At 60.6% G+C, this 57,671-nt stretch carries 48 protein-coding genes (1 of these 48 running past the window's edge); 16 read left to right on the top strand and 32 right to left on the bottom strand.

Features of this window, described 5'->3' with window-relative positions:
• The 7 genes from JFT81_RS27780 to JFT81_RS27750 form a co-directional block, all read right to left on the bottom strand.
• Positions 1 to 419 carry the 5' portion of an exonuclease domain-containing protein gene (locus JFT81_RS27780; RefSeq protein WP_201230780.1) on the bottom strand. It extends 124 nt beyond the left edge of the window, so 419 of the gene's 543 nt are visible here — the first part of the coding sequence; its start codon is at positions 417 to 419; its stop codon lies beyond the left edge, outside the window.
• A 70-nt stretch (positions 420 to 489) separates the two neighbouring features.
• Positions 490 to 2,451: an acetyl/propionyl/methylcrotonyl-CoA carboxylase subunit alpha gene (locus JFT81_RS27775; protein WP_201230779.1), complete on the bottom strand. Its 1,962-nt coding sequence runs from the start codon at positions 2,449 to 2,451 to the stop codon at positions 490 to 492.
• A gap of 110 nt (positions 2,452 to 2,561) precedes the next feature.
• The gene (locus tag JFT81_RS27770) at positions 2,562 to 3,359 is read right to left on the bottom strand and encodes an enoyl-CoA hydratase-related protein (RefSeq protein WP_201230778.1); all 798 of its coding nucleotides are present in this window, start codon (positions 3,357 to 3,359) and stop codon (positions 2,562 to 2,564) included.
• The gene (gene atuD / locus JFT81_RS27765; RefSeq protein ID WP_201230777.1) at positions 3,356 to 4,513 is read right to left on the bottom strand and encodes a citronellyl-CoA dehydrogenase; all 1,158 of its coding nucleotides are present in this window, start codon (positions 4,511 to 4,513) and stop codon (positions 3,356 to 3,358) included. The genes JFT81_RS27770 and atuD overlap by 4 nt, the downstream gene beginning before the upstream one ends.
• Positions 4,514 to 4,543: 30 nt before the next feature.
• Complete coding sequence (gene atuC, locus JFT81_RS27760; protein WP_201230768.1) at positions 4,544 to 6,160, bottom strand: geranyl-CoA carboxylase subunit beta; 1,617 nt, start codon at positions 6,158 to 6,160, stop codon at positions 4,544 to 4,546.
• A 3-nt stretch (positions 6,161 to 6,163) separates the two neighbouring features.
• Complete coding sequence (locus JFT81_RS27755) at positions 6,164 to 7,048, bottom strand: SDR family oxidoreductase (protein ID WP_201230759.1); 885 nt, start codon at positions 7,046 to 7,048, stop codon at positions 6,164 to 6,166.
• A 12-nt stretch (positions 7,049 to 7,060) separates the two neighbouring features.
• On the bottom strand, positions 7,061 to 8,851 hold the full coding sequence (locus JFT81_RS27750) for an acyclic terpene utilization AtuA family protein (protein WP_201230757.1): 1,791 nt from the start codon (positions 8,849 to 8,851) through the stop codon (positions 7,061 to 7,063).
• A gap of 184 nt (positions 8,852 to 9,035) precedes the next feature.
• Here JFT81_RS27750 and JFT81_RS27745 point away from each other — a divergent pair, with 184 nt between their 5' ends.
• From JFT81_RS27745 to JFT81_RS27735, 3 genes are all read left to right on the top strand, one after another.
• Entirely contained in the window at positions 9,036 to 9,659 is a 624-nt protein-coding gene (locus JFT81_RS27745) for a TetR family transcriptional regulator (RefSeq protein WP_201230755.1), read from the top strand.
• A gap of 92 nt (positions 9,660 to 9,751) precedes the next feature.
• Entirely contained in the window at positions 9,752 to 10,549 is a 798-nt protein-coding gene (locus JFT81_RS27740; protein ID WP_201230753.1) for a transporter substrate-binding domain-containing protein, read from the top strand.
• Between the two features lie 88 nt (positions 10,550 to 10,637).
• Entirely contained in the window at positions 10,638 to 11,651 is a 1,014-nt protein-coding gene (locus tag JFT81_RS27735; protein ID WP_201230752.1) for a GNAT family N-acetyltransferase, read from the top strand.
• 145 nt (positions 11,652 to 11,796) lie between these two features.
• Here JFT81_RS27735 and JFT81_RS27730 read toward each other — a convergent pair whose 3' ends face one another.
• Complete coding sequence (locus JFT81_RS27730; protein WP_201230751.1) at positions 11,797 to 12,351, bottom strand: RNA polymerase factor sigma-70; 555 nt, start codon at positions 12,349 to 12,351, stop codon at positions 11,797 to 11,799.
• A gap of 373 nt (positions 12,352 to 12,724) precedes the next feature.
• On the opposite strand from JFT81_RS27730, the gene JFT81_RS27725 reads away from it, so the two are divergent.
• Together JFT81_RS27725 and JFT81_RS27720 are read left to right on the top strand one after the other, a co-directional pair.
• On the top strand, positions 12,725 to 25,723 hold the full coding sequence (locus JFT81_RS27725) for a non-ribosomal peptide synthetase (RefSeq protein WP_201230750.1): 12,999 nt from the start codon (positions 12,725 to 12,727) through the stop codon (positions 25,721 to 25,723).
• Between the two features lie 231 nt (positions 25,724 to 25,954).
• Complete coding sequence (locus tag JFT81_RS27720) at positions 25,955 to 26,770, top strand: alpha/beta fold hydrolase (RefSeq protein ID WP_201230749.1); 816 nt, start codon at positions 25,955 to 25,957, stop codon at positions 26,768 to 26,770.
• A gap of 163 nt (positions 26,771 to 26,933) precedes the next feature.
• Here JFT81_RS27720 and dsbG read toward each other — a convergent pair whose 3' ends face one another.
• The 4 genes from dsbG to JFT81_RS27700 all read right to left on the bottom strand — a co-directional run bounded on the left by dsbG (position 26,934) and on the right by JFT81_RS27700 (position 31,126).
• Positions 26,934 to 27,704: a thiol:disulfide interchange protein DsbG gene (gene dsbG / locus JFT81_RS27715; RefSeq protein WP_201230748.1), complete on the bottom strand. Its 771-nt coding sequence runs from the start codon at positions 27,702 to 27,704 to the stop codon at positions 26,934 to 26,936.
• A complete protein-coding gene (locus JFT81_RS27710) occupies positions 27,680 to 28,561 on the bottom strand; it encodes a TlpA disulfide reductase family protein (protein WP_201230747.1) in 882 nt (293 codons plus the stop codon). Before JFT81_RS27710 ends, dsbG begins: the two co-directional genes overlap by 25 nt.
• Positions 28,561 to 30,294, bottom strand: coding sequence for a protein-disulfide reductase DsbD (gene dsbD, locus JFT81_RS27705; RefSeq protein WP_201230746.1), 1,734 nt, complete (start codon positions 30,292 to 30,294; stop codon positions 28,561 to 28,563). Before dsbD ends, JFT81_RS27710 begins: the two co-directional genes overlap by 1 nt.
• Positions 30,295 to 30,418: 124 nt before the next feature.
• Positions 30,419 to 31,126, bottom strand: a complete 708-nt coding sequence (locus JFT81_RS27700; RefSeq protein WP_201230736.1) for a hypothetical protein — start codon at positions 31,124 to 31,126, stop codon at positions 30,419 to 30,421.
• Positions 31,127 to 31,397: 271 nt separating this feature from the next.
• Between JFT81_RS27700 and JFT81_RS27695 the strand changes: the two genes are divergently transcribed.
• From JFT81_RS27695 to JFT81_RS27675, 5 genes are all read left to right on the top strand, one after another.
• Positions 31,398 to 32,078 (top strand): response regulator, encoded by a 681-nt coding sequence (locus tag JFT81_RS27695; protein ID WP_201230734.1) that lies wholly within the window; start codon positions 31,398 to 31,400, stop codon positions 32,076 to 32,078.
• Positions 32,078 to 33,400, top strand: coding sequence for an ATP-binding protein (locus tag JFT81_RS27690; protein ID WP_201230731.1), 1,323 nt, complete (start codon positions 32,078 to 32,080; stop codon positions 33,398 to 33,400). Before JFT81_RS27695 ends, JFT81_RS27690 begins: the two co-directional genes overlap by 1 nt.
• A gap of 207 nt (positions 33,401 to 33,607) precedes the next feature.
• Entirely contained in the window at positions 33,608 to 34,093 is a 486-nt protein-coding gene (locus JFT81_RS27685; RefSeq protein ID WP_201230729.1) for a GNAT family N-acetyltransferase, read from the top strand.
• Between the two features lie 143 nt (positions 34,094 to 34,236).
• On the top strand, positions 34,237 to 35,649 hold the full coding sequence (locus JFT81_RS27680; protein WP_201230727.1) for an aspartate aminotransferase family protein: 1,413 nt from the start codon (positions 34,237 to 34,239) through the stop codon (positions 35,647 to 35,649).
• Between the two features lie 83 nt (positions 35,650 to 35,732).
• Positions 35,733 to 35,957: an MbtH family protein gene (locus tag JFT81_RS27675; protein ID WP_041478467.1), complete on the top strand. Its 225-nt coding sequence runs from the start codon at positions 35,733 to 35,735 to the stop codon at positions 35,955 to 35,957.
• Positions 35,958 to 36,160: 203 nt separating this feature from the next.
• Here JFT81_RS27675 and JFT81_RS27670 read toward each other — a convergent pair whose 3' ends face one another.
• The 11 genes from JFT81_RS27670 to soxR all read right to left on the bottom strand — a co-directional run bounded on the left by JFT81_RS27670 (position 36,161) and on the right by soxR (position 44,893).
• Positions 36,161 to 37,066: a zinc ABC transporter substrate-binding protein gene (locus JFT81_RS27670; protein ID WP_201230725.1), complete on the bottom strand. Its 906-nt coding sequence runs from the start codon at positions 37,064 to 37,066 to the stop codon at positions 36,161 to 36,163.
• A complete protein-coding gene (locus tag JFT81_RS27665; RefSeq protein WP_201230716.1) occupies positions 37,067 to 37,966 on the bottom strand; it encodes a metal ABC transporter permease in 900 nt (299 codons plus the stop codon).
• Positions 37,966 to 38,811 carry a metal ABC transporter ATP-binding protein gene (locus JFT81_RS27660; RefSeq protein ID WP_242485671.1) on the bottom strand — a complete coding sequence of 282 codons (846 nt, stop codon included), beginning with the start codon at positions 38,809 to 38,811 and terminating at the stop codon, positions 37,966 to 37,968. The genes JFT81_RS27665 and JFT81_RS27660 overlap by 1 nt, the downstream gene beginning before the upstream one ends.
• On the bottom strand, positions 38,808 to 39,737 hold the full coding sequence (locus JFT81_RS27655; protein WP_201230714.1) for a metal ABC transporter substrate-binding protein: 930 nt from the start codon (positions 39,735 to 39,737) through the stop codon (positions 38,808 to 38,810). Before JFT81_RS27655 ends, JFT81_RS27660 begins: the two co-directional genes overlap by 4 nt.
• A 35-nt stretch (positions 39,738 to 39,772) precedes the next feature.
• A complete protein-coding gene (locus JFT81_RS27650; protein ID WP_201230712.1) occupies positions 39,773 to 40,348 on the bottom strand; it encodes a DUF6162 family protein in 576 nt (191 codons plus the stop codon).
• Positions 40,345 to 40,686 (bottom strand): hypothetical protein, encoded by a 342-nt coding sequence (locus JFT81_RS27645; protein ID WP_201230709.1) that lies wholly within the window; start codon positions 40,684 to 40,686, stop codon positions 40,345 to 40,347. Before JFT81_RS27645 ends, JFT81_RS27650 begins: the two co-directional genes overlap by 4 nt.
• Positions 40,683 to 41,225, bottom strand: coding sequence for a thiamine pyrophosphate-binding protein (locus JFT81_RS27640; protein ID WP_201230707.1), 543 nt, complete (start codon positions 41,223 to 41,225; stop codon positions 40,683 to 40,685). The genes JFT81_RS27645 and JFT81_RS27640 overlap by 4 nt, the downstream gene beginning before the upstream one ends.
• Positions 41,222 to 42,424 carry a PepSY domain-containing protein gene (locus JFT81_RS27635; RefSeq protein WP_201230705.1) on the bottom strand — a complete coding sequence of 401 codons (1,203 nt, stop codon included), beginning with the start codon at positions 42,422 to 42,424 and terminating at the stop codon, positions 41,222 to 41,224. The genes JFT81_RS27640 and JFT81_RS27635 overlap by 4 nt, the downstream gene beginning before the upstream one ends.
• Before the next feature lie 368 nt (positions 42,425 to 42,792).
• A complete protein-coding gene (locus JFT81_RS27630) occupies positions 42,793 to 43,668 on the bottom strand; it encodes an alpha/beta fold hydrolase (protein WP_201230703.1) in 876 nt (291 codons plus the stop codon).
• A gap of 169 nt (positions 43,669 to 43,837) precedes the next feature.
• A complete protein-coding gene (locus JFT81_RS27625) occupies positions 43,838 to 44,296 on the bottom strand; it encodes a VOC family protein (RefSeq protein ID WP_201230694.1) in 459 nt (152 codons plus the stop codon).
• A gap of 144 nt (positions 44,297 to 44,440) precedes the next feature.
• On the bottom strand, positions 44,441 to 44,893 hold the full coding sequence (gene soxR / locus JFT81_RS27620) for a redox-sensitive transcriptional activator SoxR (RefSeq protein ID WP_201230689.1): 453 nt from the start codon (positions 44,891 to 44,893) through the stop codon (positions 44,441 to 44,443).
• A gap of 93 nt (positions 44,894 to 44,986) precedes the next feature.
• Between soxR and JFT81_RS27615 the strand changes: the two genes are divergently transcribed.
• A complete protein-coding gene (locus JFT81_RS27615) occupies positions 44,987 to 45,352 on the top strand; it encodes an antibiotic biosynthesis monooxygenase (protein WP_201230687.1) in 366 nt (121 codons plus the stop codon).
• Here the strand turns inward: JFT81_RS27615 and JFT81_RS27610 are convergent.
• From JFT81_RS27610 to JFT81_RS29555, 5 genes are all read right to left on the bottom strand, one after another.
• Positions 45,349 to 46,452 carry a sigma-54 dependent transcriptional regulator gene (locus JFT81_RS27610; RefSeq protein WP_201230685.1) on the bottom strand — a complete coding sequence of 368 codons (1,104 nt, stop codon included), beginning with the start codon at positions 46,450 to 46,452 and terminating at the stop codon, positions 45,349 to 45,351. The two genes, JFT81_RS27615 and JFT81_RS27610, sit on opposite strands and share 4 nt — an antisense overlap.
• Positions 46,453 to 46,489: 37 nt before the next feature.
• Positions 46,490 to 47,677, bottom strand: coding sequence for an acyl-CoA dehydrogenase family protein (locus tag JFT81_RS27605; protein WP_201230683.1), 1,188 nt, complete (start codon positions 47,675 to 47,677; stop codon positions 46,490 to 46,492).
• Positions 47,678 to 47,799: 122 nt separating this feature from the next.
• A complete protein-coding gene (gene ssuD, locus JFT81_RS27600; protein WP_201230681.1) occupies positions 47,800 to 48,939 on the bottom strand; it encodes an FMNH2-dependent alkanesulfonate monooxygenase in 1,140 nt (379 codons plus the stop codon).
• Between the two features lie 10 nt (positions 48,940 to 48,949).
• Complete coding sequence (msuE, locus tag JFT81_RS27595; RefSeq protein WP_201230679.1) at positions 48,950 to 49,513, bottom strand: FMN reductase; 564 nt, start codon at positions 49,511 to 49,513, stop codon at positions 48,950 to 48,952.
• Between the two features lie 99 nt (positions 49,514 to 49,612).
• Positions 49,613 to 49,735 (bottom strand): hypothetical protein, encoded by a 123-nt coding sequence (locus tag JFT81_RS29555; RefSeq protein ID WP_277952844.1) that lies wholly within the window; start codon positions 49,733 to 49,735, stop codon positions 49,613 to 49,615.
• A gap of 167 nt (positions 49,736 to 49,902) precedes the next feature.
• Between JFT81_RS29555 and JFT81_RS27590 the strand changes: the two genes are divergently transcribed.
• The 4 genes from JFT81_RS27590 to JFT81_RS27575 all read left to right on the top strand — a co-directional run bounded on the left by JFT81_RS27590 (position 49,903) and on the right by JFT81_RS27575 (position 54,113).
• Positions 49,903 to 50,160, top strand: a complete 258-nt coding sequence (locus JFT81_RS27590; RefSeq protein WP_201230678.1) for a hypothetical protein — start codon at positions 49,903 to 49,905, stop codon at positions 50,158 to 50,160.
• Positions 50,161 to 50,261: 101 nt separating this feature from the next.
• A complete protein-coding gene (locus JFT81_RS27585; protein WP_201230676.1) occupies positions 50,262 to 50,876 on the top strand; it encodes a LysE family translocator in 615 nt (204 codons plus the stop codon).
• A 205-nt stretch (positions 50,877 to 51,081) separates the two neighbouring features.
• A complete protein-coding gene (locus JFT81_RS27580) occupies positions 51,082 to 52,248 on the top strand; it encodes an aminotransferase class V-fold PLP-dependent enzyme (RefSeq protein WP_201230673.1) in 1,167 nt (388 codons plus the stop codon).
• Positions 52,249 to 52,304: 56 nt separating this feature from the next.
• Complete coding sequence (locus JFT81_RS27575) at positions 52,305 to 54,113, top strand: aminopeptidase P family protein (protein ID WP_201230671.1); 1,809 nt, start codon at positions 52,305 to 52,307, stop codon at positions 54,111 to 54,113.
• Between the two features lie 43 nt (positions 54,114 to 54,156).
• On the opposite strand, the gene JFT81_RS27570 is transcribed toward JFT81_RS27575, so the two are convergent.
• A complete protein-coding gene (locus JFT81_RS27570) occupies positions 54,157 to 54,759 on the bottom strand; it encodes a 2-hydroxychromene-2-carboxylate isomerase (protein WP_201230669.1) in 603 nt (200 codons plus the stop codon).
• A gap of 40 nt (positions 54,760 to 54,799) precedes the next feature.
• The gene (locus JFT81_RS27565) at positions 54,800 to 55,528 is read right to left on the bottom strand and encodes an SDR family oxidoreductase (RefSeq protein ID WP_201230667.1); all 729 of its coding nucleotides are present in this window, start codon (positions 55,526 to 55,528) and stop codon (positions 54,800 to 54,802) included.
• 92 nt (positions 55,529 to 55,620) lie between these two features.
• Between JFT81_RS27565 and JFT81_RS27560 the strand changes: the two genes are divergently transcribed.
• Positions 55,621 to 56,184, top strand: coding sequence for a TetR/AcrR family transcriptional regulator (locus tag JFT81_RS27560; protein WP_201230665.1), 564 nt, complete (start codon positions 55,621 to 55,623; stop codon positions 56,182 to 56,184).
• Position 56,185: 1 nt separating this feature from the next.
• Here JFT81_RS27560 and JFT81_RS27555 read toward each other — a convergent pair whose 3' ends face one another.
• Both JFT81_RS27555 and rhtA read right to left on the bottom strand, forming a co-directional pair.
• Positions 56,186 to 56,467 carry a hypothetical protein gene (locus JFT81_RS27555; protein ID WP_201230663.1) on the bottom strand — a complete coding sequence of 94 codons (282 nt, stop codon included), beginning with the start codon at positions 56,465 to 56,467 and terminating at the stop codon, positions 56,186 to 56,188.
• Positions 56,468 to 56,635: 168 nt separating this feature from the next.
• Entirely contained in the window at positions 56,636 to 57,523 is an 888-nt protein-coding gene (gene rhtA, locus JFT81_RS27550) for a threonine/homoserine exporter RhtA (protein ID WP_201230661.1), read from the bottom strand.
• Positions 57,524 to 57,671 lie beyond the last annotated feature (148 nt).

Below are 57,671 nucleotides of genomic sequence, written 5' to 3'. Positions count from 1 at the left end.
TCCAGGCGCCGGGCCTTGGCGAAACGTTGCTTGAGGTTCATGTGCGGCACGCGGCTCAACCCGCTGTCGATGTGCAGACGCTGCCATTCCTGCAACAACTGCTTGCGGTCGTAATCGCCCCAACTGGCCCAGCCTTCCAGGCGCGCCTGATGCTGAGCGAGCCAGCGTTCAAATGCCGGCCAGACTTCGTTCAACGGCTGCGCTGCGTCGATGTTGGCTTGGGTGATGTGCGTGAGTTCGCGACAGAAGGGCGTGAGCAAGGGCCGCCGCGTCGGTTTCACGAAGCGTTGGAAGTGATCCTGCTCGCGCCCGGCACGATCGACCAGGGTGGCGCCGATCTCGATAATTTCCATCTCGGTGACCGGCCAGCCACCCTCATCGGTGGTGGCTTCCAGATCTATGACCAGCCAGTGGGGCATCGCAGGGTTCCTGATTTCCGCGTTCTGATTCTTCAGAGCGTAGTCAAACCCTGCGTTCGCGCCTGGCTGACTACTCGACCTGCAACAGAACCTGACGATTTTTTACCTGATCGCCGACCTTGACCTGCACCCGTTTGAGCACGCCATCGATGCCGGCCTTGAGCGGGTGCTCCATTTTCATTGCCTCCAGCACCACCAGCAATTGCCCTTTGCTGACCGGGCTGCCTTCGCTGACCAGTACGTCGACGATGGCGCCGTCCATGGGCGCCTTGAGCGTGCCGGAACTGACGCTGGTCTGACTGTCGATCACCGCGTGAGTTCGATTCTCCAGGCGCAGGCTGCCGGGATGGGTGAACAGCCAGAGTTGTTCGGCGTCGAGGCGATAGGCGTGGCGCTGGCGCAGGCCGTCGATTTCCAGGGTCAGCGAATGCGCGTTCTGGTCGATGAGTTGCAAATCGATGCTGCGCTCGGACACGTGCACCTTGAACGCGCCTGGCCCTGCAGCCACCAGTTGCAGCGACCAGTTTTGCTCCTCGTGCCCAAGGCGGTAGTGCAGCGGCACGCTGGCGTTGTTGCGCCAACCGCTGAGCGGCGCGCGGTGGCTGAGGGCGCTGGTTTGATAGAACAATACCGCGGCGATTGCCAGTGCCTCGGCGTCGGGGGCGTAGCGCTGCAGGCAGGGGTGATCGCTGAAGTGCTGCGCGATAAACGCGGTACTGAATTCGCCGCTGACGAACTGCGGGTGTTGCAGCAGGCTGGCCAACAAGCGCTGATTGCTTTGCACGCCCAATAACACCGTGTCCTGTACTGCGCGCAACAGTTTGCGCCGCGCCTCTTCGCGGGTGGCGCCATAAGCGATCAATTTACCCAGCATCGGGTCGTAGAACGGGCTGATCGACTGGCCTTCGCGCAGGCCGTGATCAATGCGTGCGCCTTGCTGCAGCGCAGGCTCCCACGCCGTGATGCGACCGGTTTGCGGCAGAAAATCCTGCGCCGGGTCCTCAGCGTAAAGGCGAACTTCCATGGCATGGCCATTGAGCCGCACTTGATCCTGCGTCAGCGGCAACGCTTGCCCTTCGGCGACCAGTAATTGCCAGGCGACCAGGTCTTGCCCGGTGATCAGTTCGGTCACCGGGTGCTCGACTTGCAGGCGAGTGTTCATTTCAAGAAAGTAGAACTGCCCGCGTGCATCGAGCAGAAACTCCACAGTCCCGGCGCCGACATAACTGACGGCGCGCCCGGCCTTGAGCGCCGCTTCGCCCATGGCCTCGCGCAACGGCGGCGTCATCACCGGGCACGGCGCTTCTTCGATGACTTTCTGATGGCGACGCTGCACGGAGCAGTCGCGCTCGCCGAGGTAGATCAGGTTGCCGTGCTGATCGCCGAACAGCTGCACTTCGACGTGTCGCGGTTCGATCAATGCCTGTTCGAGGATCAGTTCGTCGCTGCCGAAACCGTTCAATGCTTCCGAGCGCGCGGTGCGCAGCTGCGCCGGCAAATCAGCGGCATCGTGCAGCAGACGCATGCCACGGCCGCCACCGCCGGCACTGGCCTTGATCATCAGCGGATAGCCGATGCGCTCGGCTTCGCGTAGCAGGGTGGCGTCGTCCTGTTCGGCGCCCTGGTAACCGGCGATGCATGGAACGCCGGCTTCGAGCATGGCGATTTTCGAGCGACGTTTACTGCCCATCAATTCGATGGCTTCGACGCTGGGGCCGATGAAGGTCAGGCCAGCCTGTTCACAGGCACGGGCGAACTCGGCGTTCTCGGAAAGAAAACCGTAGCCGGGATGGATCGCGTCCGCGCCACTGCGGCGGGCAGCGTCGAGGATCGCCGTGATGTTCAGATAGGATTGCTGCACCGGGGACGGGCCGATGTGTACGGCTTGATCGGCCATTTGTACGTGCAGCGCATCGGCATCGGCGTCGCTGTAAACGGCGACGGTGCGGTAGCCCAAAGCCTGGGCGGTGCGCTGAATGCGGCAGGCGATTTCACCGCGGTTGGCGATCAGGATTTTGTGGATGGCGGGCATGGTCTTGTTCCTGAAATTGTGGCGGTGAATGTGTTGGCCTCTTCGCGAGCAGGCTCGCTCCCACATTTGGAATGCATGTCCTTGTGGGAGCGATCCTGCTCGCGAAGCTTTTAGGTGGCCCACACGGGTTTTCGCTTTTGCACAAAGGCCAGTGTTCCCTCGATGCCTTCAGCACCGGTCACCGCTTCGCTGAACCATTGCGCCGCCTCATCCAGCAACTCACTCGACGGCTGCCCGGCACTGGCGAGCAACAATTGCTTGGTCAGCGCATTCGCCTCCGGCGCACAACACAGCACATGCTGCAGCACCTCATCCAGACGCTCGGCCAGCGCCTGAGGATCCTCCTCGACAAAATGCACCAGGCCCAAACGCCGTGCTTGATGGCCATCGAAGCGTGCAGCCGTCAGGGCCAGTCGGCGCGTTTCAGTCAGACCAATACGTTGCACGACAAATGGCGCGATCTGCGCCGGGATCAGCCCCAGACTGGTTTCCGGCAAACCAAACTGCGCCTTGTGCTCGGCGATGGCGATATCGCTGACACAGGCCAGGCCGAAACCACCGCCCATGACTGCGCCTTGCAACAGGCAGATCAACACTTGCGGTGCGTGCTGGGCTTCTTCCAGCAAAGCACCGAACGCCCGGTTCAAGTCGCGGTAAGCATCTGCGCCCTGACCGCGGGCGTTGGCCATGTCCTTGATGTCGCCACCCGCGCAAAAATGCCCGCCAGCACCACTGAGCACCAGCGCGCGAACAGCTCGATCATCAGCCACGGCCGCCAGCGTCGCGCGCAGCTCGGCGACCATCTGCAGGCTCATCGCATTGCGGCTTTCGGGGCGGTTGAGGGTGATGTGCAGCACGCCGCCATGCAATTCCAGGAGCAGGGTCTGGCATTCGGGCAGTCGGCTCATTTCTTTTTCCCCGGCAAGATGCCCATCAGTTTGCAGATGATCCCCAGCATGATTTCGTCGGCGCCGCCGCCAATCGACACCAGCCGCACATCGCGATAGGCGCGAGCCACCGGGTTGTCCCACATGAAACCCATGCCGCCCCAATATTGCAGGCAGCTGTCGCTGACTTCGCGGCCCAGCCGCCCGGCCTTGAGCTTGGCCATCGAGGCCAGACGCGTGACGTCCTGACCTTTGATGTACTGCTCGGTGGCTTGATAGACCAGCGCGCGCAGGCACTCGATTTCGGTCTGCAGTTCGGCGAGACGGAAGTGGATGACCTGATTGTCGATCAGCGCATTGCCAAAGGTCTTGCGCTCTTTGCAGTACTCGATGGTGCTGTCGACGCAGTATTCCAGGCCTTTGAGCATGTTCGCCGCACCGAACAGGCGTTCTTCCTGAAACTGCAGCATCTGCATCATGAACCCGGCGCCTTCATGGCCGATGCGGTTGCGCTGCGGCACGCGCACATTGTCGAAAAACACCTGGGCGGTTTCCGAGCTGCGCATACCGAGCTTGTCCAGGTGCGAACTGAGACTGATGCCCGGCGTGTTCATCGGCACCATGATCAGCGACTTGTTGATGTGCGGTTTGTCGTCCGAGGTGTTGGCCAGCAGGCAGATGAAGTCGGCGCTCGGCGAGTTGGTGATCCACATTTTGCTGCCGTCGATCACGTAGTCGTCGCCGTCCTTGCGCGCAGTGGTTTTCAGTCCGGCGACATCCGAACCAGCGCCGACTTCGGAGACGCCAATGCAGCCGACCTGCTCGCCGGTAATCGCCGGGCGCAAGAACTCTTCACGCAATTCATCGGAGCCGAAGCGGGCGAGGGCCGGGGTGCACATGTCGGTCTGCACCCCGATCGACATCGGAATGCCGCCGCAATGAATGGTGCCGAACTCTTCAGCGGCGACAATCGAATAGCTGTAATCGAGGCCCATGCCGCCGAATTTTTCCGGTTTGGAAATGCCCAGCAAACCGAGGTCGCCGGCCTGGCGGAAAATCTCGTGGATGGGAAAGCGTCCGGCCTTTTCCCATTCATCGACGTGCGGGTTGATCTCGTGCTCGACGAACTGGCGGACGGTACGGCGCAGGGCTTCGTGTTCCGGGGTGAAGATCATTGTTATTGTTCTCCGAGAGGTCCGAGGCGGTCAGAACCGGCTGACGCCGAAGCTGTTGGGTTGCAGGTTGCGCATGTCCGCTTCTTGGCAAATATCCAGCAAGTAGCCGAGCAGCGTGCGCGTGTCGCGTGGATCGATCAGCCCGTCGTCCCACAAGTTTGCGCTGCCGTAGAGCGCGGTGGACTGGCTGTCGAGTTTCTGCGCGGTGACCTGCTCAAGCATGTCGAGCATTTTCGGGTCTGGCACCAGACCGTCCTTGAGTTGCTTGGCCTCTGTGACAATACGCAAGACTTTGCCGGCCTGCGCGCCACCCATCACCGCCGTGCGGCTGTTCGGCCAGGCGAAGATGAAGCGCGGATCAAGACCGCGCCCGCACATCGCGTAGTTGCCGGCGCCGTATGAACCGCCGACGACGACCGTCAGTTTGGGCACCCGTGCATTGGCCACCGCTTGAATCAGTTTCGAGCCGTGTTTGATCACGCCTTGCTGTTCCGATTCGGTGCCGACCATGAAGCCTGTGGTGTTGTGGAAAAACAGCAGCGGCGTCTGGCTCTGGTCGCACAGTTGGATGAACTGCGCGGCTTTGCTGGCGCCGTTCGGTGTGATCGGGCCGTTGTTGCCGATGAAGCCGCAGGCGCGGCCCTGAATCTTCAACTGGCCGCAGATCGTTTGCTGATCGAACTCACCCTTGAATTCGAGAAAGCACGATTCATCGGCGATGCGCGCGATGATTTCGCGCACGTCATAGGGTTTTTTCGGATCGTCGGGGATCAACCCGAGCAGTTCTTCGATGGGGTAGTGCGGCTCTTTGTATTGCGGCTCGGGCAGCCACGGCAGTTGCTCGTTCCACGGCAGCATCCGCAGAATTTCCCGCACCTGACGCACGCCATCGGCATCGTTTTCAGCGAGGTATTCCGCCGTCCCGGCAACCTGCGCGTGCATCTCGGCGCCACCGAGTTCTTCATCAGTGGCGACTTCACCGGTGGCGGCTTTGAGCAGCGGCGGGCCGGCGAGAAACAGCTTGGCCTTGCCGCGCACCACCACTACGTAATCCGACAATCCCGGCTGATAGGCGCCGCCTGCGGTGGCCGAGCCATGTACCACGGTGATCTGCGGCAGGCCCATCGCCGACATGCGCGCCTGATTGGCAAAACTGCGCGCGCCTTCGACAAAAATGTCTGCCGCGTAATTGAGGTTGGCGCCGCCGCTTTCGGCGAGGGTGATCACCGGCAGTTTGTTTTCCTGAGCGATCTGTTGCAGACGCAGGGATTTTTTCAAGCCACTCGGCGAGATGGTGCCGCCCTTGATCGCGCTGTTGTTGGCCACCACCATCGCGCGGATGCCGCAGACGTAACCGATGCCGGCGATCAACCCGCCACCGGCCGAGCTGCCGTCCTTGTCGTCATGCAGTTTATAACCGGCGAGGCTGGCCAGTTCGAGGAACGGCGCGCCGGGGTCGAGCAACAGGTTCAGGCGTTCGCGCGGCAGCAATTGTCCGCGTTTGTCGAATTTCGCTTTGGCGTCGGCGGCTTTGTTCAGCAGGTTCTGCTCGAGTTGCTGAACTTGCTCGATTGCCGCGAGCATCGCCGCACGGTTGCGTGCGAAGGCCTCGCTGTGCGGATCGAGCTGGGACTGGATCTGCGGCATGGCTTACTCCTTGTCCTTGAGGGCATCGGGACGAAGCACTTCTGGTAGATAGGCCCGGTGAAAACCATTGAACGACTCGCTGTGAGTCGCCTTGTGCAGCGGCCATGCTCGGCTGCCGAGGCTGGCCGCCCCGTCGATTTTCAACGTGCTGCCGCTGATAAATGCTGCTGCCGGGCTGAGCAGAAACACAATCGCCGCGCTGACTTCCGATTCAGTGCCGATGCGCTTGAGCGGTACATGCTCGCGCAGGGTCGGAATCACCGCTTTGAACGCACCTTCGTATGTGTCCATGCCGCTGGAGGCGATCCAGCCTGGGGCGACGGCGTTGACCCGCACCCCGGCATATCCCCATTCAAACGCGGCGGTTTTGGTGAAGTTGTCCATGCCCGAACGCGCCGCACCCGAGTGGCCCATGCCGGGCATGCCGCCCCACATGTCGGCGAGCATGTTGACGATGTTGCCGCCGTGTTTGCTCATCGACTGATTGAACACTTCCCGGGCCATCAGAAAACCGCCGACCAGGTTGGTACGCAGCACGGTTTCGAAACCTTTCTGATTGATAGAGGCCAACGGCGACGGGTACTGGCCGCCAGCATTGTTGACCAACCCGTGAATCGGCCCGTGTTCGGTGATCAGCTCCCTGACCAGTTGTTTCACCGCCTCTTCGTCGCGGATGTCGCAGGCTTGCCAGTGTGCGCGGCCGCCGTCCTCGGCGATTTCCGTGGCGACTTTTTCGAGTTTTTCCGGTTTGCGCCCGACCAGCAGCACAGTGGCGCCGAGCGCTGCCAGTTCATGGGCGGTGCAACGGCCGATGCCGCTGCCGCCACCAGTGACGATAATGGTCTGGCCGCTGAACAGATCGGCGTGGAAAATCGACGCGTAAGCCATGCAAACCATCCTCTAGTCGAGTTGTTCGGCGATGCTCTGCGGCACCGGGATCTGGATTTCCAGCAGTTGCTGGGCGAAGGCCTTGCCTTGCGGGTCGATGCGCAGACTGGCCACGCCACCGCCGCCGAGGGCGTTTTCCAATAGAAAATTCAAACTGTGGGTGCCGGGCAGGTACCAGCGTTCGACCCGCCCGTGAATCGGGTCGAGGACGTGGCTCATCCAGTCGACGATCACCGCCGGCGTCAGTGCCTCGGCGATCCATGGCAGGTATTCGGGCTTGCGCGGCAGCACGCCGATGTTGCTGTGGTTGCCCTTGTCACCGGAGCGCGCCACAGCCAGTTTCACCAACGGCACACTGGCGTCGGCACGTCCTTGCGGTTTTGGTGGCGCCTGAGCAATCGGCAAATCTGCGCTGTCCAGAACAGCCAAAGCGGGCAGGGCACAAGGATGGCGCTCACCGGCCATATCGATCTGCAAGGTGCAGGCGCTTTTATCAATCAGGAACGAGAACAGACGGATCAGCGGGTACACCGTTGGCCGGCCGCCAACGATGCCGGTCAATCCCGGCGCCATGCCGGTGGCGGCCTGGGCGATTTCCCTAGAGAACAGAATCAGCGCCTGTTTGTTCGCGTGACGCACGGCGAGTTTGATCACCACTTCGCGGCTGTCGCGGCGCTGGCCGTGGGGGCCGTAGGTGGCTTCGCTGCCGAGCAGTTCGATGTGCGTTTCGCTGTACGGCGCCCAGCCGCGCTGGCTGAACATTTCTGCGGTTTTGTCGATGATCGCCTGACTGACCCGGCGCGCCTTGTCCACCGCATCGATGCCAGCGATCAGGCAACTGGCGGTGCAGCGAAAACCGTCCGGCCAGGTGGCGCTGACCTTGTATTTATCGCTCGGTGGCAGGCCTTTGGCGCCGTGCACGTGTACCGCGTCCTTGCCTTGCTGCTGCAGTTTGACCTGACTGAAATCGCAGACCACGTCGGGCAGCAGATAGGCCTGTGGGTCGCCGATTTCATACAGCATCTGCTCACCCACGGTCAGCGGTGTGACCAGTCCGCCGGAGCCTTCGGGTTTGCTGACGATGAATTGGCTGTCGGCGCTGACTTCAACAATTGGAAAACCGATGTGCTCGTAGTCGGGCACGTCGCGCCAGTCAGTGAAGTTACCGCCGGTGCATTGTGCGCCGCATTCGATGATGTGCCCGGCCAGTGCGGCCTGGGCGAGTTTGTCGTAGTCGTGCCACGACCAGCCGAACTCATGCACCAGTGCGGCGCTGACCACGGCGCTGTCGACCACGCGGCCGGTGATGACGATATCGGCGCCCAGGCGCAGGGCTTCGACGATGCCCGGCGCGCCGAGGTAAGCGTTGGTCGACACGCACATCGGCGGCAGCGCGGCGCCGCTGAACATTTCAGTGATGCCTTGGCTGCTGAGTTGTTTGAACTGCGGTTGCAGGTCATCGCCGAGCAACACAGCGATTTTCAGCGCGATGCCAGCCTTGTCGCAGGCCGCTTGCAGGGCACTGGCACAGGCGTGTGGATTGATCCCGCCAGCGTTGCTGATAACGCGAATTTGCTGCTCGGCCAGTTGCGGCAGCAGCGGCGTCAGGATGTCGATAAAGTCGCCGGCAAACCCCGCCTGCGGGTCTTTCATGCGTGCGCCGGCCATGATCGACAGGGTGATCTCGGCCAGGTAATCGAACACCAGGTAATCCAGTTTGCCGCCATTGACTAACTGCGCGGCGGCGGTTGATGTGTCTCCCCAGAATGCACTGGCGCAACCGATGCGAACGGTGGTTGGCATTTTTATCTCCGACTCAGGAACCTGCGACAGAAGTGCTTGGAGGCTACCAAGCAAGCGCTTGGTTTGTAAATGCCTAAAATTATCTTCTGCCCAAGCGCTTGCTTGGTCGCCGTCGGCGGCTTAAATTGCGCGCAACCCTGCGGTTTCAGGGGGCATCAGACTGATCGACTGTAGGAGAGAACGGGTGGACGAGCAAAAAGCCCTGAGGGTCATGCGCGAATTGGTCGACCAAGGCCAGTTGACCGACCCCGACAGCGCCCGCGGCAAACTGCTGCAAGTGGCGGCTCACCTGTTCCGCAACAAAGGCTATGAGCGCACCACCGTGCGTGATCTGGCCGGGGCGGTGGGGATTCAGTCGGGAAGCATTTTTCATCACTTCAAAAGCAAGGATGAAATCCTCCGCGCGGTGATGGAAGAAACCATCCGTTACAACACCGCTCTGATGCGTGCGGCGCTTGCCGATGCCAGCAGCGTGCGCGAGCGCGTGTTGGCGCTGATTCGCTGCGAATTGCAGTCGATCATGGGCGGCAGCGGTGAAGCCATGGCGGTACTGGTCTATGAATGGCGTTCATTGTCCGAGGACGGCCAGGCCAAAGTGCTGGCGTTGCGTGACGTCTACGAAGATATCTGGCTGCACGTGCTCGGCGAGGCCAAGGACGCCGGATTTATTCGCGGCGACGTATTTGTTACCCGACGTTTTCTCACTGGCGCACTGTCCTGGACCACCACCTGGTTCCGTGCCGGCGGCAGTTTGAGCCTTGATCAATTGGCGGACGAGGCCTTGATTCTGGTGCTCGAGGAGCGTTAAGGCGCTTTCTATCGGGGCGGGAAACTGGCTAACTGGGCGAAACCGCCTAGCTTGAATGCATTGATCGGTATTTTTTCGGGGAGTGGGGTGTTTTGAAGTCTTCGCCAATTCGGACAGCCGCGGGGCTTCTGCTCGCAGCGCTGGCTGCATTCTGGGTATTGCCGGCTCCGGCAGCGCAACTGGTCCGGGTCGGCGCGGCACATTTTCCGCCCTACACCATCCGCCCGGAAAACGGCGCCGACACCGGTCTGCTGCCGCAATTGGTCGAGGCGCTGAACCGTCTGCAAAGCGACTATCAGTTCGTGCTGGTGCCAACGTCGATTCCCCGGCGTTTTGGTGATTTCAAACAAGGCCGGATCGACATGGCGATCTTCGAGAACCCGGAGTGGGGCTGGCAAGACATGCCTCACAGCGATGTCGACATGGGCCTTGAAGACGCCGAGATTTTTGTCGCGCAACGTGAAGATGGTCGCCAACAGAACTACTTCGCCGACCTGTCGGGCAAACGCCTGGCGCTGTTCAGCGGTTATCACTACGAATTTGCCAGTTTCAACGCCGATCCCAAGTTCCTTGCGCAGAATTTCAACGCGACGCTGACCTATTCGCATGACAGCAATCTGTTGATGGTGCTGCGCGGGCGCGCCGATATTGCCTTGGTGACCCGTTCGTATCTGAGCGATTACCTGTTGCGTAACGAAAAGGTGCGTGGTGAGTTGCTGGTGTCCCAGCGTATTGATCAGATCTACCACCATTACGCGATACTGCGCCCGACTGCGCCGATCACCGGTGAAGCGTTTGGCAAGCTGCTGCAAGGTCTGCGTGAGAATGGCGAGATGCTGAAAATCTTCGAGCCGTACAAGATAGCGGTAGTGCCGGTGCCTCGTCATTGAGGCACTGATTTCTCCTCGAAGCCTAAATTTCCCCTCTCGGCTCACGTCCCATCGTTGAACTGTCGACGATTAATCGTGAGCCCGACCCATGTCCAATCTGAATGACCTGACTGCCCTGGCCTTGCCTTCGGGTAGCCAACTGATCGCTGATGCAACCGAAAGCCGTCTGAGCTTGAGCCTGGACGGGCAACCGCTGATTCGCCTGCGCCTGGATCGTGAAGCCAAAGGGCCGATCCAGATCGATGAGCGTTTTGCCTTGCCGCCAGGGCAGGCACTGTGGGCCGCCTGTTATTGGCTGTTCGCCCGCGATCCCGAGTGCCAGCAACTGACCTGGCAACTCGATCAGCCGCCGACCGAAGCGTTGCTCAGCGGTTTGTTGGTGAGCACCGAGGTGGCAGGCGAGTATCGCTGCGAGCGCACGCTGTTCTGGCAACTGCCGCAACCGTGGCTCGGCACCTCGCTGACCGGCAGTTATCCGCAGCAAATGGTCATTAGTCAGGGTAAGCGGCATCCGCTGCGGCCGGTGAAGCCACGCGGTGAGGTGTACCGACGTTTCGATGCGCGTCTGGGCGCGTGGATATCGCTGCGCACGGTGGAAATCGAAGAGGATCTGCCGCGCTTCAATCGTTGGCAGAACAGCCCGCGCGTTGCCAGTTTCTGGCAGGAAGAGGGCAGTATCGAGAAGCATCGCGAGTACCTGAGCAAACTCGACGCCGCCCCGCACACGCTGACCTTGATCGGCTGTTTCGACGATCAGCCGTTTGCCTATTTCGAGGCTTATTGGGCCAAGGAAGATCGTATCGCGCCGTTCTACGATGCCGACAATTACGACCGTGGCATTCACATGCTGGTCGGTGAGGAAGATCACCGCGGCCCGCACAAGGTGGCGAGCTGGTTATCGGCGTTGGTGCATTACCTGTTTCTGGACGATCCGCGCACTCAGCGCGTCGTCGCCGAACCGCGTGCCGACAACGCGAAGATGATCGGCCACATGCAGAACCAGTGCTTCCATTGCGAGAAAGAATTCGACTTCCCGCACAAGCGTGCGGCGCTGATGATTCTGGGGCGCGAGCGGTTTTTTGATCGGTGCAAGCTGGCCTGATGATCAGACCTCAGGATCTCTGTGATCCTGAGGCCGCCTTCGCGAGCAGGCTCGCTCCCACATGCGCCTGCATTTCTCCTGAAAGAACGCGGTTAAATGTGGGAGCGAGCCTGCTCGCGAATGGGGGGCGCCAAAACTTTTCTGATTAACGACGACCCATAACCACCGCGTCACGACGGCTGCCCGAGACCTTGCGGCAGTGCACCAGCGCATCGCGAATCATGAAGTTGACCAGGGTCGGCGAGACGCCGAGTTCCTTGGCGATGTCCTTCTGCGGCACGCCGTGCAGGCGGTACATCTCGAACGCATAGCGGGTGCGGCTGGGCAGCTCGGTCAGCGCATCAGCGATGTTTTCCAGAGTCGAAAAGTTGATGTGCGAGATTTCCGGCGAAGCACCCTGAATAACCACGTTCAGCCCTTCCTCTTCAGGGCCGGCGTACTTCTGCTCCAGCGCCTGTTTGCGGTAGTGATCGATGGCGAGGTTGCGCACGATCTGGAACAGATAACTCAGTTGAGCCTTGATCGACGACGTGATCGGCGGCGCCGATTGCAGGCGGAAAAACGCATCCTGCACCACATCTTCGGCACGTGACCGGCAGCCGGTAATGCGGGCTGCAATCTTGACCAGAATCAGTCGATTGTCGACGAATGCCTGAAGTAGCGGTGAATCGCACCTGCTTGTGGATACTTGTTCCGTCATGGAAATCACCTTGCTGCCAAATAGGTTAGTGGGACGCCTGGGGGGGACGAGGCCGTCCTACACATCGAGCGACAAATTAGGTTGAATGATAATGATTGTCAAATGAGAAAGAGAAGTAATGATCCAAAAAGGTGCGATGTGAGAACTGCGACACGCTGCCGCATCCCGGCCCCATTGGCGTTCCAGCCTGCCGACTAATTATTTCCAGACGTCATCCGTTCTCATTGGTGAATGGTTGCGGGTGAAGAGCCCCGGCCAGACAGCATTCCAATGCCTTGCGCGGTCGGCGTAGACCGCGCCCTGCATGCCCTTTGAAGGGTGTGACGCAGCAAACCCGATTCCACTAGCAAGCCGAATTCAGGCAGGAAACCTCATGACCGACGCGTTCGAACTCCCCAGCACTCTGGTCCACGCCCTGCAGCGCCGTGCGGCGTTGACACCGGATCAACTGGCCTTGCGTTTTCTGGCTGAAAACGAAGAGCAGGCTGTGGTACTCAGTTATCGCGAACTGGATCAGCGCGCACGTACCATCGCCGCGGCGTTGCAGGCCGAGGCTGAGTTCGGCGATCGCGCGGTGCTGCTGTTTCCCAGTGGCCCGGACTACGTTGCGGCGTTCTTTGGTTGCCTGTACGCCGGCGTGATCGCGGTGCCGGCTTACCCGCCGGAGTCTGCACGCCGTCATCATCAGGAGCGTCTGCTGTCGATCATCGCCGACGCCGAGCCGCGTCTGTTGCTGACCAGCGCTGACCTGCGCGACGCCTTGCAGCAGATCGAAGGCGCACCGCCGCTGTTGTGTGTCGATACCCTCGACAGCGCGCTGGCCGAGAAGTGGGTCGAGCCCGGCCTGGCGCAGGATCACATCGCCTTCCTGCAATACACCTCCGGCTCCACCGCGCTGCCCAAAGGCGTGCAGGTCAGCCACGGTAACCTGGTCGCCAACGAGCTGTTGATCCGTCACGGCTTCGGCATCGACGTCAACCCGGACGACGTCATCGTCAGTTGGTTGCCGCTGTACCACGACATGGGTTTGATCGGTGGTTTGCTGCAGCCTGTTTTCAGTGGTGTGCCGTGCATTCTGATGTCGCCGGGGTACTTCCTTGGTCGGCCGTTGCGCTGGCTCGAAGCAATCAGCCAATACGGCGGCACCATCAGCGGCGGGCCGGATTTCGCCTACCGTTTGTGCAGTGAGCGAGTCAGCGAGTCGGCGCTTGAACGCCTTGATCTGAGCCGTTGGCGCGTGGCCTATTCCGGTTCCGAACCGATCCGCCTAGACACCCTCGAACGCTTCGCCGAGAAGTTCACTGCGTGCGGTTTCAGCGAAGACAGTTTCATGGCTTCGTACGGTCTGGCCGAAGCGACACTGTTCGTTGCCGGTACACCACGAGGCACCGGCATTCCAGCGTTGCGCGTGGACGATCAGGCGCTGGCGCAAAACCGTGCCGAGCCGGGTGACGGCAGCCCTATCATGAGTTGCGGCATCAGCCAGCCAGAGCATGCGGTGGTGATCGTTGAGCCGATCAGTCTCGAAGAACTCGCCGATAACGCTGTCGGTGAAGTCTGGGCTGCCGGCCCGAGCATCGCCCACGGCTACTGGCGTAACCCCGAAGCCAGCGCCAAGACGTTCGTCCAGCACGCCGGCCGCACTTGGCTGCGTACCGGTGACCTGGGCTTTGTCCGTGACGGTGAGCTGTTCATCACCGGCCGTTTGAAAGACATGCTGATCGTGCGTGGACACAATCTCTATCCGCAGGACATCGAGAAGACCGTCGAGAATGAAGTGGAAGTGGTGCGCAAGGGCCGCGTCGCTGCATTCGCGGTCAGCCAGAATGGCGAGGAGGGCATCGGCATCGCCGCGGAAATCAGCCGCAGCGTGCAGAAAATCCTGCCGCCGGAAGCGTTGATCAAAGCCATCCGCCAAGCTGTGGCCGAGGCTTATCAGGAAGCGCCGAGCGTGGTGGTGCTGCTCAATCCGGGCGCGTTGCCGAAAACCTCCAGCGGTAAATTGCAGCGTTCGGCGTGCCGTAATCGCCTGGCCGATGGCAGCCTCGACAGCTACGCAGTGTTCCCGTCGACCGCAGCCGAAACCGCAGCGTCGAGCACCAGCGTCTCTGAACTCGAAGCGCTGATCGGCAAGATCTGGGCCGAGCAACTCAACGTCAAACAGGTCAACGCCGACGACCATTTCTTCCTGCTCGGCGGCAACTCGATTGCGGCAACTCAAGTGATCGCCAAGGTGCGTGAAGAACTCGGTCTGGAGCTGAACCTGCGATTGCTCTTCGAAGCGCCGACCCTGTGTGCATTTGCCGCTGCGGTGGCGCAGCAGCAACAGGACGGCGGCAGCGCCCAAGGTGCAATCAGCGCGTTGTCGCGCAGCGAGCCGATGCCGCAATCGCTGGCGCAAAACCGTCTGTGGATCACTTGGCAACTCGACCCGCAAAGCAGCGCCTACAACATTCCCGGTGCCCTGCGTTTGCGCGGCGAACTGGACGAAGACGCCTTGCGCGCCAGCTTCCAGCGACTGATCGAACGCCACGAATCCTTGCGTACGCGCTTCTTCGAACGTGACGGCGTGGCCCTGCAACAAGTCGATGCAGCTACCGAGTTCAACCTGCAACTGATCGATCTCAGCGACTTGCCGGCCCACGAGCGTGAAGCCCGTGCCCAGCAGATCCGCGAAGACGAAGCGCGCACCCGGTTTGACCTGGAAAAAGGCCCGCTGCTGTGGGTGACACTGGTCCGCCTCGATGACGAAGATCACCAACTGCTGGTGACGCTGCACCACATCATCGCCGACGGCTGGTCGCTCAATGTTTTGCTCGACGAATTCTCGCGCCTGTACGCCGCTGCAGCGCAAGGCGCGACCGCCAACCTCGCGCCGCTGCCCACCCAGTATGCCGACTACGGCAGTTGGCAGCGTCAATGGCTGGCGCAAGGTGAAGGTGAGCGGCAACTGGCGTATTGGAAAGCGCAGTTGGGCGACGAGCATCCAACCCTGGAACTGGCCAGCGATCACCCGCGTTCTGCGCAGCAGGTTCACAGCGCTGCACGCCACAGTGTGCGTTTGAGCGTCAGCCTCAGTGAGGCGATCCGCACGACCGCGCAGGCCCACGATTCGACACCGTTCATGTTGTTGCTCGCGGCATTCCAGAGCCTGCTGCATCGCTACAGCGGCCAACGTGATATCCGCATCGGTGTGCCGAACGCCAACCGTCCGCGCCTGGAAACCCAGGGCCTGATCGGCTTCTTCATCAACACCCAAGTGCTGCGTGCTGAGGTCGATTCGCGTACGCCGTTCAGCGAATTGCTGGCGCAGGCTCGCCAAACCACCCTCGGTGCCCAGGCACATCAGGATCTGCCATTCGAACAACTGCTCGAAGCCTTCCCGCAGGCCCGCGAACAAGGTTTGTTCCAGGTCATGTTCAACCATCAGCAACGCGACCTAAGCGCGCTGAAACGCCTGCCGGGTCTGCTCGCCGAAGAACTGCCGTGGCACAGCCGCGAAGCCAAGTTCGACCTGCAACTGCACAGTGAAGAGGACCGTAATGGTCGCCTGACGCTGTCATTCGACTACGCCAACGAACGGTTCGACGCCGCGACCATCGCGCGTCTGACCGAGCACTTCAGCAATCTGCTGCGCGATGTTTGCGAGCAACCGCAGCGTGCTGTCGGTGATCTGCAAATGCTCAATGCCATTGAGCACGATCAGCAGACAGACTGGAGCGTCGCCCCGTGCGCCAAGGCTGAGCAATGGCTGCCGGAACTGCTCAACGAACAAGTCCGTCAGACCCCGGAGCGCACCGCGCTGGTGTGGGACGGTGGCAGCCTCGACTTCGCCGAACTGCACACGCAATCCAACCGCCTCGCGCACTACCTGCGCGACAAAGGCGTCGGCCCCGACGTTTGCGTGGCCATCGCCGCCGAGCGCTCGCCGCAACTGCTGGTCGGCCTGCTGGCGATCATCAAGGCCGGTGGCGCCTATGTGCCGCTGGACCCGGATTACCCGGCTGATCGCCTGGCTTACATGCTCAGCGACAGCGGTGTTGAACTGCTCCTGACCCAGACCGAATTGCTTGATCGTTTGCCGGCCAGCGACGGCGTCAGCGTTATCGTCATGGATGCATTGCACCTGGAAAACTGGCCGAGCCAGGCACCGGGCTTGCACTTGCATGGCGACAACCTCGCCTATGTGATTTACACCTCGGGCTCCACTGGCCAACCGAAAGGCGTCGGCAATACCCACGCAGCACTGGCCGAACGTCTGCAATGGATGCAGAACACTTATCGCTTGAATGAAACCGATGTGCTGATGCAAAAAGCCCCGATCAGTTTCGACGTGTCGGTGTGGGAGTGCTTCTGGCCGCTGATCAGTGGTGCGCGTTTGCTGATTGCCGGCCCCGGCGAGCACCGCGATCCGCACCGCATCGCCCAGCTTGTGCAAGCGCACGGCGTGACCACGCTGCACTTTGTGCCGCCACTGCTCTCGCTTTTCATCGACGAGCCGCTGAGCGCCGAATGCACCAGCCTGCGCCGCGTGTTCTCCGGCGGCGAAGCGTTGCCGGCCGAACTGCGCAACCGCGTACTGGCGCAACTGCCGGCGGTGCAATTACACAACCGTTATGGCCCGACCGAAACCGCGATCAACGTCACCCATTGGCATTGCACCACAGCCGATGGCGAGCGCTCGCCGATTGGCCGGCCGCTGGGCAACGTGGTTTGCCGCGTGCTCGATAGCGATCTCAACTCGGTGCCGGCGGGTGTGCCGGGTGAGCTGTGCATCAGCGGTATCGGTCTGGCTCGCGGCTACCTTGGCCGTCCCTCGTTAACTGCCGAGCGTTTCGTCGTTGATCCACTGGGCGAGCAGGGCGCACGTTTGTACCGCACCGGTGACCGCGCACGCTGGACGTCCGATGGCGTGATCGAATACCTCGGCCGTCTCGATCAGCAGGTCAAGCTGCGTGGCTTCCGTGTCGAACCGGAAGAAATCGAAGCCCGTTTGCTCGCTCAGGAAGGCGTCGCCCAAGCCGTGGTGCTGGTGCGCGAAACCGCCGTTGGCGCACAACTGATCGGTTACTTCACCGCGACTGACGTCAGCGAAGATCAGGACGCGCAAATCGCCCGGCTGAAAACCGCACTGGCCGCCGAGCTGCCGGAGTACATGGTGCCGGCGCAACTGATGCGTCTGGACGCAATGCCCTTGAGCCCCAGCGGCAAACTCGACCGCCGCGCCTTGCCTGAACCGCAGTGGCAAGTGCGTGAGCACGTCGAACCGGTCACCGAACTGCAGCAACAGATCGCCGCGATCTGGCGCGAAGTGCTCGGCCTGGCGCAAGTCGGTCTGCGCGACGACTTCTTCGCCCTCGGCGGTCACTCGCTGCTGGCCACGCAAATCATCTCGCGCAGCCGTCAGGCCTGCGACGTCGAACTGCCGTTGCGCGCCTTGTTCGAGCACAGCGAACTCGGTGATTTCGCCGAGCAGATCCGCTTGATCCAGGCCAGCGGCCGCACCAATAAACAGCCGCCAATCGACAAAGTCGACCGCAGCCAACCGGTGCCGCTGTCGTATTCACAACAGCGCATGTGGTTCCTCTGGCAGATGGAACCGGACAGCCCGGCGTACAACGTCGGCGGTATGGCGCGCCTGCGTGGTGTGTTGCATGTCGAGCGTTTCGAGTCGGCGTTGCAAGCGCTGATCCTGCGTCACGAAACCCTGCGCACCACGTTCCCGAGCGTTGATGGCGTCGCCCGTCAGCAGGTACATGCCGAGACTGGCGTGCGCATGGGCTGGAAGGATTTCTCAAAACTTGGCGCCGATGTGCGCGAGCAGAAGGTTCAGCAACTGGCCGACGAAGAGGCGCATCAGCCATTCGATCTGGAAACCGGGCCGCTGCTGCGTGCCTGTCTGGTGAAGACCGCCGAGCACGAACATTACTTCGTCCTGACTCTGCACCACATCGTCACCGAAGGCTGGGCGATGGATATTTTCGCCCGCGAACTCAGCGCGCTTTACGAAGCGTTTGTCGATGACCGCGATTCGCCGCTGGAACCACTGCCGGTGCAATACCTCGACTACAGCGTCTGGCAGCGTAACTGGCTGGAGTCCGGTGAGCGTCAACGCCAACTCGACTACTGGACGGCGCAACTCGGTCGCGAGCATCCGCTGCTGGAATTGCCCGGCGATCGTCCGCGTCCGCCGGTGCAAAGCCATCAGGGTGAACTGTTCCGCTTCGACCTCAGCGACGATCTCGCCGCTCGCGTGCGTGCGTTCAATGCAAAAAATGGTCTGACCCTGTTCATGACCATGACTGCCGCGCTTGCCACGCTGCTCTACCGCTACAGCGGCCAGACCGATTTGCGCATCGGCGCGCCGGTGGCCAACCGTATTCGCCCGGAAAGCGAAGGGCTGATCGGTGCGTTCCTCAACACTCAGGTGCTGCGTTGCCAGCTCGACGGGATGATGTCGGTCGGCGAATTGTTCGAGCAGGTGCGCCACACCGTGATCGAAGGCCAGTCGCATCAGGATCTGCCGTTCGATCATCTGGTTGAAACCCTGCAGCCACCGCGCAGTGCCGCGTACAACCCGCTGTTCCAGGTGATGTGCAACGTGCAGCGCTGGGAATTCCAGCAGAGCCGAATGCTCGCCGGCATGACCGTCGAGTACCTGGCCAACGATGCGCGAGCGACCAAATTCGACCTCAACCTGGAAGTCACCGACCTCGACCATCGCCTCGGTTGCTGCCTGACTTACAGCACCGATTTGTTCGATGAACCGACCATCGCGCGCATGGCCAGGCATTGGCGCAACTTGCTCGAAGCGCTGATTGCCGATCCGCAACAACGTCTCAGCGAATTGCCGCTGCTCGATGCGCCTGAGCAACAGCAACTGCTCGACAGCCTTGGCATCGAGCCGGGCGAGCATCGTCTCGACCAGTGCATCCATCACCTGTTCGCCGAGCAGGCACTGGCGCGCAAAGACGCGCCGGCCCTGACCTTCGCCGGGCAGACCCTGAGCTATGCCGAACTGGATGCCCGCGCCAATCGCCTGGCCTGGGCTCTGCGTGAGCGCGGGGTTGGCCCGCAAGTGCGGGTCGGTCTGGCGCTGGAGCGTTCGCTGGAAATGGTCATCGGCCTGCTGGCGATTCTCAAGTCTGGCGGCGCCTATGTGCCGCTCGACCCGGAATACCCGCTCGACCGCTTGCACTACATGATCGAAGACAGCCGTATCGGCCTGCTGCTCAGCGACCGTGCAATGTTCAAAGCCCTTGGTGATTTACCGTCGAGCGTGGCGCGCTGGAGTCTTGAAGAAGACAGCGCGGCGCTGGCCGATTACCCGGCCACCGAGCTGCCATTTATCAGCTTGCCGCAGCATCAGGCGTATCTGATCTACACCTCGGGTTCGACCGGCAAACCGAAAGGCGTGGTGGTTTCCCACGGCGAAATCGCCATGCACTGCCAAGCCGTTATCGAACGCTTCGGCATGCGCCCGGACGACTGCGAGCTGCACTTCTATTCGATCAACTTCGACGCTGCTACCGAGCGTTTGCTGGTGCCGCTGCTCAGCGGCGCGCAAGTGGTGCTGCGAGCACAAGGCCAATGGGACGCGGAAGAAATCTGCGGTTTGATCCGTACGCATAAAATCAACGTGCTCGGTTTCACCCCGAGCTACGGCAGCCAGTTGGCGCAGTTCCTGGCGACGCAAAACGACATCCTGCCGGTGCGGATGATCATCACTGGCGGCGAAGCGTTGACCGGTGAGCACCTGCAACGCATTCGCGCAGCGTTCAAACCGTCGATGTTCTTCAACGCCTACGGCCCGACCGAAACCGTGGTCATGCCACTGGCCAGTCTGGCGCCGGAGGTGCTGGAAGAGGGCGCCGGCAGCGTGCCGATCGGCAGCGTTATCGGCGCGCGTGTGGCGTACATTCTCGACGCCGATCTGGCGCTGGTGCCGCAAGGCGCGACCGGTGAATTGTTCGTCGGCGGCGCCGGTTTGGCGCAGGCGTATCACGACCGTCCGGGCATCACTGCCGAACGTTTTGTCGCTGACCCGTTCGCCACCGATGGCGGGCGCATGTACCGCACCGGCGACCTGGTGCGCCAGCGTGCCGATGGTTTGGTGGAATACCTGGGACGGATCGACCATCAGGTGAAGATCCGCGGTTTCCGTATCGAGCTGGGCGAAATCGAAACGCGCCTGCTCGATCACGATTCGATTCGCGAAGCCGTGGTGCTGGCACTGGATGCGCCGAGCGGCAAGCAACTGGTTGGCTATCTGGTGACCGAAGTTGCTGAGCAAAACGAAGCCAAACAGGCTGAACTGCGCGACGCGCTCAAGTCGCACCTCAAGACGCAACTGCCGGATTACATGGTGCCGACGCATCTGATCCTGCTGGCGAGCATGCCGCTGACCGCCAATGGCAAACTCGACCGCCGTGCCTTGCCAGCGCCGGACCCGGAGCTGAACCGTCAGGACTACGTCGCCCCAAGCAACGAGCTGGAGCAGACCCTGGCGCAGATCTGGTGCGAGGTGCTCAACGTCGAGCAGGTCGGCCTCAACGACAACTTCTTCGAGCTGGGTGGCGATTCGATTCTGTCGATTCAAGTGGTAAGCCGCGCCCGCCAGCAAGGCATTCATTTCAGCCCGCGTGACCTGTTCCAGCATCAGACTGTGCAGACACTTGCTGCTGTGGCCAGCCGCACCGAGCAAGTGACGGCCGAGCAAGGTCTGGTGACCGGTGAATCGCGTTTGACGCCGATTCAGCATTGGTTCTTCGACACGGAAATCCCTGAGCGTCAGCACTGGAACCAGGCTTTGCTGCTGGAGCCGGCCGTGGCCCTCGAACCGCATCGTCTGGAGCAGGCGCTGCTGGCGGTGATTGAGCAGCATGATGCGTTACGGCTGCGTTTCAGCGAGGTCAACAGCCAGTGGCAAGCGACACATCAACCGGTGTCCGATGGCGCGGTGTTGTGGCAAGTACGCGTGCCGTCGATGGACAAGTGCGCAGCGCTGTTCGCCGATGCCCAGCGCAGCCTTGATCTGGAAAACGGCCCGCTGGTTCGCGCCTTGCTGGTAGACGGCCCTGAGGGTCAGCAACGGCTGTTTATCGCGATCCATCACTTGGTGGTCGACGGTGTTTCGTGGCGTGTGTTGCTCGACGATGTGCAAACGGTGTATCGCCAACTGGATGCCGAACAGGCGGTGAAGCTGCCGGCAAAAACCAGTGCCTTCAAAGACTGGGCGGCACGTTTGCAGGCTTATGCCGGCAGCGAATCCCTGCGCGAAGAACTCAACTGGTGGCAGACCCAACTGGCCGGCCCGAACGCTGATCTGCCGTGCGAAAACCCGCAGGGCGGCCAGCAGAACCTCCACGCCCAAACCGTTAGCGTGCGCCTCGATGCCGAGCACACCAGACAGTTGCTGCAACAGGCGCCGGCCGCCTATCGCACTCAGGTCAACGACCTGTTGCTGACCGCGCTGGCCCGCGTGCTGTGCCGCTGGAACGGTCAGCCGTCGGCGCTGATTCAACTGGAAGGCCATGGCCGCGAAACCCTGTTCGACGAGATCGACCTGACTCGCACCGTTGGCTGGTTCACCAGCGCTTATCCATTACGCTTGACCCCGCACAACGTCGAAGACGCTGCCGGGCAGGGCGCTTCGATCAAAGCAATCAAAGAGCAACTGCGCGCCGTGCCGCACAAAGGCCTCGGTTATGGCGTGCTGCGTTATCTCGCCGACGACCTCAGCCAGCGCAGCATGGCCGCGCTGCCGCATGCGCCGGTCACGTTCAACTACCTCGGCCAGTTCGACCAGAGTTTCGGCAACGATGCGTTGTTCCGTCCGCTGGATGAGCCGGTCGGTGCTGCCCACGATCCGCAGGCGCCATTACCGAACGAGTTGAGCATCGACAGCCAGGTTTACGGCGGTGAATTGCTCTTGCGCTGGACCTTCAGCGCCGAGCGTTACGAAGCGCAGACCATCAGCGATCTGGCCGATGCCTACCTCGGCGAGCTGCAAAACCTGATCACCCATTGCCTGCAAGACGAGGCCGGTGGCCTGACGCCGTCGGACTTCCCGCTGGCCAGGCTGACACAGGCGCAACTCGATGCCTTGCCGGTGCCCGCCGCGCACATCGAAGACGTCTATCCGCTGACGCCGATGCAGGAAGGCATGTTGCTGCACACCTTGCTCGAACCGGGCACTGGCCTCTACTACATGCAGGATCGCTACCGCATCAACAGCGAACTCGACCCTGAGCGTTTCGCCCAGGCCTGGCAAGCGGTGGTCGCCCGTCATGAAGCGTTGCGTGCGTCGTTCTGCTGGAACGTCGGCGAAGACATGCTGCAAGTGATCCATACGCCGGGCCGTACACCAATCGAGTATCTGGACTGGAGCGCCATCGCCGAAACCGAGCAGGAGCCGAAGCTGCAAGCGCTGCTGAAAAGCGAGCGCGAGGCTGGTTTCGATCTGCTCAATCAGGCGCCGTTCCACTTGCGCCTGATCAAGGTCGGTGCGGCGCGTTACTGGTTCATGATGAGCAACCACCACATCCTTATCGATGCCTGGTGCCGCTCGTTGTTGATGAACGACTTCTTCGAGATCTACACCGCTCTGGGTGAAGGTCGCGATGCACAGCTTGCCGTGCCGCCGCGTTATCGCGATTACATCGGCTGGCTGCAACGCCAGAGCCTGGCGCAAGCGCGGCAGTGGTGGCAGCAGAACCTGCAAGGGTTCGAGCGCACCACGCCGATCCCGAGCGACCGGCCGTTCCTGCGTGAACACGCTGGTGAAAGCGGCGGCATGATCGTCGGCGACCGCTACACCCGGCTCAATGTCGAGGACGGTGCGCGTCTGCGAGAACTGGCGCAGGCGCATCAGTTGACCATCAACACCTTCGCCCAAGCGGCGTGGGCGCTGGTATTGCGGCGCATGAGCGGTGATCGCGACGTGCTGTTCGGTGTGACCGTGGCCGGGCGTCCGGTGGACATGCCGGAGATGCAACGCACCGTCGGCCTGTTCATCAACAGTATTGCGCTGCGGGTGAAAATGCCTGAGGACGATCAGCGCGCCAGCGTCCGTCAGTGGCTGAGCGGTTTGCTCGACAGCAACATGCAACTGCGTGAGTACGAATACCTGCCATTGGTGAACATCCAGGAACAGAGCGAATTGCCGAAAGGCCAGCCGCTGTTCGACAGTCTGTTTGTCTTCGAAAACGCCCCGGTGGAAGTCTCGGTACTGGATCGCGCGCAGAGCCTGAATGCGACCTCGGACTCCGGTCGAACCCACACCAACTTCCCGCTGACGGCGGTGTGTTATCCGGGCGATGACCTGGGTCTGCACCTGTCTTATGACCAGCGTTACTTCGACGAATCGACCATCGAGCGCATGCTCGGCGAGTTCAAGCGTCTGCTGCTGGCGCTGGTCGATGGTTTCCATGGCGACATGGCTGACTTGCCGCTGCTGGGCGTCGAGGAACAGGACTTCCTGCTCCACGGGTGCAACCAGAGTGCCCACGATTATCCGCTCGAGCAGAGCTACGTTGCGCTGTTCGAAGCGCAGGTTGCCGCGCATCCGCAGCGCATCGCCGCGACGTGCCTTGATCAGCAGCAGAGCTATGCAGAGCTGAACCACAGCGCCAACCGTCTCGGCCATGCACTGGTCGCCGCCGGCGTGCAGATGGATCAACCGGTGGCGCTGCTCGCCGAGCGTAATCTCGATCTGCTGGGCATGATCATCGGCGGCTTCAAGGCCGGTGCGGGTTATCTGCCGCTGGATCCGGGCCTGCCGAGCCAGCGTCTGCAACGCATCATTGAGCTGAGTCGCACGCCGGTACTGGTCTGCAGCGAAGCCTGTCGCGGCCAGGCGCAGACCTTGCTGGATGAATTCAGCTGCGCCAATCGTCCACGCTTGCTGGTGTGGGAAGAGGTTCAAGCGGCGGCGAACTCGGCGCAGAACCTGGGCATTTACAGCGCCCCGGACAACCTCGCTTACGTGATCTACACCTCGGGCTCCACCGGCCTGCCGAAAGGCGTGATGGTCGAGCAGCGCGGCATGCTCAATAACCAGTTGAGCAAGGTGCCGTACCTGAAGTTGAGCGACGCCGACGTCATCGCGCAGACCGCTTCGCAAAGCTTCGACATTTCCGTCTGGCAGTTCCTAGCCGCGCCGCTGTTCGGCGCGCGTGTGGACATCGTGCCGAACACCATCGCCCACGATCCGCAAGGTTTGCTGGTGCATGTGCAGGCGCAGGGCATCACCGTGCTGGAGAGCGTACCGTCGCTGATTCAGGGCATGCTCGCCGCGGAGCGCCTGAGCCTCGACGGCTTGCGCTGGATGTTGCCGACCGGTGAAGCGATGCCGCCGGAACTGGCGCACCAATGGCTGCTGCGTTACCCGGACATCGGTCTGGTCAACGCTTACGGCCCGGCAGAGTGCTCGGATGACGTGGCATTCTTCCGCGTCGACATGGCGTCGACGCGCGGCAGCTATTTGCCGATCGGCACGCCGACCGACAACAACTTGCTGTACCTGGTCGATGGTGCGCTGGAGTTGGTGCCGCTGGGCGCGGTGGGTGAGTTGTGCGTGGCCGGGACTGGCGTCGGTCGCGGTTATGTCAGCGATCCGCTGCGCACCGCCCCAGTGTTTGTGCCGAACCCGTTCGGCGCGCCGGGCGAGCGTCTGTATCGCACCGGTGACCTGGCGCGCCGTCGCAGTGATGGAGTGCTGGAATACGTTGGCCGCGTCGACCATCAAGTGAAGATTCGCGGTTACCGCATCGAGCTGGGTGAAATCGAAGCACGCCTGCATGAACAGCCGGAAGTGCGCGATGGCGCAGTGGGTGTGCAGGAAGGCGTAAACGGTAAGCACTTGGTCGGCTATCTGGTCGCTGCTGACACCGCGCTGAATCCAAGCGAACGTCTGGAGCGGATCAAACATCGCCTGCGTGCCGAACTGCCGGAATACATGGTGCCGCTGCACTGGTTGTGGCTCGATCAACTGCCGTTGAATGCCAACGGCAAACTGGATCGCAAAGCCCTGCCGGCGCTGGAGATCGGCCAGTTGCAGAGCCACGACTATCTGGCGCCACGCAATGATCTTGAACAGACGTTGGCGGACATTTGGGCCGAGGTGCTTAAGGTCGAGAAGGTCGGTGTGCGCGACAACTTCTTCGAGCTTGGCGGCCATTCGTTGCTGGCCACGCAGATCGCCTCGCGGGTGCAGAAAACCCTGCAACGCGACGTGCCGCTGCGGGCGATGTTCGAGTGCAGCACGGTGGAGGAGTTGGCCGAGTACATTGATGGACTGGCGGCGAGTGACATTACCGAGGAGAAGGTTGACCGCTTGAATGATCTGATGGCGGAACTGGAGGGTCTCTAGTTTTTTCGGTGTCTTTTCCGGCCTCATCGCTGGCAAGCCAGCTCCCACAGTAATCGAACATGATCACAAATTTTGTGTTCACTCTAGAACCTGTGGGAGCTGGCTTGTCAGCGATGGCGTCAGTGCATTCAACAAATTTCAACAGGAACATTTTTAGACATTTCCCCGATTGACGATCAGGAACCGGCAGCTCAGTCTGCCGGTTCTGTTATTTACCGCGCAGGTGAATCGATGCCCTTTTTCACGGTTGACGGACAAGCATTGCATTACATCGATCAAGGCAGCGGCCCGGCAGTCTTGCTGGCCGGCAGTTATCTGTGGGATCAGGCCATGTGGGCGCCGCAGATCGCCGCGTTATCGCCCCATTACCGGGTGATTGCCCTCGATCTGTGGGGCCACGGCGAGTCAGGGCGGTTACCCGAAGGCACGACATCACTGGACGACATCGCCCGTCAGGCGCAGGCCTTGCTCGATCATCTGCAGATCGATCAGGTGACCCTCGCCGGGTTGTCGGTCGGTGGCATGTGGGGCGCACGTTTGGCACTCTCGGCGCCACAACGGATCAACGGTCTGGTGCTGATGGATACCTATCTCGGCATCGAGCCGGAACCTACCCGTCAATACTATTTCTCGCTGTTCAAGCAGATCGAAGAAACCGGTGAAATCTCCGAGCAACTGCTCGACATCGTCGTGCCGATTTTCTTCCGTCCCGGTATTGATCCACAGTCGGCGCTGTATCAGGGTTTTCGCGCGAAACTGGCGGCCTATTCGTCTGATCGACTGAGCGAAAGCATTGTGCCGATCGGGCGCATCACCTTTGGCCGCAATGATCTGTTGCCGCGCCTGAGCGAGTTGGATGCAGCCAGAACATTGGTGCTGTGCGGCGATCAGGACAAACCACGGCCACCGTCAGAAGCAAAGGAAATGGCCGAGTTGATTGGCTGCCCGTGCGTGCTGGTGCCCCAGGCGGGGCATATTTCCAATCTGGAGAACCCGGAGTTTGTCACGGAGGTGTTGTTTAGCTTCCTCAGTGAGCGCAACCGTTAGGCCGCGTTATCGTTCTTCGCGGGCAAGCCTTGCTCCTACAGGATTTTGTGGCCGCTTCGGTCACCGTAGGAGCAAGCCTGTAGTGGTTCAGTTTTTTTAAACCATTCCGTAGGAGCAAGGCTTGCCCGCGAAGAGGCCAGATCAGGCAATAAAGCTTTGTGCGTTATTTAGGTCCGAGAATCTGCGCCAGCTTCTCCGGCGACGGCGCCCCTTGTTGCTGTTGCAACTCGCCCTTGGCATCCATATAGAAAATCGCCGGAGTGGCCTGCAAATCCAGGTCTTCCATCAACTGCATGTTCGCTGCCAGTTTGGTCTGCACCGCTGCCGGGATATCTTTCAACGCCTTGAGCGAGCTGCCCTTGCCAGCCTTTTCGTGATCTTCCAGCGCCTTGCTCGGATCTTTGGCGGCCAGCAACGCTGCTGATTTGCCCGGACTGTCTTCGCGGATGATCCCGACCATGATGTGCCGCAGTTGCACCTTGCCGGCCTTGACCCACGGCCGCGCCTGCTCCCAGAACATGTTGCAGTACGGGCAGTTCGGGTCACTGAACAGGTAGACGGTGCGCGGTGCGTCCTTGTTGCCGTCCTGAATCCAGTTGCTCGCTTCGAACTTGGCCCAGACTTCTTTGGCCATCGGCGCGTAGACCAGTTTTTGCAATGGTTCGCTGCTCAAGTCCTTGCCATCGGCGTCGTACAGATTACCGAGCAGCACGTGTTTGCCGTCCGGCGTCAGGTACAGCGCCATGCCACGATTCTGATACTGCGCCGCGTAACCGCGCAGACCATCGGGCGCATCGAACTGACCGACGATTTTCGCGCCTTTGGCCTCGATCTGCTTGATCGCGGCCGGCAATTCTTCAGCAGCCTGCACCGACGGCAGGTGTAACAGGGCAGTGCCCAGGGTCAGCGTCAGCAGGTGGCGGAGGCGGGGCATGGCAGTTTCCTTGCAGAGGTGGCCGGTGCGGCAGCCGGAATCGAATGTGGGGTTGGGGTATCGAAGTTTTCCAGGGCGCGGGCCAGGCTGGCGTTCGATAGCTCCCCAAGGTGACTGCTCAGCAGTCGACCGTCGGGGCTATAGAACAGCGTAGTCGGCAATGCCATGGAGCCTACGGCCTGACCCAACCGACCGCTGCGGTCGAACAGCACGTTGTTCAGGCTCAGGCCCTGGGTTTCGAGGAACGTTGCGACGCTTTGCATGCTTTCGGCCTGATTGACGAACAGGAACGTCAGGTCAGGACGCTGCTGCTGAGCGTTTTCCAGCACCGGCATTTCGCGCCGGCAGGGCGGGCACCAGGTTGCCCACAGGTTGATCACCAGCGGACCACCCTGATAATCGCTGAGCTGGATGGTTTCCCCGGCCGCGTTACGCAGGGTGATATCCGGCAGTCGAGTGCCTTGTTCATAGAGGTTCAGCGACAGCGTTGCCAACAACCAGAACAGCACGCCACTGGCAACGCCAAAACCCAATGGGCGACGCAAGCCCGGCCGACGCCAGCCGCGATACAGCGCGGCCAGCAGCAATACGATCACCCCCGGCCATGCGAGAAAACCGCCGTCACGCAGATCGATGATCTGCCACGGATCGTTGCGATAGTGCGACCAGTACAGCAGCACAAACGCCACGCGCGCGGCCAGCATGCCCAGTAGAAACAGGCTGAACAGCGCCGACTCGGGGTTATCGCCACCACGTTTGGCCACCCGCCAGCCGACAAAGGTCGCCAGCGCCAGGGCGCTGATCAGCAGCAGGTGGTTAAGCGCGATGGCAAAGGTGCCGAGGGTGAAAGTCAGCATTAATTGGCGTCCCGGGTGGTGGCCCAGCGTTGCAGGAACGTGTCGGCATCGACTTCACCAGTGATGCGCTGGCTGCGCCGCTCTTCGCCATCGGCGCCGATCCAGACGAAACTCGGTGGCCCCGGCACTTTGTAGCGACCCAGCAATTCGCGGCTGGCGGCATTGTCGGCGGTGACATCCAGTCTGAGCAGGCGCACGTCGCTCAGCGCCTGCATGACCTTGTCTTTACCGAATACCTGTTTCTCCATGACTTTGCACGACACGCACCAGTCGGCGTAATAGTCGAGCAAGACCCATTGGCCCTGGGCTTTCGCCGCAGCAAGTTCGCTTTGCAATGCCGCAGGATCCTTGATCGTAGTGAACGCTTCATGGCCACTGGCTGAAGCGTTGACCGCGCGACCAGCGCTGTAAACCTGCAACGGCTGATACGGATCATCACTGCCGCCCGCCGCGCCGATTACCAGCAAACCGCCCCACAAACCCAACAACAAGGAGGTAGCGCCGAACAACTGGGCAACCCGGCCATAGCCTTCAGATTGTTTCCAGGCACAGAACGCGGCGATCAGCAGCAAGGCCCCGCACAAGCCCAGCCACAGGGACGGATCCAACACCGGGCGCAACATCAGCAGCGCGGTGGCGAGGAACAGGAAACCGAACACGCCCTTGAGCAAGTTCATCCAGTCGCCCGGTTTTGGCAGAAAGCGATTGCCCACCGTCACCAACAGCAACAGCGGCACACCGATGCCGATGCCCAGCGAGAACAGAATCAGACCGCCGTGCAGGGCGTTACCGCTCTGCGCGATGTACAACAGCGCACCCGCCAGCGGCGCAGTCATGCATGGACCCACCAACAAACCGGACAGCGCGCCGAGCACCCCGGCGCCGATCAGGCTGCCACCGGTGCGACTGCGCGAGGCGTGTTCCAGTCGGTCACGCAGCGCGACCGGCAATTGCAGTTCAAAGAAACCGAACATCGGCAGCGCCAGCACCACAAACACTGCCGCAAAGGTGCCGAGCAACCAAGGGTTCTGCAACCAGGCCTGCAGGTTCGCGCCGAGCAGCGCGGCAATCACCCCCATCGCCGCATACACCAGGGCCATGCAGATCACATAACTGCTGGCCAGCGCGAAGCCTCGACGCGGCGTTGCACCACTACCGACGATCATCCCGGCCAGAATCGGCAACATCGGCAACGTGCAAGGGGTGAAGGCCAGCAACAGGCCAAGGCCGAAAAACACCAGCAAACTCCAGCCCAGCGCGCGTTGTTGCAGGTTGCTGGCAAGGGCTTGATCCGGTGCTTCGGTGCTGGCGGCGACGGCGGCTTTGCCACCCAGATCAATCACCCTTGTTTGCGGCGGATAGCACAGACCGGCATCGGCACAGCCCTGATAGCTGACCTTGATCTGCCCGCTGGCCGAAGCCGGGATTTTGACTTCCAGGCCTTGGCGATACACCGGTTGTTCGCCGAAGAACTCATCGCTGTGCGATTCGCCTTGGGGCAAGGCCGGCTGTTGTTCTGCCGTCAGTCCATCGAATTTCAGGCGTTTCTGATACAGGTAGTAGCCGTCGGTGATCTGCCAGAACAACTGGGTTTCACCGGATTCCAGGCGCTCGGAGGTGAGCACGAACGCCTTGTCGACCGGGAGAAATTCCGGTTTCGTCTCAAACGGGTTGTTCCCGGCCTGGGCCAGACTCGAAATCAGCAAAGCAAATAATAGAAAAAAACGACGCATGGAGGAGCCTTGTCCCTGTGCAAGTGTGGCGAACAATGGGGGCTAGAGATTAACCGATGATTAACCTCGTCCGGAAACCCGCTGTCCCGCCAGGCGCTTCATTTGTTCGGCGCCGTCGCCTAGCTCAGTCGCGCAACAGGCCTGGCCAACTGACGTCATCGACGTCGATCGGTCCTGCGAGGAGCCTGAATGTCATCAGGTTGTATCTCAGGTACTGGTTACCCGTCAGAAAAATGTAGTAGTAACTGTCGGCCAGTGACCGGTCATTCTGAACGGCAGTAATGATCCTGTGTTTATACGGTTCCAGTCCGGGCCAAGTGTCGTCAGTGATTTCGTTATGGAACAGTTTATGTTTGGCGGAAGTTAAATCCAGAGAGAGATACGAACCATCGTTAAGTAAAAATTCGAAGCCATAATGTTGTAATGCGGTTTGTCGCCAAGTGCCGGCGACGATGCGCTCAAAGTAGGGCTCAAGCATCCACCATGGCGATTTCAACAGGGGCATGAAACTGTTAGCTCTGTCGGCGTCCTGATCGTATTTGCAGACCATGGGTTGCTCGCCGTCATGATAGAAAAACCACGAGATATCGGAGTCAATCCCCAGGTACTCTGCGCTTTTAAAGCCAGTGGTGGTAAATCCGAAGCGCAAATCCTTTACATAGGGATGAAAGCCATGCCAGTTGCTGGCATTGGCGGTAGTGGGATGTCCATCAATAACGCGGTTGTCCGCAATGTCGAAGCGGGAATAAGTATTGGTGTCTTTAAAGAAAAAGTAGATTTTGTCTTTTCCTGCGCGCCAGTCGACAGCGACGAAGTTTTTTAGTTGGGGCATGATTATGTCCTGATTGAAAGTTGTTAGTAGGGTGGGTTGCTGTTATTGACAATAATCTAACAATCGTTAAAAGGGCGGTGGCCTGTTATACGGTTTGTTTCTAACTTGGATTGTCAAGCGCATGTTTAAAGAGTTGGCTGATGAAAAAGTGCAATTGAACAGGGGGGGCAGAACCCTATTTGCTGCTGCGCTTCTCGCCAGCGATAGCGCTTGCCATAATTGCCACTTAATCTTTCTCTGTTCGAATCGCCTTTTTTCTCCCGGAGCTCCCATGCACGTACTGGTTTGCGAAGACGATGAGCTGATTGCCAGCGGGATCGTTGCCGGGCTCACGGCTCAGGGTTTGACCGTCGAGCACGTCAACACCGCGTCCAAGGCACGGGCAATGCTGAAGGTCGCCGAATTCGACGTGATGGTGCTCGATCTCGGCCTGCCCGACGAAGACGGCCTCAAATTGCTCCAGCAGTTGCGCCAGAACGGCCTGGAAATTCCCGTACTGATTCTGACCGCACGCGATTCGGTCACCGACCGCGTGGATGGCTTGCAGGCCGGTGCTGACGATTACCTGCTCAAACCCTTCGACCTGCGTGAATTGTTCGCGCGGTTGCAAACCCTGTTGCGGCGGGTGGCCGGGCGCAGTGTCAACCTGATCGAACACGGCGCACTGACCTATGACCCGAGCAGCCGCGAAACCATGCTGGCCGGGCAACCGGTGGACTTGTCGCGACGCGAGCAATCGTTGTTGCAAGCGCTGTTGCACAATCGCGGTCGCGTGCTTTCCACCGAACAACTGAAGGACAGCGTCTACGGCTTCAACGATGAGCTGGAAAGCAACGCGCTCAACGTGCACATCCACCACCTGCGCAGCAAACTCGGTAAAGGTATCGTCGAAACCGTGCGCGGTCTGGGCTATCGCCTGGGCCCCGCCGATGGCGGAGATCAAGGCAAGTGATGAGTTTGCGATTGCGTCTGAGCCTGACCCTCGGCGCCGCGTTTGCGCTGATCTGGGCGCTGGCAGCGGCCTGGATGCTCAGCGACCTGCGCAATCAGATGATGTTCTCCCTCGACCAGCGCCTGGTGGCTTCGGCGCGGATGGTCGCGGGGCTGCTGGAGCAATTGCCGGCATTGCCGAGCAAAGGCGAGGGCACCCATTTCAGTGCCGAACAACTGAATATTCCCGGCGGCATGGCCTGTCAGGTCAGCTCGTTGCGCGGGGAAATACTCGCGCGCAGTCACAACCATCCCGAACAGGCACTGGAAGCCGAGAAAATGGGCTTCCACGATCAGATGATCGATGGCGCACCGTGGCGCAGTTTCACGCTGGCACGCGGCGATGTGCGCATCACCACGGCGGATCGGCAGATCGAGCGCGAAGCCCTGAACATGTCGATTCTGCTGGCCGCTTCGGTGCCGGTGGGCGTGGCGTTGCTCGGTTGTCTGTGCCTGCTGTGGCTGGGCATCGGCCAAGGCTTGGCGCCGCTCAATCGCCTGCGCGAAGCCTTGATGCGGCGCAATGCCGATTCGCTTGAACCGTTGCAATTGCAGTCCTTCCCCAGCGAATTGAAACCGCTGCTCGATACCCAGAATCAATTGTTCCAGCGCATCGGCAAAACCATCGAGCGCGAACGCCGCCTGACCGGGGACGCCGCCCATGAGCTGCGCAGCCCGTTGACGGCGATCAAGACTCACCTGCAAGTGGCGCGCATGACTGAAGGCAATGCCCGCGACCAATCGCTGGCAAAAGCCGAAGAGGGTGCCGACCGACTGCATCGCACCCTTGAGCAATTGCTGTTGCTGGCACGGGTCGAAGGCAGTCTGTCGTTCGACGACGGCTCGCAGTGCAGCGCCGAGCAAGTGGCCAGACTGGCGATTGCGGATGCCACGGGCGGTGAGCGCCTGCGGATCAAACTGCAACTGCCGGCAGAACTGTCGGCAGCGCCATTGCACATGCCCGCGGTGCTGTCGATTGCGGCGCTGCGCAATTTACTCGACAACGCCTTGCGTCATACACCGGAAGATTGTGCGGTCGAGTTGAGCCTGGAAACCATTGGCAATCGCGTGCGGTTTGTCGTGCGGGATCATGGCCCGGGCATTGCGCCGGATGATTTGCAGCACCTGACTCAACGCTTCTGGCGCAACGGCCAAAGCACCGGCTGCGGACTCGGCCTGGCGATCGTGCAAGCGATCGTTCAGCGTTGTGACTGCGCACTGCATTTCGACAGCCGCCCGGATGGCCTGCGCGTCGAACTGACGATGCCCCTGCAACCCGCCTGACCCGTACGGCCCCTGTAGGAACAAGGCTTGCCCGCGAAGGCGTCGGCACATTCAACATCGAATTGCCCGTCAGATTGTCCTCGCGGGCAAGCCTTGCTCCTACAGATCGGATTCTCATCAAATGTAACTTCTTGGCGTTCGCTATCCGGGCGAGGCGGGGGTAAGGTCAGCCCCAGCCTTGACTCAATGGATTGAGGGAACAGCGCCATGGAAGCACCCATCTGCATTCGTCCGGCCGTCCTGGCCGACGCCGGCATCATCAGCCGCATCACCGAGCGCTCTATTCGCGTCGGTTGCGCATTCGATCACCGCAACGATCCCCAACGGGTTGAAGACTGGCTCGCGCAACTGTCTGCCGAGAACATCAGTGGCTGGCTGGCCGACCCGCATTTTTATGTGAATGTCGCACTGCTGCGGGACAAACCGGTCGGCGTCGGCATGGCCACCACCACCGGGGATATCGCTTTCTGCTACGTGCAGCCGGAATGGTTTCGCCGAGGCGCGGGGCGCGCGCTGATGGAAGATCTTCAGGGCTGGCTGCGCATTCGTGGCGTGCTTCACATCAACCTCGTCAGTACCCGCACCGGCGAGGCTTTTTATCGCCGTCTGGGCTATCGCGAATCGGCGCCACCCATCACTCACAAAGGCTTGCAGACCCTGGCGATGCGCAAGTCATTCGACTCATCGGCCTGACAACTCGATCAAGGGTCTAAATCCTCAGGACTCTGAAGCGTTTCCAGAACAGGAAAACCTGCAAGTGCGCCCCGCGAACGGAACGCGCACCTGTCCGGTGTGCTGTTTTGGTCACTATTCATAGCCAATTGAGGGGTCGAGAGATGTCAGTCGCCACCAGCCTTATCGAAGAGTCGTCGGCCCGGGTCAGCTCGGTGCCGGCGGAAACGCTGTACCAGTTCAACGAGTCGCCGTTACTGGCCCGTCAGGCCCAGCAGGAATCCAACGCGCGCAGCTATCCGCGACGCATTCCACTGGCACTCAAACGTGCCAAAGGCCTGTACGTCGAAGACGTTGAAGGGCGCACTTTCATTGACTGCCTGGCCGGCGCCGGCACGCTGGCCCTGGGGCACAATCACCCGGTGGTGATCGAAGCCATCCAGCAAGTGCTGGCCGATGAATTGCCTCTGCACACCCTCGACCTGACCACGCCGGTCAAGGATCAGTTCGTGCAGGATCTGTTCGCACTGCTGCCATCGGAATTGGCCGCGCAAGCGAAAATCCAGTTCTGTGGCCCGACCGGCACTGACGCGGTCGAAGCCGCGCTGAAACTGGTGCGCACCGCTACCGGTCGCAGCACGGTGCTGTCGTTTTCCGGTGGTTATCACGGCATGAGCCAAGGCGCATTGAGCCTGATGGGCAGCCTGGGGCCGAAAAAGCCCTTGGGTGCTCTGCTCAGCAGCGGCGTGCAGTTCATGCCGTTCCCGTACGACTACCGTTGCCCGTTCGGTCTCGGTGGCGCCGCGGGTGTCAAAGCCAACCTGAGCTACCTGGAAAACCTTCTCAACGATCCCGAAGCCGGCGTGCAACTGCCCGCGGCAGTGATCGTTGAGGCGGTGCAGGGCGAGGGCGGCGTGATCCCTGCCGACATCGAGTGGCTGCGCGGTTTGCGCCAGATCACCGAGAAGGCTGGCGTCGCGCTGATCGTCGACGAGATCCAGAGCGGTTTCGCCCGTACCGGCAAGATGTTTGCCTTCGAACACGCCGGCATCACCCCGGACGTGGTGGTGCTGTCCAAAGCCATCGGCGGTAGCCTGCCGCTGGCGGTGGTGGTCTATCGCGAGTGGCTCGACACCTGGCAGCCGGGCGCTCACGCCGGCACCTTCCGTGGCAACCAGATGGCGATGGCCGCCGGTTCCGCGGTGATGCGTTATCTGGTCGAGCACAAGGTCTGCGAGCACGCGGCGGCGATGGGCGCTCGCTTGAGCGAACATTTGCACATCCTGCAGCGCGACTTCGCGCAATTGGGTGACATTCGTGGTCGTGGCTTGATGCTCGGTGTCGAACTGGTTGACCCGAACGGCACGCCGGATGCGCTCGGTCATCCACCCGCGTTCGCGCGTCTGGCGCCACTGGTGCAGCGCGAGTGCCTCAAGCGTGGCTTGATTCTGGAGTTGGGCGGCCGGCATGGCGCAGTGGTGCGCTTCCTGCCGCCGCTGGTGATTACCGCCGCAGAAATCGACCGGGTCGCCGAGATCTTCGGCCGTGCCTTGGCCGCTGCCACCGCCGCTGAGTAAATTTTTCGCTGCGCCGAACGTTCTTTCTACATACCCGGCTGCACCCGTTGTGCAGCCCACCCTTATAACGATGGAGAACCAGCATGACGTCAGTATTCGACCGCGAGGACATCCTCTTTCAGGTCGTGGTCAACCACGAAGAGCAGTACTCGATCTGGCCGGACTACAAAGCCGTGCCGGAAGGCTGGCGCACTGTGGGCAAGAGTGGCCTGAAAAAAGAGTGCCTGGCCTACATCGAAGAAGTCTGGACCGACATGCGTCCGCTGAGCCTGCGTCAGAAGATGGACGCGCAGGTCGCGGCCCAGTAAGGCATCAGGCAAAAAGAAACCCGCTGGACCGATAACGGTCAGCGGGTTTTTTCATGCCCTGGATTTGTGTTGATGATCAGGGCCTCATCGCTGGCAAGCCAGCTCCCACAGGTGTCGGGGGGTGATTACAAAATCTGCGTTCACCGCGAACCCTGTGGGAGCTGGCTTGCCAGCGATGAACGATAACGCCGTCTCGGGTGAAATTACGCCCCGCTCAACCCCTTGAGCAGCAGATCCACATTCCCCTCCAGCTCCGCCACCGGATCGGCAGCATCGGTACTCAACACCAGCAGCCGACTCCCCGACTCGGCAATCGCCGCTTTCACCGCGTCCGAAGGCTGGCGATGATGCAGCACCACCGCCACATCATTGTCCTTCAGCTGCGCGGTGAGCTTTTGCAGATCTTCAGGAGTCCACTCTGCATCTGGCCGTGAGTCCTCGCCGATCAGTTCCAGATTGAGACTGCCGATCAGATAGCCGAAGTGATCGCTCAAGCTCATCACACTCAGATTGTCGGCACTGGCCAGGCGTGCCTCGCTGTCCGCGCTGAGTTTCAGCAAACGCTGTTTCAACGCTGCCAGGTTGGCCTCGATTGCCGGCTTGGCGCTCGGTGCCAGACGCACCAGATCCGCCGCCATCACGTCCGCCATGCGCCCCATGTTGTTGCTCGCCAGCCACGGCTGACTGTTCAAGCCATCGACCTTCAGACCCGGTTGCACGGCAATGCCGGGCAGGGCGCCGTCCACCGGACGCGCGGCATCGACTTCGACGATACGAATGTTGCTACGACGGGCAATCGGGTACAGCGGGTCATCAGACCACAGCGAGCGCACGCCAATCACCGCGTCGGCATCGTTCGCCAGCTTGCTCAGCGCTGGCGCACCACGCCCGGTGAAATAGGCGGTCTGGCGACTGCCCGGCAAGTTCGCCGGCGCTGCACGTTCGAGCTTGATGTCGGTGCCTTTGAGCAGCACCTCGCCCAGGCCGTAGGTAATTGGCAACGAGGCCAGCACCCGCAGCGGTTTGCTGCTTTCGGCGGCGATCAATGGTGTGCTGACCACGCCGCAAAGGGCCATGGCCAGGGTCAGTTTGCGCAATGAAAAAGTCATTTATCCAAGATTCCCTTTCAGGCTCGGGACAACCCCGCGCGCGATGGCAGCGAGGGCGAAGGCAATGCCGGCGACCAGAATGATCGCGGCGCCGGACGGAATCGGCAGATCGAAGACGATCGGCGCGAGAATCCCGCACAAGGTGCTGACGGTGGCGATCAATACCGAACACCAGAAAAAGCCTTTCAGCGACTGGCTGAGCAAACGCGCCGCCGCCGCCGGAATCACCAGCAACGCCCCGACCAGAATTGCGCCGATGACTTTCACCGCCGCCACGGTGATCAGCGTCACCAGAATCACAAACAGATAATCCAGGGTCTTCACCGCCACCCCGCGCACCGCGGCCAGTTGTGGGTTGAAACTGGCGAGCATGATGCGGTTGTACAACGGCAGCGCCAGCGCCATGACCAGCGTACCGACGATGGCCAGCACCGCAAGGTCATTGCCGTTGACCGTCAAGACCGAACCGAACAGCACGTTCTCCAGAATGTGTACGTTGATCTTGCCCGCCAGAATCAGCAGCAGGCTCGCGCCCAACGCCAGAGAAACCGAGAGGAACACACCAATCAAGGTATCCGGCGCCAGACCGGTACGGTTGCGCAGATAGTTGAGCAGGATGCCGAACAACAGGCAGTAGCCGAACAGGCTGCCGTACGGACCGGTGTAGGGTTCGCCGAGCAGGATGCCGATGGCCACGCCGGTCAGCGCCGCGTGACCGACGGCTTCGGAGAAAAACGCGAAGCGCTTGACCACCACCAGCGTGCCGAGGCCGCCCAGTACCGGGCCGATCAACAGACCGGCGAGCAAGGCATTGACGACAAAACCATAGGCGAGCGCTTCCGGCAGATACCCGGAGGAGGCCCAGCCCTGCACCATCAAACGAAAGGCTTCATAACTCATCAGACAGCGCTCCGTGGATGGGTCGAAAACAGGCTCAGCAGACGTTCCGGGGTCAGTGCCTGTTGTGGCGTGGAATCGAACAGCACGCGACGGTTCAGGCCGGTGACGCGATCAGCCAGACGCCCGACCGCTTCCAGATCGTGTTCGATCCACAACACGGTGATGCCCGCCGCGCGCCAGTCGCCGAGCAGGCGTTCGAACACCTGGATCCCGGCCTCATCGAGGGCCGACATCGGTTCATCCAGTACCAGCAATTGCGGGGCAGGGATCAGGCCTTGGGCGAGCAACACGCGTTGACGTTCACCACCGGACAGTGCGCCCATGCGCCGTTTGCGTTTGTCCTGCATGCCGACCCGTTCCAGCGCCTCGCCGATGGCGCCGGCGTAGTGCTTGCTCAAACCGAGAAATGCCGGGCGACGCTGACACATCGCTGCCATGAAGTCGTCGACGGTCATCGGCAAACCGCGATCGAATTCCAGCGCCTGCGGCACATAGCCGATGGTGCCGGGCGCGCCGGGCCATTGCAGGCTGAGCTGGCCCTGATGGGGCATTTGCCCGAGCAAGGTCTTGATCAGCGAACTCTTGCCGCCGCCATTCGGGCCGACCAGCGCGTGTACATGGCCGGGCTGCACGGTGAAGGTGACGTTGTCGAGAATCGTCGTGCGACCCAACGTCAGGCTGACATCCTTGAACTCCAGAGTCGGCCCGGAAACCTCTGGGAGCGAGCCTGCTCGCGAAGACGGAATTTCATCCAATAAAGATGTTGGCTGATCGAGCGCATTTGCGAGCAGGCTTGCTCCCACAGGGGATTTTGAGGTGTCGGAAAGTGTTTCATTTGCAGTCATGCGCCCGACTCCTGAATCGCCCGAACCACGGTGTTGAGGTTGCCGGTCATTTCCTTTTCGTACTTGTCGGCGGTGTATTCGCCGTAGGAAATGTGCGACAGCGGGTACAGCTTGACGCCCGACTCACGTTGAATGGTTTCGACGTAAGTGGAGGGGAAGTCCATCTCCGAGAAGATCACTTTCACGTCCAGTTCGCGCAGTTGGTCGATGGTCTTTTTCAACTGACTCGGGCTCGGTTCGATGCCGTGTGCCGGCTCGACCACCGCCGTCACTTCCAGGCCAAACTCGCGCAGCAGATAGTCGTAAGCCGCATGCACCGTGGCAACGCGCAGCTCGGCGTTCGGCGCCTGCGTCAGTTTGGCCAAGGCGTCGGCGCGCATCTGCCGCAGGCGCTTGCCGTAAGCGCGGGCGTTCTGGGTATAGGTCTTGGCGTTGTCCGGGTCGAGTTTGCCCAGCTCGCGGGCGATGTTGTTGACCTGGGCAATCGAAGCGCTGATCGACAGGAACGTGTGCGGGTTGACCACTTTGCCGGCACCGCGCGCGGCGACGCCGGTAGCGGCCAGCAATGGCACGTTCTCGTTGGCCTCGATGGTTTTGATGTTCGGCGTTTCGCTGGCGGCGATCATGCGGTCGGCAAAGTCGTCATGGCCGACGCCGTTGAGCACGATCACATCCAGTCCGCTGATGCGCTTGATGTCCTCGGCCCGTGGCTCGTAGGCGTGCGGGTTGAAACCGGCCGGGATCAGCGGCACGACATCAGCCTTGTCACCGACGATGTTCGCCACATAGCTGTAATAAGGGTGCAGGGTGATGCCGATGCGCAGGCGTTTGGCTTGATCGGCGCTGGCCAGCGGGCTCAGCAGGCAAGCACACAGGCCCAGCAGAAACAGACGAAACAACGGACGGCGAGGCAATGAAATAGACATGGGCAAGCGGTCTTCTCTCGGAGGAAGGCGAGGAATCAATGGCGATGTTCGCGGGTAACCCCGGCATCGTATTGCGCGACGATCTGTTTCCAGCCAGCGGCGGACAGGGCGGCATCGGTCAGTTCGGTCGGCGCCTGGAGACTGGCATCGCGGTTGAGCCAGATGTTCGGCGCAGCCTGGTCATCGGCACTCAGCAGCATCACGAACGAGCCGGCAACGGTGGTTGTCTGGCTAAGGCCGAAATAGGCGCTGTCGGCCAGCAATTGCCAGGCATGACCACCACGGCTGACCGAACTCGCGTCTTGGGCAAACGGGGCAAAACCTTCGTCCGCGAGGTTCTGTGGCGTCGGCAGGGTGTGTTGCTCTGCGCGCAGCAGGCGGATTTCGTCGAGGGTCACGTGCAGGTCGGCATAGATGCCTTGTTCGGCGGCGCTGAGGTCGCGGCGCGCATCGAGTTGGTTGCCGGCGACCGGTTCCGGCTCATGGGAAACCCCGCGCCAGGCGACCACGGAGCTGGCAATCGCCAGAATCAGCAGGCACAACAGCAGCACATTGAGGGTTTCATGGCCGGCACCGGCCGGGCGCACGACGTGAGTGGTGGACGTACTCATGGGGTCTCGATATCCGCTTGGTCGATTTCCACGACATGGCCAGGGCCGGCGTCGAACAGCACATAAAACTCGGCGCCGGGTTTCTTGAAGGTCACGGTGGAGTCAGCGCCAAGCTTGCCCGGCAGCAGAATCGTTTCGTCATAGCCGATCACGTCAAGCGTTACGCCCGGCGCGCCGCTGCCATCGGAAAACCCACCTGTACATTTGATCTGCTCGGCATCGATGGCTTTGCATTCGCACATCGGGTTGTGCGCCAGTGCGCTGGCACTGAAACCGGAGCTCAGCACCAGCAGCGCGGCACTCAGCCGCAGACGGGAAGGGCGTTGCGAGCAGGTCATGGTTTGGCTCCTTGTTTGTTCAACCAGGCAACGGTGGCGGGGGAGGCCTGGCTCAGGGGAATCGAGGCCTGATGCATGCTGCCGTCCCAGCCTTCCATGGTGATCCACAGTTCGGCGTCGGCTTTGGTCTTTTCCGGAATCGGCAACTGGCTGCCCATGCGATAAGGCGTACCGAAGAAAATCACTCCGGCGGCGCGCAGGCTGCGCGGTTTGCCGATGCGCAGATAGGTGGCCTTGACCTGTTCGACGCAGGCATCGCACACCGCTGCATTGAAGTCTTTCATGTAGCCGGCGGGCCCACTCAAGTGCGGTGCCTCGTTGCGCAGTTCGGCCAGGCGCAGGCTCCACGGCCCGACCTGGACTTCGCCGATTTCGCGCTCGCCCAGGCCGCTGTCGCCGCGAAATAGCGACGCGTCGGCGAAGTACTTGGGCATGAAGCCCAGCGGGATCAGGAGCAACAGCACATTGATATGGAAGCGCCATTTGTGCCAGAAGCGGCTCAGGCGTGACGGCGGGCTGGCGGTGCTGGACTGGCTCACAGGCTGGCCTCCGAGGTTTCACGGGCGAGGGCCGGTTGTGCCGGGGCGCTGCGGCTTTTCTTGTTTTCGCGCTTGAGCGCATTGGCGGTGGCCAGCGCAGTGCGTTTGGTCCAGATCAGCAGACCGCTGAGCACCATCATGCTCAACAGCAGACCGAAGAAGAACCAGATCAGCTTGATCCACAAGCCGCCGAAGTCGCCGGTGTGCAACGGGCGCATGGATTCGGTGACGAACTCCAGCGAAGAGCGATCGCTGAGCAGTCGTGAGGCCGCCAGGTCACCGTTGAACGGGTTGAGCGTTGCGGTCTGGAACATCAACGGATACCAGCCGCGACCGCCGACACTCATGTGGCTATAGGCGTTGCCCGGCAGGCTGACGAAGCTGACTTCCAGACCAGGGATTTTCTGTTCGGCGATTTCCACTGCGCGATCCAGACTGATCCGCGGCGGCGGTGCGGCGTTGGCCGAGATCGGCACGGCCTCGCGCGCCATCGCCGGAATGATTGGCTCGGTCGAGATCGACACTTGGTTGTCGTACAGGAACGCTTCGATCAGGAACCAGGTGCCGGTGACCGAAATCACCGCGATGAACCAGATCGACCAGATCCCGCTGAGGCGATGGAAGTCACCCCAGAAAATCCGTGCGCCGTGGCGAAGACGCAGGGTCGGGCGCAGAAAACCTTTCCAGAATCGCTTGTAAACCACGAGGCCAGTGACCAGCGAGGCGAGCATCGGCAAACCGAGGAACGACACCAGATACCAGCCCCAGCTGTAGCCATTGGTGAACGGCACCAGCCACCAGCCGTGCAGGGCTCGGGTAAAGGCCTTGAAGTCGAAGTCCGGTGCGGTGCCTTGAATCACGCCGGTGTACGGGTTGACGTAGACCGTTTGTGAGCGGCCGTCGGGGTAGCTGACGGCGACATCCAGGGCGAAGTGCGATTCATCCGGTCGGCTGATACTTTCAACCAGGGTTTGCGGCTCGGCTTTTTTGATCGCGGCCAACACCTGCTCATAACTGAGCGGTTGTGCATCGTCAGAGGGTTGGCTGGCGCGCATTTGCGGGTTGGCCAGCCAGACGATTTCCTGACTGACCACCGCGAGCGTGCCGGTGACACAGACGATCAGGACAAAAAACCAGATTGGCAATGCGAGCCAGCTGTGCACCAGGAACCACAGTTTGGAGCGAGATTTCTTCGACATGATTGCGCGTCTTTATAGCGTTGGGAGGGCGCGGTTCTACGGGCTTCGCAGACAGCAGTCCTCGAAAGGCCGGCCGTGGCTTTTGCCTACGCGAACGACCTGCATCTCTATAGGACGAATAAGCTACGCAAATCCCGAAAAGGGATATGAAAGCAAATGTTTCGCAGTTCCCCTTGTGGGAGCAGGCTGCCGGCGAATAAGGCGTGTGAGGTAATTCGTCTGTGCCTGACAGACCGCTTTCGCGGGCAAGCCTTGCTCGTACGTGCGCCAGTGTTGTCATGAAGGCGGATTCTGCTGTGGCGGGATATGTCACAACCGGCGCTGGCGGCATCAGCCGCCAGCGGGAGAGGGGGACTCTGAGGCTGGGTTCAGCGCAGGAAAGCCAGTGCTTCGGCGAGTAACAACTCAGGTACTTCTTCGGCGATGTAGTGGCCGGCGGGCAGGGCCTGGCCGCTGACGCTGGCGGCCACTTGTTGCCACTCCCTGAGCGGATCGAAGCAGCTTCCGACGGTGCCTTCGGCGCCCCACAGAACCCGTAGCGGCAGACTCAAGTGGTGCCCGGCGGCGATGTCGGCACGGTCGTGTTGCAGATCGATGTCGGCGCTGGCGCGGTAGTCTTCACAGATGCCGCGCGCGCTGCCCGGGTGTTGCAGGCAGCGCAGGTATTCGCTGAACGCTTCATCGGTAAACGGCTTGAGCCCGGCGCTGCGACTGCCCATCACGCTGCGCAGATAAGCCTCGGGATCGGCTTCGATCAAGGTTTCCGGCAGCGGCGCCGGGCGGATCAGAAAGAACCAGTGCCAGTAGGCGCGGGCGAAGGCTTCATGGGTTTGCGTGTACATCGACAGCGTGGGGGCGATATCCAGCAGCATCATGCGGTGCACGGCGCCGGGGTGGTCGAGCGCCAGACGATGGGCGACGCGTGCGCCACGGTCGTGGGCGAGGATCGAAAACTGTTCGAAGCCCAGCGATTGCATCAGCTCGACGTTGTCACGGGCCATTTCGCGTTTTGAATAGTTGAGGTGCAGCGCGTCAGCGGCCGGTCGACTGCTATCGCCGTAACCGCGCAGGTCAGCGGCAACCACGGTGAAGTGCTCGGCCAGTTGTTCGGCAATCTTGTGCCAGATCACATGCGTCTGCGGGTGGCCGTGCAACAGCAACAAACCCGGCCCGTTGCCGCCGAGGCGATAAGCAATGTCGACACCGTTGACGTGGCGCTGGTCTTTGAGAAATCCGGCAAACATCGGACTGATCCTTTTTCAGGGTTCTTGTTGCCTGCATCCTGAAAGGGTGCGCGCTTTGCGGCAAGGTGCAAAGCGTGATGGCCCGGTTCATGAAGTGTGATGGGTAGGCGCAGTACCGCCCTCATCGCGGACAAGCACGCGACGTGGCCAGCAATAGCCGCCGAAAAATTCAACCTTGGCTGAACATTTCCATCGCCCGCTGCTTGATCTGCTCCTCGGTCAAATCCTCCTTGCGCGAGGCCAGAAACCACAGATGTCCATACGGATCCTTCAACGTCCCGCTGCGATCACCGTAAAACTGATCCTTGACCTCGGACACCGACGTCGCCCCGGCCTCCAGCGCTCGTTGAAAGGATTTGTCGACATCGGTCACGTACAAATGCAAACCGACCGAGACGGCTTGATCCGGATTGCTCAACGGCCCCTGGTCGCACGGCGAGCCGAGCATGATTGCGCTGTCACCAATGCGCAGTTCGGCGTGGCCGATGCCGCCGTCCGGCATGGATAAGCGCATGACTTCGGTCGCACCAAACGCTTTCTTGTAGAACTCGATGGCCTCGGCGGCTTTGTGGATGCCGAGATAGGGGGTAATGCTGTGATATCCCTCGGGAATGGGTTTGACGCTCATGACGTTCTCCCTGATTGTTGTTTTGCGAGGTAAAGATTCACTATAGAACCGTCCTCGCCGCACGGATTTCCGCCCGACGAGCAGCAGGACGCGTGCGCATACTCTGTGGCTATGGGTAAATCCCCTTGCCACGGGCGTTCTCAGTCAATCTTTAGGGAAGTGCGGCCCCGGCCCCTGTTCCCCAAGCACATCGCCCTGATTGCGCAACGGGCAGGCTTCCATCGACAAACACCCACAGCCGATGCAGCCGTTGAGCCGGTCACGCAGCAGCGTCAACTGCTCGATCCGCTCATCCAGTTCCCGCCGCCACTGCTCGGACAACACCCGCCAATCCGCCGCCGTCGGCGCGCGATCATCAGGCAGAATTTTCAGTGCCTCACCAATCTCAGCCAGCGGTATGCCCAGACGTTGCGCCACTTTGATCAGCGCCACCCGGCGCAATACTTCGCGGGGATAACGTCGCTGGTTGCCGGCATTGCGCTGACTCTTGATCAAGCCCTTGGATTCATAAAAGTGCAGGGCGGTGACCGCGACACCGCTGCGTGCCGCGACTTCGCCGACTGTTAGCTGTTTGTGCACGGTTTCTTTGCTGATCATCTGAAAACAGCCCTTGACCTTGACTTAACTAGAGGTTTTACCCTGCGCTTCTTCGAGTCGCAAGATTCGCCTTACCGATAAGTGGGGACTTTCATGCAAACATCAGCGAAAAACCGCAGCTTCACCCAGTTGATCGAATTCGAGATCGAGCCTCGCCAGCAACCGGCGCTGGTCAGCGCGCTGTCAGTGCAGAGCGAACGTCTGGCCCAGCGCTACGAAGGTTTTGTCAGCGCCAGCGTGCAGGCCAGCGACGACGGACGGCGAGTGTTGAGTTTGTTGCAATGGCAAAGCCGCGAAGCAGGGGAGGCGGCGTTCCGCAGTTTTGAAAGCGGCGAGCAAGACTTCTGGCAATTGATCCACGCCCATCAGGCGCGAACCATTACGTTCAATTCTTTCCAGGTGTTGAGCAGCATCGCCCGCAGTCACGATGATGCGTTGCACTGCAACCTGGTCGGTTAAATCGACAACTGAATCAGTCGCTCACCGTGCAGGTTTTCCGTGAGTCGGCGCTTGTTCACCGCCAGTTCGCCGATCTTGATCAGCCGCGTGCGAGTGACGTTACGGCTGAGACCGAGCAACGCAGCGGTATGCACCTGGTTGTAATGGCAGAAACGATAGGCGGCGCGCAGCAAGGCGTCTTCGACTTTTTCGTGCAACGCGCCGGCCTGCTGTGCGAAGAGTTTCTGAAACGCCTGCTCAAGTAATGCCTCCGGTGAATCGGTGGTGCTGGCGTGGTGATCGTCCGGGCGCTCGATGCGCAAATTCGACAGACGCAAATCATCGCGTTCGATCACGCCGTTGCGGCAGATCAGTAGCGTGTGATGAATGACGTTTTCCAGCTCGCGGATGTTGCCCGGCCAACTGTAGCCGCGCAGTTTGTGTTCGGCGCCGGGGCTGATGACCACGCGTCCATAACCCAAGCGCTGGCTGTAGGCTTCGATGAAGTGCCGGGTCAGCGGCAGGATATCGCCGGGCCGCTCGCGCAGCGGGCTCAATTCCAGATTGACCACATTGAGCCGGTAGTACAGATCCTCGCGGAAATTCCCGGCATTGATGGCTTTCTCCAGCTGCACGTTGGTCGCCGCCAACACGCGCACATCGATGGGAATGCTTTTGCGCGAGCCCAGCCGCACCACTTCGCGTTCCTGCAACACGCGCAACAGTTTTACCTGAATCGCCATCGGCAGATCGCCGATCTCGTCGAGAAACAAGGTGCCGCCGTCCGCTTCCTCGAACCAGCCGGGCTTGGCACTCAAGGCGCCGGTAAAGGCGCCTTTTTCATGACCGAATAATTCCGCTTCCACCAGCGATTCGGAGAACGCACCGCAGTTCACCGCAATAAACGGTCGGTGGCGCCGATTGCTCAGGTTATGAATATGCCGCGCCACCAACTCCTTGCCGGTGCCGGTCTCGCCGATGATCAGCACACTGGCTTCGCTCGGGGCGACTTGCTGCAAATGCGCGAGCAGGGCCTGGGACTTGGGGTCTTCGAATACCTGCGCGGTGGCGCGAATCGACGTGGCCAGAGCGGGTGAGGGCGGTAGGGTCAGCAGTTGCATGGGCTCGTCCTTCTCTTCAGTTCAAATACAGGCAGGATCAGGAATAGAACGTCGGCACCGGCAACGCCTGGTTCAGCGCCCAGTCACCCAGCTCGTGGAGTTTGTAATCCAGCGGGTCGTGCAGGGTTTGCGTGCGCAAGTTGCGCCAGTGGCGATCCAGTCGCAGGGAGGCGTGAGTCGAACGCGCACCCGTGACGTCGAACAAACGACTGCAAATCTCCAGGCCCTGACGGCTGGCAGCGACTTTGGCCGTGGCAATCGCCGTGGCCACATGACCGCGTTCTTCAGCACTGAGGCTCGCACCTTTGGCCCACGCCTCATCGAGCAATGCCGCTGCGCGTTCGACCAATAAACGAATACCTTCCAGCGCAACCCAGAACTCGCCGTAATGCGCGAGCACGTAAGGATCTTCGCGCACGCTGCGCGCCGAAGATTTGTGCCAGAGGCGGGTTTCATTGAGGGTGTATTGCCGCGCTTCTTCGAAAGCGCCTTCGGCAATCCCGAGAAACATATGCGTGAACGTCAATTGCGCGATCAGTGGCCGCAGGCAGGCGAAAGGCGTGCTCAGGGGGCCGGGATCGAGGAGCAATTCCGACTCTTCCACCCGTACCCGTTCAAATGTCGCACTGCCGCTGTCGGTCTGGCGCTGGCCGATGTTGTTCCAGTCGTTGTGCAAGGTGATGCCGCTGCGCCCGCTCGGAATAGCGGCGATCAGCAATTTGCCACCGGCGCTTTCATCGACCGCCGAGGCGATCAGCATTTGCGAGTCGCTGGCGCCAGAGCAGAAACTCTTCTTGCCGGAAAACTCGCGCCAACCGCCGAAATCCTTGACCACGGTGCGGGTGTCGAGCGGGTTGAGCGCGTTGCCCCAGAACCAGTTCTGCCGGGCGGTCTGCTCGAACCACGGTTGCCATTGCTCCGGTCGGGAAAACAAACGCACGGTGGCCAGCATCAAATGATGAAATCCGAAGACATGCGCGATGGAACTGTCGACCTTGGCGAACTCGCGGACGATTTGCAGGGTTTCGCTCCAGCTCGCACCGAGGCCACCGTAACGGGTGGGAATACTCAGACCCAACAGGCCGCTGTCGCGCAGGGCATCACGCTCGGCTTTCGGTGTGCCGCCACGTTCGTCGCGTTCGACGGCGGTGAGGGCGAACTCGGCGGCCAATTGGCGCGCCGTCTGTAACGGGGACAAAAGGGTACTTTGTGGTTTGGCAGTCACACCCACACTCCTAAATTCAAACAGCCCCTGTAGGAGCTGCCGCAGGATGCGATCCTTTGATCTGTTGTTAAAAAATCAAAGGCAAAGATTGCAGCCTGCGGCAACTTCTTAAGGGATTTGGGTCAGACTTTGGCCGGGAGTACGTCGTTGGCGATCATTTCGCCAAACGGCCCGGTGAGGTTGGTCACGCCGCGCCCGGCCAGGCTCGCGTAGGGCTCTGGCAGCAGCGGGAACACCAGTTCGGCAAAGCGGTAAGCCTCTTCCAGGTGCGGATAGCCGGAGAAGATGAAACTCTCGATACCCAGATCTGCGTATTCCTTGATCCGCGCCGCCACTTGCTGCGGATCGCCGACCAGTGCAGTTCCCGCACCGCCGCGCACCAGGCCGACGCCGGCCCACAGGTTCGGGGCGATTTCCAGGTTGTCGCGTCGACCGTCGTGCAGCGCCGCCATGCGCCGCTGACCCTCGGAGTCGAAGCGCGAAAAAGATTTCTGCGCGGCTTCAATGGTCTCGTCGCTGATGTGTTCGATCAGTTTGTCCGCGGCTTTCCATGCCTCTTCGGCAGTCTCGCGCACGATCACGTGCAGCCGAATGCCGAACTTCACCTTGCGGCCATGGCGCGCTGCGCGTTCGCGCACATCGGCGAGTTTTTCCGCGACCGCTGCCGGTGGTTCGCCCCAGGTCAGGTAAACGTCGACCTGTTCTGCCGCCAGATCATGCGCGGCATCTGACGAGCCGCCGAAGTACAGCGGCGGGTAGGGCTTTTGCACCGGTGGATACAGTGCTTTGGCGTTCTGCACTTTCAAGTGCTTGCCGTCGAAATCCACCGCCTCGCCTTGCAGCACCCAGCGCCAGATTTTCAGGAATTCATCGGTGACTTCGTAGCGTTCACTGTGGCTGAGGAAAGTGCCGTCGCCACGGTTTTCGTCCGGATCACCACCGGTCACCACGTTGATCAGCAAGCGGCCGTTGGACAGGCGATCCAGCGTCGCCGCCATCCGCGCCGAAACGGTGGGCGAAATGATCCCCGGCCGAATCGCCACCAGATAGCGCAGGCGCTCGGTCAAAGGCACCAGCGCCGAGGCGATTACCCAGGAGTCCTCGCAAGAACGCCCGGTGGGGATCAGCACACCGTGATAGCCGAGGCTGTCGGCGGCCTGCGCAACCTGTTTCAGATAGTTCAGCGTGACCGGGCGCGCACCTTGGGTGGTGCCCAGATAGTGGCCGTCGCCGTGAGTTGGCAGAAACCAGAAAACATCCATGCACGGCTCCTCAGGCGATTTTCAGCAACGGTTTGATTTGCGTGGCGAACAGCGGCGCAGCGCGTTCGGCGGCCAGGCGAATGCGTGCTTTCAGCGCTTCGCTGGTGATCTGGTAATCGGCGAAATCGGCTTCGGTGGCGTACACGCCAATCGGCAGGGTGACGGCCTGGAAGAAGCTCAGCAGTGGGCGCAACTGATGATCGAGGACCAGCGCGTGCCGTTCGCTGCCACCGGTGGCTGCGAGCAGCACCGGGGTGTCGATCAGTGCATTGAGGTCGATCAGGTCGAACAGATGCTTGAGCAGGCCCGGGTATGAGCCGCGATACACCGGCGCGGCAACGATCAGCAGATCGGCCTGTTCGATGGCTTGCAACTCGGCCTCGACTTCAGCGCTCAGCTCTTGACGCGAGAGGGCACCGCCGAGCGGGCGGGCGATATCGCCGAGTTCGATCAAATGGCTCTCGATCGGCAAATGCCCGGCCAGTTCGGCCAACAGCGCTTGGGTCAGCACCAATGTGCGAGAAGGACGCCAGGTGCCACCGGACAAGGCGACGACTTTCAGGGGACGCGACATGATCAATTCCTTTTTCAACAGTTGCTCAGTGAGCAGTGAATGAGTCACTGGACTCGAGCAAGTGCTGTACCAATTCCTGTGAGTCCCGGTTTACGGGGCTTACAGCGCTATGCCAAAGCCTGCGTGTGTGAGTTTCAGCGCGGTTTGTTGAATTGCTGTTGGCTGGGCAACAGTTGCTGGAGCAACAGTGCTGAGCGCCTGAGGGGATTTATAAAGGCTCATGGTTATTCCGTAAAAGAACCTTAATCGATATTTATAGATCTTTTGGAGATATAAGAACAAGCGTGTCGAATTTCTGATAGCCACTATTGAGAGCGTTGATTTTTGCGCGGGGGTTGCCGGGGGTAGCCTTGCTTCATCAACCCCCCATCGCTCGCCAGGACGCTCCCATGAATCATTTACTGACTGTTTCTCTGATGCTTGCCGTTTCCGTACTCGCCGGATGTGCCAGCCATGTTTCCCCGGAATTGCGGCCCTACACCGCAGAAGAATCCCAAGAGCTGGCGATGGAGGCACTGAACCGCAGCGGCCTGTCCTTCGACGAATACCACGCGAAAAAAGCCCAATTGCTCGGCCAGTCGCACTTCGACAAAAAAGCTGAAATGAGCGCTGAGCTTGCCGTACAGCTGCATGGCCGGCCAAGCTGATAACAAACTGTACTGCCAGAAGTTTTACCCAACTGTCCGTGGGTTTGCCGGGCCGCGTGGGATAGGGTCAACACCTGAATGACCCTGATGGATTGCTTGCCATGACCCTCTCGCTTGATCTGCTGTTGGGCTTTGCCCTGTTCGCCCTTGTCACCTCGATTACACCGGGGCCCAACAACACCATGCTGCTGGCATCGGGCGTGAATTTCGGCTTCAACCGCACCATCCCCCATATGCTTGGCATCACCTGTGGCTTCTTCGTGTTGGTGGTGGCGGTGGGTTTTGGCTTGGGCGCGGTGTTTCAGAGCTATCCCGTTCTCTATTCCGTGCTGCGCTACGTCGGCGCGGCGTATCTGCTGTACCTGGCGTGGAAAATCGCTCACTCGGGCCCGGTCGGCGAGAGCGCGCAAGGCGAAGCCAAACCGATCAGTTACCTCGGCGCTGCGGCGTTTCAATGGGTCAATCCCAAGGCGTGGATCATGGCCATTGGTGCCATCAGCACTTACACGCCGATGCAGGGGTATTTCACTAACGTGATAGTGATCGCTGCGGTGTTTGCCATCATCAACCTGCCAAGTGTTGGCGTCTGGGCAGCCTGCGGCACTTTGTTGCGCAATGTGCTGAAGGATCCGCGCTGGTTGCGCGTGTTCAACTGGGGCATGGCCGCACTGCTGGTGATTTCGCTGTACCCGTTACTTCTCGAAAGCTTTCACTGACGCATTGCTTCAACCGCCGGCCCGATGCCTGTTAAGCTCGGCTTCAGGAGCGTTCCTACGCACTTTTAAATGAAGTTGTTCTTCTTTAACGGCATCCGATCAGGTATTGATGACGCTCTCGAACCAACGCGCAGCTCACAAGGCTGCGTTGTGCCGTTTGCAGACACGAGCCTCCTGATCCCGGAACACGCTCTGCGAGTCTTTTATGAACACACGTCCGTTGTATTTCGATTACGCCGCCACCACCCCGGTGGACGAGCGGGTCATCCAGGTGATGATCGAGTGTCTGGGGTTTCACGGTAATTTCGGCAACCCGGCCTCAAGCTCCCACGCCTTCGGCCAGCAAGCCCGGCACACGGTCGAGCAGGCCCGCCGGCAGGTCGCCGAACTGGTCGGTGCCCAGGCCGAACAGATCGTCTGGACCTCCGGCGCCACCGAGTCCAACAACCTCGCCCTCAAAGGCGTGGCGCAGGCGCGCGGTGTGCCTGGCGGCCACATCATCACCAGTCAGATCGAACACAAAGCCATCCTTGATACCGCCCGCCAGTTGCAGGAAGGCGGCGTCGCCGTGACCTATTTGGTGCCGGACGCCGAAGGCCTGATTACGCCGCAAGCGGTCAGTGAAGCCATGCGTGACGACACCTTTCTGGTGTCGCTGATGCTGGTCAATAATGAGCTGGGCACCGTCAACGATGTGCAGGCCATTGGTGAAGTGGTGCGCAGTCGCGGGGCGCTGTTCCATGTCGATGCGGCGCAGGGCGCCGGCAAAGTCGCGATCGATCTGGCGCAGTGGCCGGTCGACCTGATGTCGTTTTCGGCGCACAAACTCTATGGGCCCAAAGGCATTGGTGCGTTGTATGTCGGTCCGCGAGCGCAGCAACGTTTGCACGCCCAGATTCACGGTGGCGGTCACGAAGGTGGCTTGCGTTCCGGGACTTTGGCAACCCACCAGATTGCCGGCATGGGCGCGGCGTTTGCCTTGGCCGCATTGGCGTTTGATGAAGAGAAAAAAACCATCGTCGCTTTGCGCGAGCGTTTGCTCGAACAACTGCTGAGTCTGCCCGGCGTGCGCCTCAATGGCAGCGCTGGCCAACGTATCCCGCACACCTTGAGCTTGACGTTCAGCGAGGGTGAGTTCAACAGCGCCGCGCTGAGCCATTCGATCGCGTTTTCCGCGACTTCGGCCTGTAATTCCGCGAGTAATGCGCCATCTCACGTGCTACTGGCGCTGGGACATGACGCGCATCTGGCCGGACGCACCATTCGCCTGAGCCTCGGCCGTTTCACCACCGCCGCGGATATCGACAAGGCTGGCGAACTGATCAAGACCGCCTGCGCCAGTGCTCCGGCATTCTGGGCGACAGGGCTTTAAACGAGCCGAATCAAAGGCTACGAACAATAACGATGAAGTGATTAGCAGGAGACATGATGAGTACCCAGACCTCGACCGAAGGATCGGTGCCCCAGCGCTTGGCGCACACCCGTGAACTGATGCGTTGCGAAGGCATTCACGCACTGTTGGTGCCGTCTGCCGACCCGCATTTGTCAGAATATCTGCCGGGTTACTGGCAGGGCCGGCAGTGGCTGTCGGGCTTTCATGGTTCGGTCGGCACGTTGATCGTTACCGGGGATTTCGCCGGAGTCTGGGCCGACAGTCGCTACTGGGAACAGGCGACCAAGGAACTCAACGGCAGCGGTATCGAACTGGTCAAGCTGCAACCGGGTCAACCGAGCCCGCTGGACTGGCTGGCCGAACAGACGCCGGAAGGTGGCGTGGTCGCCGTCGACGGCGCGGTGATGGCCGTGGCCTCGGCGCGTACGTTGAGCAGCAAACTCGAAGCACGCGGCGCGCGCCTGCGCACCGACATCGATCTGTTGCAGGAAGTCTGGAGCGATCGCCCGAGTCTTCCCAACGCGCCGATCTATCAGCATCTGCCGCCGCAAGCGACCGTCAGCCGTGGCGAGAAACTCGCCAAACTGCGCGAAACCTTGCAGGCGCGCGGAGCTGACTGGCATTTCATCGCCACCCTTGACGATATCGCCTGGCTGTTCAACCTGCGCGGCGGTGATGTCTCGTTCAACCCGGTGTTTGTTTCGTTTGCGTTGATCAACCAACAGCAAGCCACGCTGTTCGTGGCACTGAGCAAAGTCGATGCTGATTTGCGCGCAGTGCTCGAACAGAATGGCGTGACGTTGCGCGACTACAGCGAAGTCGCGGATGCACTGCGTGCGGTACCGAGCGGCGCGAGCTTGCTGGTGGATCCGGCGCGCGTCACCAGCGGTTTGCTGGATAACCTCGACAGCGGCGTGAAACTGGTCGAAGGGCTTAACCCGACAACGTTGGCCAAGTCGCAGAAAAGTGAAGCCGACGCCAGGCATATCCGTCAGGCGATGGAGCAGGACGGTGCGGCGCTGTGCGAATTCTTTGCCTGGCTCGAATCAGCCTGGGGGCGCGAACGCATTACCGAGTTGACCATCGACGAGAAACTCACGGCCGCCCGTGAGCGTCGTCCGGATTATGTGTCGCTGAGTTTCAACACTATCGCCGCGTTCAACGCCAATGGCGCGATGCCTCACTATCACGCCACGGAAGAAGAGCACGCGGTGATCGAGGGCGATGGCCTGTTGTTGATCGACTCGGGTGGTCAATACCTGGGCGGCACGACCGATATCACGCGGATGGTACCGGTCGGTACACCGACTGAAGAGCAGAAGCGTGACTGCACGCGCGTGTTGAAAGGCGTGATTGCGTTGTCGCGGGCACAGTTCCCGAAAGGCATTCTGTCGCCGCTGCTGGATGCCATCGCGCGTGCGCCGATCTGGGCTGACAATGTCGATTACGGACACGGCACCGGGCATGGCGTTGGCTATTTCCTCAACGTTCACGAAGGTCCGCAGGTCATCGCCTATCAGGCCGCAGCGGCGCCTCACACTGCCATGCAAGCGGGCATGATCACATCGATCGAGCCGGGCACTTATCGTCCTGGCCGTTGGGGGGTGCGCATCGAGAACCTGGCGATGAACCGCGAAGCGGGCAGCAGCGAGTTCGGTGAGTTCCTCAAGTTTGAAACCCTGACACTGTGCCCGATTGACACGCGGTGCCTGGTGCCTGCGTTGCTGACTGAAGAAGAAAAACAGTGGTTCAACGCCTACCACGCCGAAGTGCGTGAGCGTTTGAGTCCGTTGCTCGATGGCGCTGCGCTGGCGTGGCTGAATACGCGCACTGCCGCTATTTAAGCAGTCGACGCTCGGGCGCTGACGTCAGCGCCCGAGCGGTGGCTTAGATCGAGTTGTGGCGCAATGCCTCTTCGACGAAGTCGAGTCGATCCTGACCGAAGAACAATTGGCTGCCGACAAACATGCTCGGCGCGCCAAACACCCCGCGTTTAACCGCTGTTTCCGTATTGGTCTTGAGGGTGGCCTTGACGGCTTCGTCGTTGCTCAGCGCCAGTACTTCATGCGGGTCGAAACCGTGTTCACTCAGCACTGCCGCCACCGTTTGTGGTTCATCCAGACTGCGACCTTCAACCCAAAGCGCAACAAACAGGCAATCGATAAATGCCTGAAAGCGTTCCGGGTGATGCAACTGGATGCCAGTGACCGCGCGCATCAGCATCAACGTGTTGATCGGGAAGTGTGGGTTGAATTTCAAGGGCACGCCGTAGCGTTTGGCGTAGCGATCCAGATCCTCGAACATGTAGCGGCCCTTGGCCGGAATCATTGCCGGTGACGCATTGCCGGTGGCTTTGAATACGCCGCCCAGCAGCATCGGAATGTAGATCAACTGGCTGCCGGTCTCGGCGCAGATCTTCGGCAGTTGGGTGTACGCCAGGTAAGTGGCAGGGCTGCCGAGGTCAAAATAGAACTCCACGGTTTTCGTCATTATTTGTCTGCTCTCTTTATTGTTATGAAGGGGGGAGGGCTTACCAGCGTTCATTCCAGGGACGCAGATCCAGCTCGAAGGTCCATGCGTCCCGAGGCTGGCTGTGCAGGTACCAATAGTTTTCGGCGATGTGTTCGGGGTTGAGGATGCCGTCCTGATCTTTGGTCGCGTACTTCTCGGGGAAACTGTTGCGGATGAAGTCGGTATCGATGGCGCCATCGACCACCACATGGGCGACATGGATGTTCATCGGCCCGAGTTCACGCGCCATGCTCTGCGCCAAGGCACGAATACCGTGTTTGGCACCGGCAAATGCCGCAAACCCCGAGGCACCTCGAAGTCCGGCGGTTGCGCCGGTGAATAGAATCGTCCCGCGCTGGCGAGTGACCATGCGCTTGGCCACTTCACGAGCGTTGAGGAAACCAGAGAAACAGGCCATTTCCCAGATTTTGAAATACTTGCGTGCGGTCTCCTCGAGAATGCTGCAGGGCACGTTGGCGCCGATGTTGAAGACGAATGCTTCGATTGGCCCGACGCGGGCCTCGATGTCCTCAATCAACGCAATAACGTCTTCTTCCTTACGCGCGTCGCAGGCAAAACCGTGAGCTTCGCCACCCTCTGCCTGAATGGCGTCGACTAAAGGCTGCAATTTGTCGGCGCTGCGCCGTGTGACGCAGGCGATGAATCCTTCCCTGGCAAAGCGCTTTGCAATCGCCCCGCCGGTAGCGTCACCCGCGCCGACAACCAATACGACCTTCTTGTTATTCATGGGTAGATCCCTTTAGTAAACGATCGTTAAGTGAACGAACGTTATGCTAGGATTTCGACAACGTCAAGCGAGTCAATGTTGAGGGAAAACACATGCGTTACTCCGCCAGTCACAAGCTGGAAACCAGAGAGAAGCTGTTGGAAAGCAGTGCGTTGTCCGCCAAGAGATCTGGTTTTTCCACAGTCGGCGTCGATGGCTTGATGAAAGCGATCGGCCTGAGTGGCGCAGCGTTCTACAGCCATTTCTCATCAAAGGATGCGCTGTTCACGGCGATTGTCGAGCGGGAGTTGGGCCAGAGTCTGGAGCGATTGGGTGGGCGAGGCGTGCAGGATCGCCGGCGCATGGAACGTTGCCTTAAACACTACTTGAGCATGGCCCATGTCGAGCAGCCTGAGTCCGGCTGCGCGTTGCCGGCGCTGGGCGCGGAGATCGCCCGTTCAGACCGGCAGGTGCGTGAGCAGGCCGAACTGTGGATCTGCCGCCTTCAGCAAAGTTGGGCCCAGATACTTGAGAGTGACAGCCTGGCGTGGTCGGTTTTGTCTCAGTGCGTCGGCGCATTGGTGGTCGCGCGTATGCTGGTCACGCCGGATATGCAGCGTGCGGTGCTCGACTCCAGCCATGAAGAGATTGGCCGTCAAATTGCCGAGCCACGCTGAACTACTTGCAGATGACGATCATGCTGCGACTGGTATAGCCGGCAGGATTGAGGCCGAATGGATAGTCGCCGGGCTCTTCCACAGCGTCACCTGACTTGGCGATAACTTTGTAGCCTTTTGGCGCACAGGCATTCGCGGCGCTGGCGTAACACTTGTCCCAGGAAGACGAGAGCCCCGAGCAGTTGATGTGCAGGCCTTTTTTTCCGCGTTTTACCTGGGTTTCCGAGGTCGCCGCACAACCCGCTACTGCCAATATGGCGATCAATATCAAAATTCGTTTCATTACCGTCCTTATAGCAGCCTCGAGTCTGTCGCTCGGGTCTGCCTGCATTCGATAGCGCATGAAGCGTGGTGAAATCCCTGTACGAAAAAATCCATATCTGGCACTGAGTTAGCGGCCTAAACATGGCCTAAATCAGCGCCAAATGCCAGACCTTCGTCAAATCCCGTTTCAATCCGCCGCTATGGCCGGTTTGGCGGTGCTGCCCATGGTCAACGTCGCACCGACCGACGCCAGAATAATGCACAGAATCGCCATCCATTGTGACAGCGTGAGGTATTCCTGCAGAAACAGTAGACCGGACAAGGCTCCGAATGCTGGTTCTATGCTCATCAGCGTGCCGAAAGTGCGCGTGGGCATGCGGGTGAGGGCAACCATTTCCAGGGTGTAGGGTAGGGCGGTGGACAGAATTGCGACGCCAATGGCGACAGGGATCAACGAAGGGGTGAGCAGCGCAGCGCCGGCATGAACGATGCCGATGGGCGCAACGAACAGTGCGGCGATCATGACGCCCAATGCTGCAGTTGTAACGCCGTTGTCTGCGCCAGCCTTTTGACCGAAGAGGATATACAGTGCCCAGCAAACGCCGGCACCCAATGCATACCCGGCTCCGACCAGATCGATTCCGGCGGATGTTGCACCGGTAGGTATTAAAAGCAGCAGGCCGATTGCCGCCAGGCCTATCCATAGAAAGTCGATTGCTCGACGAGAGGCATATATGGCAACGGCCAGCGGGCCGGTGAATTCGAGTGCAACCGCGATACCCAGCGGTACGGTCCGCAGTGACATATAGAAGAGGAAGTTCATACCGCCCAATGCCATGCCATAGACGATCACGGTGCGCAGCGATTTGGCGGTCAGCCTGGCGCGCCAGGGTCGTAGCAGTAGCAGCATGATTATGCTGGCGAAGATCAGCCGTAAGGTGGTTGTGCCTTGTGCGCCTACCACCGGAAACATGCTTTTCGCCAGCGAGGCGCCGGACTGGATCGATGCCATGGCTATCAATAGCAGGCCAACCGGGAACAACATTGAGGCAAGCGTGCGAGGTTGGTCAGTCATTGCGAGGCATCTTCCAGGGTAAGAGCAGGTTTTTGTGGGTGATTGGGCAATATACTGCGCATTCGCCGCGATGACGTCTATATATAAGCAGGCTTTTTAGAAGAGTTGATAGAAAAGATAAATTAACGGTTGACGGCAGATTCTGGAC

Source organism: Pseudomonas sp. TH43 (assembly GCF_016650635.1).
In the GTDB taxonomy this organism is placed as follows: domain Bacteria; phylum Pseudomonadota; class Gammaproteobacteria; order Pseudomonadales; family Pseudomonadaceae; genus Aquipseudomonas.
This window is presented reverse-complemented; position numbering and strand designations above follow the sequence as displayed.

Coding starts and splice junctions, on each gene's coding strand:
- JFT81_RS27570 (WP_201230669.1), bottom strand. CDS start 54,759: ATGACGAAAACCGTGGAGTTCTATTTTGACCTCGGCAGCCCTGCCACT.
- JFT81_RS27575 (WP_201230671.1), top strand. CDS start 52,305: ATGAGTACCCAGACCTCGACCGAAGGATCGGTGCCCCAGCGCTTGGCG.
- JFT81_RS27610 (WP_201230685.1), bottom strand. CDS start 46,452: ATGCAACTGCTGACCCTACCGCCCTCACCCGCTCTGGCCACGTCGATT.
- JFT81_RS27700 (WP_201230736.1), bottom strand. CDS start 31,126: ATGCCCCAACTAAAAAACTTCGTCGCTGTCGACTGGCGCGCAGGAAAA.
- dsbG (WP_201230748.1), bottom strand. CDS start 27,704: ATGCCCCGCCTCCGCCACCTGCTGACGCTGACCCTGGGCACTGCCCTG.
- JFT81_RS27755 (WP_201230759.1), bottom strand. CDS start 7,048: ATGGCTTACGCGTCGATTTTCCACGCCGATCTGTTCAGCGGCCAGACC.
- JFT81_RS27770 (WP_201230778.1), bottom strand. CDS start 3,359: ATGAGCCGACTGCCCGAATGCCAGACCCTGCTCCTGGAATTGCATGGC.
- JFT81_RS27690 (WP_201230731.1), top strand. CDS start 32,078: ATGAGTTTGCGATTGCGTCTGAGCCTGACCCTCGGCGCCGCGTTTGCG.
- JFT81_RS27775 (WP_201230779.1), bottom strand. CDS start 2,451: ATGCCCGCCATCCACAAAATCCTGATCGCCAACCGCGGTGAAATCGCC.
- JFT81_RS27665 (WP_201230716.1), bottom strand. CDS start 37,966: ATGAGTTATGAAGCCTTTCGTTTGATGGTGCAGGGCTGGGCCTCCTCC.
- JFT81_RS27555 (WP_201230663.1), bottom strand. CDS start 56,467: ATGAAACGAATTTTGATATTGATCGCCATATTGGCAGTAGCGGGTTGT.
- JFT81_RS27670 (WP_201230725.1), bottom strand. CDS start 37,066: ATGACTTTTTCATTGCGCAAACTGACCCTGGCCATGGCCCTTTGCGGC.
- dsbD (WP_201230746.1), bottom strand. CDS start 30,294: ATGCGTCGTTTTTTTCTATTATTTGCTTTGCTGATTTCGAGTCTGGCC.
- JFT81_RS27580 (WP_201230673.1), top strand. CDS start 51,082: ATGAACACACGTCCGTTGTATTTCGATTACGCCGCCACCACCCCGGTG.
- JFT81_RS27660 (WP_242485671.1), bottom strand. CDS start 38,811: ATGACTGCAAATGAAACACTTTCCGACACCTCAAAATCCCCTGTGGGA.
- msuE (WP_201230679.1), bottom strand. CDS start 49,513: ATGTCGCGTCCCCTGAAAGTCGTCGCCTTGTCCGGTGGCACCTGGCGT.
- JFT81_RS27635 (WP_201230705.1), bottom strand. CDS start 42,424: ATGTCGAAGAAATCTCGCTCCAAACTGTGGTTCCTGGTGCACAGCTGG.
- JFT81_RS27750 (WP_201230757.1), bottom strand. CDS start 8,851: ATGCCAACCACCGTTCGCATCGGTTGCGCCAGTGCATTCTGGGGAGAC.
- JFT81_RS27645 (WP_201230709.1), bottom strand. CDS start 40,686: ATGACCTGCTCGCAACGCCCTTCCCGTCTGCGGCTGAGTGCCGCGCTG.
- JFT81_RS27730 (WP_201230751.1), bottom strand. CDS start 12,351: ATGACGGAACAAGTATCCACAAGCAGGTGCGATTCACCGCTACTTCAG.
- JFT81_RS27615 (WP_201230687.1), top strand. CDS start 44,987: ATGCAAACATCAGCGAAAAACCGCAGCTTCACCCAGTTGATCGAATTC.
- JFT81_RS27650 (WP_201230712.1), bottom strand. CDS start 40,348: ATGAGTACGTCCACCACTCACGTCGTGCGCCCGGCCGGTGCCGGCCAT.
- JFT81_RS27680 (WP_201230727.1), top strand. CDS start 34,237: ATGTCAGTCGCCACCAGCCTTATCGAAGAGTCGTCGGCCCGGGTCAGC.
- JFT81_RS27655 (WP_201230714.1), bottom strand. CDS start 39,737: ATGTCTATTTCATTGCCTCGCCGTCCGTTGTTTCGTCTGTTTCTGCTG.
- JFT81_RS27590 (WP_201230678.1), top strand. CDS start 49,903: ATGAATCATTTACTGACTGTTTCTCTGATGCTTGCCGTTTCCGTACTC.
- JFT81_RS27630 (WP_201230703.1), bottom strand. CDS start 43,668: ATGTTTGCCGGATTTCTCAAAGACCAGCGCCACGTCAACGGTGTCGAC.
- JFT81_RS27675 (WP_041478467.1), top strand. CDS start 35,733: ATGACGTCAGTATTCGACCGCGAGGACATCCTCTTTCAGGTCGTGGTC.
- JFT81_RS27720 (WP_201230749.1), top strand. CDS start 25,955: ATGCCCTTTTTCACGGTTGACGGACAAGCATTGCATTACATCGATCAA.
- atuC (WP_201230768.1), bottom strand. CDS start 6,160: ATGCCGCAGATCCAGTCCCAGCTCGATCCGCACAGCGAGGCCTTCGCA.
- JFT81_RS27565 (WP_201230667.1), bottom strand. CDS start 55,528: ATGAATAACAAGAAGGTCGTATTGGTTGTCGGCGCGGGTGACGCTACC.
- JFT81_RS27725 (WP_201230750.1), top strand. CDS start 12,725: ATGACCGACGCGTTCGAACTCCCCAGCACTCTGGTCCACGCCCTGCAG.
- rhtA (WP_201230661.1), bottom strand. CDS start 57,523: ATGACTGACCAACCTCGCACGCTTGCCTCAATGTTGTTCCCGGTTGGC.
- JFT81_RS27560 (WP_201230665.1), top strand. CDS start 55,621: ATGCGTTACTCCGCCAGTCACAAGCTGGAAACCAGAGAGAAGCTGTTG.
- JFT81_RS27585 (WP_201230676.1), top strand. CDS start 50,262: ATGACCCTCTCGCTTGATCTGCTGTTGGGCTTTGCCCTGTTCGCCCTT.
- JFT81_RS27625 (WP_201230694.1), bottom strand. CDS start 44,296: ATGAGCGTCAAACCCATTCCCGAGGGATATCACAGCATTACCCCCTAT.
- atuD (WP_201230777.1), bottom strand. CDS start 4,513: ATGATCTTCACCCCGGAACACGAAGCCCTGCGCCGTACCGTCCGCCAG.
- JFT81_RS27710 (WP_201230747.1), bottom strand. CDS start 28,561: ATGCTGACTTTCACCCTCGGCACCTTTGCCATCGCGCTTAACCACCTG.
- JFT81_RS27735 (WP_201230752.1), top strand. CDS start 10,638: ATGTCCAATCTGAATGACCTGACTGCCCTGGCCTTGCCTTCGGGTAGC.
- JFT81_RS29555 (WP_277952844.1), bottom strand. CDS start 49,735: ATGAGCCTTTATAAATCCCCTCAGGCGCTCAGCACTGTTGCTCCAGCA.
- JFT81_RS27695 (WP_201230734.1), top strand. CDS start 31,398: ATGCACGTACTGGTTTGCGAAGACGATGAGCTGATTGCCAGCGGGATC.
- JFT81_RS27685 (WP_201230729.1), top strand. CDS start 33,608: ATGGAAGCACCCATCTGCATTCGTCCGGCCGTCCTGGCCGACGCCGGC.
- ssuD (WP_201230681.1), bottom strand. CDS start 48,939: ATGGATGTTTTCTGGTTTCTGCCAACTCACGGCGACGGCCACTATCTG.
- soxR (WP_201230689.1), bottom strand. CDS start 44,893: ATGATCAGCAAAGAAACCGTGCACAAACAGCTAACAGTCGGCGAAGTC.